The sequence below is a fragment of the Pseudomonas sp. RA_105y_Pfl2_P56 genome, assembly GCF_963970845.1.
Taxonomy (GTDB): domain Bacteria; phylum Pseudomonadota; class Gammaproteobacteria; order Pseudomonadales; family Pseudomonadaceae; genus Aquipseudomonas; species Aquipseudomonas baetica_A.
In genome coordinates this window covers 1-48,688 of sequence record NZ_CAXAPL010000043.1, presented here as the reverse complement: position 1 = coordinate 48,688, position 48,688 = coordinate 1, and the positions used below count along the sequence as shown (strand labels likewise).

Sequence of the window (48,688 nt, the reverse complement as noted above, 5' to 3'; positions counted from 1 at the left end):
AGGTGTTGACCCAGCTCCGCGCCAAGGGCTCGCTCGATAAGCGCCTTTTTGAACGCCATCGACGCATCCTGAATCGCTTCGGCGCTCATTGGGCCTTTAACGAACTGATCAATCAGCTCTTTCGGGATCGAAGGAAACTGGGGTTTGACCTCCGAGGCCGGTTTCTTTTTGGTCGGCATACATGCTCCTTTTCAACATGTTATGCCCGAACACAAAATTTCTGACAGTCTCAGGTATGCCGATTTCTCAGTTATCGGTCCGCGAACCCGCGTACAGCTACCACCTCAGATTGCGTCAAAAAAGCCAACCCTGTCAAAACCCTGAACACACAAGCAGAAACACCAGCCCCCATTGAAACCACCCAAGCCCTGCCCCATCTAAGACCCATACCCCATTGCGCAGGTGCCCCATGAGCGACCAGCAAGAATTCCCGGACATCCCAGAAGACTTCACCGAAACCGACAACATCGAACACCACGCCGCCGGCAAAGGCCTGGCCCTGCCCGGCCAGAACCTGCCGGACAAGGTCTACATCATCCCGATCCACAACCGCCCGTTCTTCCCGGCCCAAGTCCTGCCGGTCATCGTCAACGAAGAACCCTGGGCCGAAACCCTCGAACTGGTCAGCAAATCCGAACATCACTCCCTGGCCCTGTTCTTCATGGACTCCCCCCAGGAAGACCCGCGCCACTTCAACACCCAGGCCCTCCCCGAGTACGGCACGCTGGTCAAGGTGCACCACGCCAGCCGTGAAAACGGCAAACTCCAGTTCGTCGCCCAAGGCCTGAGCCGTGTGCGCATCAAAACCTGGCTCAAACACCACCGCCCGCCGTACCTGGTCGAAGTCGAATACCCGCATCAGCCCACCGAGCCGACCGACGAGGTCAAGGCCTACGGCATGGCGCTGATCAACGCGATCAAGGAACTGCTGCCGCTCAACCCGCTGTACAGCGAAGAGCTGAAAAACTACCTCAACCGCTTCAGCCCCAACGATCCGTCGCCACTGACCGACTTCGCCGCCGCCCTGACCTCGGCCACCGGCCCCGAACTGCAAGAAGTGCTCGACTGCGTGCCCATGCTCAAGCGCATGGAAAAAGTCCTGCCGATGCTGCGCAAGGAAGTCGAAGTCGCGCGCCTGCAAAAAGAAATCTCGGCGGAAGTTAACCGCAAGATCGGCGAACATCAGCGCGAGTTCTTCCTCAAGGAACAACTCAAGGTCATCCAGCAGGAACTGGGCCTGACCAAGGACGACCGCAGCGCCGACCTCGAACAGTTCGAGCAACGCCTGGAAGGCAAAGTCCTGCCGGCGCAGGTGCAGAAACGCCTCGAAGAAGAAATGCACAAACTGTCGATCCTCGAAACCGGCTCGCCTGAGTACGCGGTCACCCGCAACTACCTCGACTGGGCGACCTCGGTGCCTTGGGGTGTGTACGGCGAGGACAAACTCGACCTCAAGCACGCGCGCAAAGTCCTCGACAAACACCATGCCGGCCTCGACGACATCAAGGATCGCATCCTCGAGTTTCTCGCGGTCGGTGCTTATAAAGGCGAGATCAGCGGCTCCATCGTGCTGCTGGTCGGCCCGCCGGGTGTGGGTAAAACCAGCGTTGGCAAATCCATCGCCGAATCCCTCGGCCGACCGTTCTACCGTTTCAGCCTCGGCGGCATGCGCGACGAGGCCGAGATCAAGGGCCACCGCCGCACCTACATCGGCGCGCAGCCGGGCAAACTGGTGCAGGCGCTCAAAGACGTCGAAGTGATGAATCCGGTGATCATGCTCGACGAGATCGACAAGATGGGCCAGAGCTACCAGGGCGACCCGGCCTCGGCGCTGCTGGAAACCCTCGACCCTGAGCAGAACGTCGAATTCCTCGACCACTACCTCGACCTGCGCATGGACCTGTCGAAAGTCCTGTTCGTCTGCACTGCCAACACCCTCGACTCGATTCCCGGCCCGCTGCTCGACCGGATGGAAGTGATTCGCCTGTCGGGCTACATCACCGAAGAAAAAGTCGCCATCGCCAAGCGTCACCTGTGGCCGAAACTGCTGGAGAAGGCTGGCGTGTCCAAGGGCAGCCTGAGCATCAGCGACAGCGCGCTCAAGGCCTTGATCGACGGTTACGCTCGTGAAGCCGGGGTGCGTCAGTTGGAAAAACAACTGGGCAAACTGGTGCGCAAAGCGGTGATGAAGCTGATCGAAGACCCCAAAGCGGTAATCAAGCTCGGGCCCAAAGACCTGGAAGCCTCGCTCGGTCATCCGGTGTTCCGTAATGAGCAGGTGCTGTCGGGCACCGGTGTCATCACCGGCCTGGCGTGGACCAGCATGGGCGGCGCCACATTGCCGATCGAAGCCACGCGAATTCACACGCTCAATCGCGGCTTCAAACTCACCGGGCAACTGGGCGATGTGATGAAGGAGTCGGCGCAAATCGCCTACAGCTACGTCAGTTCGCACCTGAAGTCGTTTGGCGGCGATCCGAAATTCTTCGACGAAGCCTTCGTCCACCTGCACGTACCGGAAGGCGCCACACCGAAGGACGGCCCGAGCGCCGGCGTGACCATGGCCAGCGCCCTGCTCTCGCTCGCACGCAATCAAGCGCCGAAAAAAGGCGTGGCGATGACCGGTGAACTGACCCTGACCGGGCACGTCCTGCCGATTGGCGGAGTACGCGAGAAGGTAATTGCGGCAAGAAGACAGAAGATTTTCGAACTGATCTTGCCGGAGCCGAACCGTGGCAACTTCGAGGAACTGCCGGACTACTTGAAGGAAGGCATCACCGTGCACTTCGCCAAGCGGTTTGCGGATGTGGCGAAGGTGCTCTTCTGATAGTTCTTTAGAGCCCGAAATTCCCCTTTCGCGAGCAAGCCCGCGCCCACAGGGTTGGGTGATGACCACAAGGTTTGTGATCACCACCGGCCATTGTGGGCGCGGGCTTGCTCGCGAAAGCGTCGGCACAGTCGAAACCCGCCCCGACCGTCACACTTTGTCTCATCTTCAGTTATGCTCGCCGTTCGTCGCCAACGCCGGAGCCGCCGATCTTATGTCCCCCACTCGCCTGTTTGTCCCCCTCGCCCTTTCCTTGCTGGCCGCTTGCGCCACGCAGCCGAAACATAACGTGACCGTGGAAAAACAAAGCGAATGCCCCGTGCGGCTCACCATCGGGCAAAACCTTATCGTGATGCTGCCAAGCAACCCGACCACCGGTTATCGCTGGGCCATTCAGGATTCGGCCGGTGGCGTGTTACGCGCGCTCAGCCCCGAGGTTTACAGCAACCCCGAAGATGCCGGCGTCGTCGGTGCCGCCGGGCTTTCCACTTGGCGCTTCCAGGCGTTCGCTGCCGGCACCGGGCGCCTGCGCCTGACGTCGCAACAGCCTTGGGCACCAGAAGTGTTGCCGGTGGAAACCTTTGACTGTGCGATATCGGTGAACTGATCGTGGGCTGGCTGATTCTGGCGCTGATGGGCGCGGTGACCTTTCTCTATGGCCTGAGCACCCATGCGGCGCTGCTCTGCCTGTTGGTCAAACCGTTACCGGTGCTGGCGCTGCTCGGCTGGCTGCACGACGCGCCACCCAGCGACTATCGGCGCTGGATCAGCCTCGGTCTGATTTTCTCTCTGCTCGGTGATGTGTTGCTGGCCTGGCCGGGTGATTTGTTTGTGTTCGGCCTCGGTGCATTTCTGGTCGCGCACCTGGCTTATCTCAAGGCTTACCTCAGCGACTGCAAACGTCTGGCGCTGTTGCCGTTGGTGCTCGCTGTCGCCGTCGGCGCGGTGCTGCTGGGGATTCTGATTTCCAGTGGGCTGGGGCCTTTGCTGGTGCCGGTGATTGTTTACGGCACCGCGATCAGCGCCATGCTCTGGCGCGCGCTCGCCCGCCTCGGCACCGATGTGCCCAAGCGCTCGGCATTGTTGGCCGCCGCCGGTGCCCTGGCGTTCGTGTTCTCCGACAGCGTGATCGGCATAGATCGCTTCGTGTCGCCATTTCACCCAGCCCCCTACGTGATCATCCTCAGCTACTGGTTGGGACAATGGTGTATTGCCGCCTCGGCGTTTAATACGAAGGACGGTTAAAGTAAAAATTTATATCTATAAACTCCGCAAATAATTCCAAACCGTTATAAACAACTGTCAGATCTGACAGTAGTTCGGATTTTCTCCTTTCCCCTAGTATTCAGTGGTCATCTCCGACCACCCGTTGAATACAAGGAAGCATCTCATGAGTTTTTTCAAACGCGCCACGGCTGCCAACGCTGAGGATACCGTCATCACAGTCAGCGCTGTAACAGTTGCCACGATCACTGACCGAGTCGAATTCAACAGCCAATTTGCTGAGTTCCACGCCAATCCTGCGAGTAGTCAGATTTCGCTGGTGACTCATGCAAACGCCGGGGGTCCCACCTATCAAAGTGCAAAAAGCATTGGGCTCACGTTCGATAGGAACATTGAGCCTGGCACCTACTCTGTTACTGATCCTGAGTTTCCTTTCCAGAAGGCCTATTACGGTGAAGCGGGGGTCATCTCTGGCGCGACTACCTCTTTCAACTACTATGCAAAAAGCGGAACTTTCACTGTAGAGGTCATGCAGGCTACTCCCGAGAAACTACATTACCGATTTAAGTTTAATTTCATGGGTGTCGATGCACGTAATCAGGAACTGAGAATCGCGGGCGACTCCACTTACATCGTATTACTGCGACCTGTGTAATCAGCTTTAAATAATGAATGACCAAACCATACGCTTCGGCCCCGGTCATTCAGCCTTCCTCAAGGCGCTTTCCCACGGTTTATCAGACAACCCAAGCATCCCCGCGCCACTTTGGCTAAAATGCCGGCCTTTTCCACCGACACCGCCGGAAACCGCCGTGAGCAAAGACCCCGATCGCATTTTCGCCCAGCCTTTGGCCCAGGTGCCTGACTTCGCCTTCAACGAGGACGTGGTGCGGGTGTTCCCGGACATGATCAAGCGCTCGGTGCCGGGTTACCCGACCATCGTCGAAAACCTCGGTGTGCTCGCCGCGCAATTTGCCCAACCGAACAGCGTGCTCTACGACCTCGGTGCTTCGCTCGGCGCCGTGACTCAGGCCTTGCGCCGTCACGTGCGCACCGATGGTTGCCGGGTGATCGCGGTGGATAACTCGGCGGCGATGGTTGAGCGTTGCCGCGAATACCTTAACGGTCAGGATTCGATGTTCCAGGAGTTGCTGCCAGTCGAAGTGATCGAAGGCGACATTCTCGCCCTCGACTTCCAGCCTGCTTCAGTAGTGGCGCTGAACTTCACCCTGCAATTCATCGCCCCGGATCAGCGCACGGCGTTGCTGTCGCGCATCCGCCAATCGCTGCTGCCGGGCGGGGCGTTGATTCTGTCGGAGAAGCTGCGCTTCAACGATGTTCAAGAGCACGAACTGCTCACCGATCTGCACGTCGCGTTCAAACGCGCCAACGGCTACAGCGAACTGGAAATCGCCCAGAAGCGCAGCGCCATCGAAAACGTCATGAAGCCCGACAGCCTTGAAGAACACCGCGAGCGCCTGTTAGCCGCCGGGTTCTCGAAAGTCGTGCCGTGGTTCCAGTGTCTTAACTTTGCCTCGTTGATTGCCTTGCCATGATTGATCTGTCCCCCCTCGCCCGCCGCTTGGCAGGTACTCCGCTGGCCGACTGGGCCAACACGCTGCAAGCACAACTCGACAAGAAAATGGAGAAGGGCCACGGCGATCTGGAGCGCTGGCAAAGTGCGCTGGACGCGCTGCCGAAGATCCAGCCGACCGACGTCGATTTGCTCAACGGCTTGAAGCTGGACACCGATTGCGACGATGCAACCCGCGCGCAAATGCACACCGCGCTGATGGGCTTGTCGCCATGGCGCAAGGGGCCGTTCGATCTGTTTGGCGTGCACGTCGACACCGAATGGCGTTCGGACTGGAAATGGTCGAGAGTCGCACCGCATCTGGATCTGAAAGGCAAACGCATCCTCGATGTCGGGTGCGGCAACGGTTATTACATGTGGCGCATGCTCGGTGCCGGTGCGGACAGCGTGATCGGCGTCGATCCGAACTGGCTGTTCTTCTGCCAGTTCCAGGCTGTGCAGCGTTACCTGTCGGAGCCGAATGCCTGGCACCTGCCGTTCCCGTTTGAAGACCTGCCACCGAACCTTGAAGGGTTCGACACGGTGTTTTCCATGGGCGTGTTCTATCACCGTCGCTCGCCGATCGAGCATTTGCTGGCGCTGAAGGACTGTCTGGTCAAGGGTGGCGAACTGGTGCTGGAAACCCTGGTGGTCGAAGGCGACAAGCACCAGGTGCTGGTGCCGGAAGACCGCTACGCGCAGATGCGCAACGTGTGGTTCCTGCCGTCGGTGCCGGCGCTGGAGTTGTGGCTGCGGCGTGCCGGGTTTACTGATATTCGGTGTGTCGACGTCAGCACCACAACGGTTGAGGAACAGCGCGGCACCGAGTGGATGAAGTATCAGTCGCTGAGCGACTTCCTCGATCCGGAAGATCACAGCAAAACCATCGAAGGCCTGCCGGCGCCGATGCGGGCAGTGATTGTCGCGAAGAAATAAACCGATCTACCCTACAAAGGAGATCCCCCCTGTGGGAGCGGGCTTGCTCGCGAAAGCGGTGTGTCAGGCAACATTTTAGTCGCCTGACACACCGCTTTCGCGAGCAAGCCCGTTCCCACTTTTGGGTTTGTGTTTATTCAGTGGGTTTGGCTCGGCGGGCCCGGAAGAATTCGGTCAGCACCGCGCCACACTCCTGCGCCAGCACCCCGCCTTCGTACACCACCCGATGATTCAAAAAGCCCTGGGTAAAAAACTGCCCCTGGCTCTGCACAATCCCGGCCTTAGGCTCCAGTGCGCCATACACCACCCGCGCAATGCGCGAATGGACGATCAGCCCGGCGCACATACTGCACGGTTCCAGCGTCACGTACAGCGTACTGCCCGGCAGGCGATAGTTGTTCACCGCCTGAGCGGCGGCGCGGATCGCGACCATTTCTGCATGGGCACTCGGGTCACTGGCGCTGATCGGGCAATTGAAGCCGCGACCGATGATCTCGCCGTCCTGCACCAGCACCGCGCCCACCGGCACTTCGCCGAGGGCGGCGCCTTGCGCGGCGAGGGAAAGGGCTTCGCGCATGAAGTCCTGATCACGGCTGCGGTCGATGATCGCTGCGGGGCGAATCTGGCGCATCACTTCACCTCAATGGCGGCCATCAGGCCGGTTTCCATGTGGTCGATGACGTGGCAGTGGAACATCCACACACCCGGGTTATCCGCCACCAACGCCACTTGCGCACGCTCGTTCTTGCCAAGCAAGTAGGTGTCGGTGAAATACGGAATGACCTTGTGCCGATTCGACGCAATCACCTTGAAGCTCATGCCGTGCAGGTGGATCGGGTGTTGATACTGGGTCATGTTCTTCAGCTCGAAAATATAGCTCTGCCCCAGTTTCAGGGTGGCAATCGGCCGATCCGCACAGGTCTTGTCAGTGATGTCCCAGGCTTTGCCGTTGATCTGCCACAGGCTCGGTGGCTTGCCGTTGTCGACGTTGACCGACACCGAACCGACCCATTCGAAATTGAAGTTGAGTTTTTCGGCATTGGCCAGGTCCGGCTCGGCCACCGGGTTGGCCGGCAAGGCCTTCGGCCACTCGGTCGGAGCATCAGTGTTGGCCACCGAGCGCAGGGTGCCCAGACGCACCGGACCGTTGCGCAGGGACAGCTCTTCACCGGCTGCGGGCGCCTTGATCGCCAGGCAGATTCGCATGCCCGGGCCAAGCCAGTATTCCTTGCCCAGCGGACGTGGCTCCACCGGGTTGCCGTCCAGCGCGTAGATCTGCGCTTCGACGCCGGGAATGTTGATGCGATAAGTCAGGGTATTGTCGAGGTTGAGCAGTCGCACCCGAGTGATCTGCCCTGCTGGCAATTCGATCACTGGCGTTGGCACGCCGTTGATGGTCGACAGGCGCCCGGCCGTGCCGCCACGCGCTGCTTCACGGGGAATGCTGAATTCGACGAAATTGCCTTCTTCGTCGATGTGCCAGTTCTTCAGGCTCAGGGTCTTTTCGTATTTGAACCCGGTCGGCTCGCGCTCTTCGATGATCAGCGGCCCGACCAGCCCGCGCCCCAGCTCTTCGCTGCTGCTGACGTGCGGGTGATACCAGTAGCTGCCGGCGTCCGGCACACGAAATTTGTAGTCGAAGTATTCACCCGGCAACACCGGCAACTGCGAAACGTAGGGCACGCCGTCCATTTCCAGCGGCAGGCGAATGCCGTGCCAGTGAATGGTGGTCGCGACCGGCAAGTGATTGATGAAACGCACCCGCAGCCATTCGCCCTGACGCACGCGCAATTCAGTGCCCGGCGCCGACGGGCCGAACGCCCAAGCCTCGGTCTTGTGCCCCGGCACCAGCTCCACGTCCAAAGGCGCGGCGATCAGCTCGTAGTCGTGACCCGCTTGAGCGTCAGCCATTTTGCCCAGCCAGTAACGCGACGCGCCCCCCGCTCCCACACCAACGACAACAAGACCGGCCAGGCCACCGAGGATTTGGCGACGGGTAAAGGACATGAACTCAACTACCTCACGTATCAGCGACAGACCCTGAAGGCCCGTAAAAGGCGAATACGATACACCTGCGGATGAGAAACAGTAAGGGTGACCTTAGGCCGCACATCATCTACAGCCCTATGGCCGCAGCCCCGTAATCAGGTGGATGACGCCGTCCTCCAGTTCCATGACGCCCGCAACACCGGCATTGCTCAGTGCCTCACGATCCATACGCGATACATCACGCAACGCCACACGCACCCGGGTCAACGCCGCTGGTTGCTGGGATTGGAGGTTATCCACTCCCCCCAGCGCCGCCACGATCTCTGTGCTCAGGCCGCCAACAGGTTCGGCCTGTACTGGCGGCTCGTCTGCCACCAGATCCGGGGTCAGTGCTTTCCAGAACGCCGTCTGCAATTTATCGAACATTTTCAATTCTCCAGTGCCCGTAAAGTATCGACCGTCGCCTCGTGATACAGACGCAGCGCCTCGCGCACGTCTTCAGCACTCTCAAGCCCCTGCACCTGCTCGGCAATGGCCTTGCAGTCGAGCAGATCCAACTCGCGCACTGCGGCTTTGATCGCCGGAATCTGCGGCACGCTCACTGACAGCTCATCCACGCCAAGTCCGAGCAACAACGGCACAGCCGAGCGTTCAGAAGCCATCGCACCACAGACGCCGACCCATTTGCCGTGGGCATGCGCAGCCTTCACGGTCATCGCAATCAGGCGCAATACCGAGGGATGGAAGCTGTCCGCCTGGCTGGCCAGACGAGGATGATCGCGATCCATGGCCAGCGTGTATTGCGTCAGATCGTTGGTGCCGATCGAAAAGAAGTCCACATGCGGCGCAAACACGTCGGCCATCAATGCTGCCGCCGGCACTTCGATCATGATTCCCAGCTTCGGCCGTTCAACGATGCCCAGCGCCAGCGCTTCCTGCTCCAGCATCTGCCGAGCCAGATGCAGCTCCGAGAGCTGCGCCACCATCGGCAACATGATGTGCAGACGCGTCAGATGGACACAGCCCAGGATGGCCCGGAACTGCTCGCGCAAAAGCTGCGGGCGCTCCAGACACAGGCGAATCCCGCGCAGCCCCAGGAACGGGTTGGTTTCGCTGTCCATCGGCACGTAGGCCAGCGGTTTGTCGCCGCCGACATCCAGCGTGCGCACCACCAGATTGTGCGATGGCCCCACAGCCCGGGCGATGGCGCTGTAAGTCGATACTTGTTCGTCGCGAGTGGGTGCGTGATTGCGATCCAGATAAAGAAACTCCGAACGTAAAAGCCCCACACCGGCGCCTCCCAGGGTCATCGCCTGCTCGGTCTCACTCAGCGAGGCAACGTTGGCCGTCACCTCGACGTGATGCCCGTCGCGGGTACAGGCTGCCTGCGTTGCGTTTGCGTGTTCGTGTTGATGGCGCTGGCGTTGTTGATCATGCCTGATCTGCCATTCATTGATCGCCACGGGATCCGGGTCTATGTGCAGCTCGCCCCGGTCGGCATCGAGCAACACGCGCGAGCCACTGACCAACGCCAGCATTTGCATGGGCATCCCGCAGATCGCCGGCAAGCCACAGGCGCGGGCGAGAATCGCGACGTGACTGGTCGCTCCACCGCCAACCGTGGCGAACCCCAATACTTTGTTTGTATCGAGCCCGGCGGTCTGGGACGGCGTCAGTTGATCGGCGATCAGAATGGTCCCCTCCGGCAGCTCCAGCGCATTCTCACGAACCCCGAGGATCAGCTTGAGGACGCGCAGGCCCACATCGACCAGATCCGCCGCCCTTTCGGCCAGCAACGGACTGCCGAGATGCTGGAAAAGTGTCGCTGTTGCCTGCGTGGCCGCGCGCCAGGCAAACGCTGCACTTTTGCCTTCGGCAATCAACGTTTGAGCCTGATCGAGCAGACCCGGGTCTTCGAGCAGTTCCTGATGAGCCTTGAAAATGTCTGCCTGCGCGTCACCCGTGGCGGTGTCGCGCAGGTGCTGCAAGGCCATATCCGCCTCGATCAATGCATTGGCGAGGGCTTCGCGCTCTAAATGCGCCCCGGCGCCGAACTCCTTCACGTCAAGCGTTGGCTCGACGATCTGCATCACCTGGCCCAATGCCGAACCGGGTGATGCGCAGACCCCACGCATGACCGTCAGGGCCTCAGGCTCGACCGCCTCGACCTGCACCGCATCAGGCTTCACATCCACCGCTTCCCCACAGCCCTGGGCCAGTAATCGGGACAGCGTGTTGATCGCGGCTTCAGCGTCTTCGCCCACCGCACTCACCTGCACACGGTCACCCAAAGCGGTCTGCAACGCCATGATCGCCACCAATGACTTGGCGTTGGCTTCAGCCTGCTGTTTGTGCAGATAAATCCTTGCTGAAAAGCCTTTTGCCGCCTGAGCGAACACTGCCGCCGGACGCGCATGCAGGCCATTGAGATTGGGCAATGTCAGTGGTGCGCAGAAAAACCTTTCGCCTTCAGCGGCCGCCGGGGCCTCGCCGGTCGCCCCGCAAGTGGCGAGGCTCAACAACGGCTGGCCGGGGTCAACGAGACCGGTTGGCGCGGTCAGCCAGGTGAATGACTCGCCACTGACCACCAGCATCAGGGTCATCAGGCTGCGGGCGTGCAGCGCGATGTAATCGGCATCGAATTCGATCAGCGCCTGCCCGGCCTCAACCCTCTGGCCTTCCTCGACCAGGCGGGTAAACCCCTGGCCTGCAAGATTGACCGTATCGAGCCCGATGTGCAGCAACACTTGAACGCCGTTGTCATCGGTAATGCTCACGGCATGCCCGCTGGCCTGGACGTTGCTGACCACTCCAGCCAGCGGTGCGCAAAGGGTCGACGACGTCGGATCGATGCAAAGACCGTCGCCGATCACCCGGCTGGAAAACACGTGGTCCGGCACTTGATCCAGCGGTATCAGCACGCCAGCCAAAGGCGCCAGCAGTTGTAATGGTTGGGATGTGGCCATGACGTCACCTGCGGTTTTGTTCTTTGAAGTGCCGATGGAGCGCGACGCCCCACCAGCATCGCTTATTTCCACCAGTATTCGACCTGCAATCCGACGTTCGCACCGTGGCGTGCACTGCCGAAGGCACCGGTGTCGGACAGCGCCGAACCTTGGGCCAGTTCATTGGCCGCACGTTTGGCGGCCTCGTTCCAGGTGGCGTACGTGTAATACAGACGCACCTCAGGGCGCGCCCAGAACTCCGGGCCCTTGGGTGACCAGGTCGGGGCAACGGTGAACTTGCTCAGCTTGCGCGTGCCGCCCGGCGCTTCGACTTGATCGTGGCCCAGTTCCGTCACCAGTTTGAACTGTTCGGTGAACGCATAAGTCGGGCGCACGCCCAGAGAAATCCAGTTCTGGTCAGCACCGTCCGGGCGAATGTCTTTCTGATACACCGCCTCGAACTGCCCGCCGAAACGTGGCGTTACCTGCCAGTCGAAAAACTCGACGATCCGATAACTTTTATTGCTGTCGTCCAGTTTGACGTTGCCGGTGTAGCCCAGCCCGGTGCCGGGGCCTTCACCATATTGCAGGGCCAGTTTGTTCTTGCCGCCCAGAAAGTCCTTCTGCACATGCTGAGTGGTGATTGCCCAACCACGGTGGGCGTCACGGCTATCGGGCTTGTCGATATAACTCAAGCCGAACTCAAGCTGACCGCCCGGGTTGGTATTGAAACCGGCCACGTTGAAGTCGTGCCGGTTGATGTAGTCCTTTTGGTACAGGTTGTCCTTGCGCGAAAAGGCGTAGCTGTATTTCAGGTCGCCGATCAACACATCCTCGATCCCGCCGCCCGTAGCGCTCTGGTTCCAGTAGTAGAAATCGGAAATGTGGATGTCATTACGCTTGTAGTAGCGGCGGCCCGCCCAGAGTGAACCGCCATTGAGCGCGGGCAGGTTCGACCACTGTGCGTAGGCCTGCGGCAGGCGAATCGAGCCGTTGTCGTCCTTGAACGTGGGCCGGCGGTCGTAGCGGTTGTACAGCGAGGCCATGCCATCAACGCTAAGCACCGAGCCGTCGTCGAGGGTGTACAAATCCTGGCGTAGCTCAAGCTCGCCATACTGTTCGCACTCGTTGCCCAAACGGTATTTGGTCTGCGCGCCCGGCAACTGGAAACACGATTGGCCACCGCCCTGGGTCGAGCTGCCGACGCCACTGCGCAAGTAACCGCCGAACTCCAGCGCTTGTGATGTTTGTGGTAACGCCAGGCAAAAACCTGCGACTGCAAGGCTACGATTTATTGTTGTTTTCATAAGCCACCCCATTATTTTTGTTGTGTGATTGCATGAAATCGGCGCGCAAAACTCTCCCGCGCAGGGTTCTGCGTGTTTTTTGAAACACTGTTTTTGGTTAGGTGTCAGGGTCGATCAGATGCAGGGCGAACGATTCGTAAGGTCGCAAACTCACCCGTCGATTGCGCAATGGACAGTGCGGATAATTACTTATCAACAACCGCTGGCTCAGCGACTCGTCGATCTCTATCGGCAGTTCGACGTCACACGGTGTGCCATAGAAATTGTTCACCACCAGCAGGCGCTCCCCCGTCCCTTCGCGCAGGTAGGCCCAGACCTGCTTGTGCTCGGGCAGCAACTGTCGATAGACGCCCTCTGAGATCAACGCCTCTGTGCGCCGTAACGCAATCAAATGGCGGTAGTGATGCAGCACCGACTCCGGGTCATCGCGCTGGTTGGCGACGTTGATGTGCGCGGCATTGGCCGGCACCCCGATCCACGGCTCGCCACGGCTGAAACCGGCATTGGGCTCGGCGTTCCAATGCATCGGCGTGCGCCCGTTGTCACGGGACTTCTGCATGATCGCCGCCATGTTCTCGACATCACTGGCTCCCGCTTCACGCTTGAGCCGGAAGATGTTCAGCGTTTCGACATCGCGGTACTGATCGATATGCTCGAAACCCGGATTGGTCATCCCCAGTTCTTCGCCCTGATACACGAACGGCGTGCCCTGCAGGCAGTGCAGCGCGGTGCCGAGCATCTTCGCCGAGAGTTCCCGATACTCGCCGTCGTCGCCGAAACGCGAAACCACGCGCGGCTGATCGTGGTTACACCAGAACAGCGCGTTCCAGCCACCACCGGCCTGCATGCCGGTCTGCCAGTCAGACAGAATCTGCTTGAGCTGCAGGAAATCGAATTCAGCGTGAACCCACTTTTGCAGGTTCGGATAATCGACTTTCAAGTGATGAAAGTTGAAGGTCATCGACAGTTCTTTTGATTGCGGATTCGAGTAACGAATGCAGTGTTCCAGGCGGGTGGACGACATCTCGCCGACGTTGATCAGGTCGTGCCCTTCGAAGACTTCGCGGTGCATCTGCTGCAAGTACTCGTGGACGTTCGGGCCATCGGTATAGAAGCGTCGGCCGTCGCTGTTGTCCTCGGGAAAATCTGCCGGTTTGGAGATCAGATTGATGACGTCCAGACGGAAACCACCCACGCCCTTGTCCCGCCAGAAGCGCATCATCTTGAACACTTCGGCGCGCACCTTGGGGTTATCCCAATTCAGATCAGCCTGGGTGTGGTCGAACAGGTGCAGGAAGTATTGGCCAGTCTGGGCTTCGTACTCCCAGGCAGAACCACCAAACTTGGATTCCCAGTTGTTCGGCTGATCGCGCCAGATATAGAAGTCGCGATAGGGATTGTCGAGGCTGCTGCGCGCCTGCTGGAACCAGACGTGTTCGATCGAAGTGTGGTTGACCACGATATCGAGCATCAGCTTGATCCCGCGCTTGCCGGCTTCGGCGATCAGCAACTCGCAATCGGCCATGCTGCCGTAACTCGGGTCGATCGCGTAGTAATCGCTGATGTCGTAGCCGTTGTCCCGTTGCGGCGAGCGCAGGAATGGGGTGATCCACAAATAATCGACACCCAGCCAATGCAGGTAATCGAGCTTGGCCACGATCCCGAGCAAATCACCTGTCGGGTTGCCTGCGTGGCTGTAAAAACTCTTCGGGTAGATCTGGTAGATCACCGAACGTTGCCAGTCTTGCATGGCTCAATTCCTTCAATAAATGGAAGCGTCAGGCAACCCGATATCCAGGCCGGACAATCTTCATGCTCAGTGCACAGGTCAAAACAAACGGAACAACCATGGCGATGACCATCCCGATCACAAACATCGGGATGAACTGCGGAATGATCGAGATGAAACCGGGCAGGCCTCCGACGCCGATGGCCGATGCCTGAACCTTGTTCAGCGACAGGAAGATGCAGCCCATTGCCGACCCCGTCAGTGCGGCATAGAACGGAAACTTGTAGCGCAGATTGACCCCGAACATGGCCGGTTCAGTGATACCGAAATACGCGGAAATCGCCGAGGTCGACGCCATGCTCTTGTCCCGCGCGTTGCGCGTCATATAGAACACCGCCAGCGCAGCACTGCCTTGGGCGAGGTTCGACATGACGATCATCGGCCAGATGAAGGTGCCGCCTTGGGTCGAGATCAATTGCAGATCGACCGCGAGAAACATGTGGTGCATGCCGGTGATGACCAGTGGCGCGTACAGCAGTCCGAATATCGCCCCGCCGACCATCGGTGCCAGGTCAAACAGCATGACCACGCCTTCGGTGATGAGGATGCCGATGTGGCGCGTCACCGGGCCGATCACGGCCAGCGCCAGCACGCCGGTGACGACGATGGTGGTGATCGGCACCACCAGCAACTGCACCGCGTTGGGCACGCGCGCCCGCAACCATTTTTCGATGACGCTCATGACATAGGCGGCCAGCAATATCGGCAGGATCTGCCCCTGATAGCCGACTTTCTCTATTTGAAAAAGACCAAGGATGTCGAAGTACGGCATTTGCTGGCCGTCCAGCCCGGCCACGGCCTTGCCGTAGCTCCAGGCGTTGAGCAGGTCCGGATGAACCAGCATCAGGCCGAGCACAATGCCGAGGATTTCACTGCCGCCAAAACGCTTGGCCGCCGACCAGCCCACCAGCGCCGGCAAAAACACAAACGAGGTGTTCGCCATCAGATTGATCAGGCTCCAGAGCCCGTCGAGTTTCGGGTAGGCATCCAGCAGGGTCTGCCCCTCGATGAACATGCCCTTGGCACCCAGCAGGTTGTTGATGCCCATCAGCAGACCGGCAATGATCAGCGCCGGAAGGATGGGCATGAACACATCGGAAAACACCCGCACCAGACGTTGCATGGCGTTGATCTTCTCGACACTTTTCTGTTTAACGTCGGCGATGGTCGCTGCGGCGAGACCGGTCTGTCGGCGCAATTCGGCGTAGACCTTTTCCACTTCACCCGGACCGATCACCACCTGATACAGGCCACCGGTGAAGAACGACCCTTTGACCAGATCGATCTGGTTGAGCGTGGCGCTGTCGACCAGGCCGGGATTCTTCAGGGCCAGACGCAAGCGCGTGACGCAATGCGCGGCTTGTTCGAGGTTGTCGCTGCCACCGAGGCTTTGCAGCAACTCGCTGGCGATGTTCGGATAGTCATGGCTCATGCTTGTTCTTCCACCGTGAATTGTTGTTATTGGCAGCACGCCGAAGCGAAAAATACTCGTCTGTACGAGTTAATGCAACAACTCGTACAGACGAGTTTGTTTTTGCATATTCCCGTCAGATCGGCAGCGAATTTTCCTACCCTACCCTTGGGTGATTTCCATTCCCCACATGGACAAAGCCCTACCCTGCCCTTAAGGTTCGACGTTTTGAGCACAGTCGGCACAGAGCAGCCTACCCATGAGCAAATACAACCGGATCTATAGCGATCTGCTGGCCAGCATCACGACTGAACGCCTGGAACGCGGCGCCCGTCTGCCTTCGGAAACCGAACTGATGGACAGCTATCAGGCCAGCCGCGGCACCGTACGCAAGGCCATCGAGCAACTTCAGGAGCGCGGTTTCGCCCAGAAGATCCATGGCAAAGGTACGTTCGTGCTGTCGACCAACCCGATCGAGTTCCAGCTCGGCGGCATCGTCAGCTTCCAGGAAACCTATCCGCGACTGGGCAACGACGTCAGCACCGAAGTCGTCGAACTGACGCAAATCACACTGGAAGGTGCTCTGCTCGAACACATCAACGCCGAGCCCGGCAGCCCCATCACGCGAGTCAAACGGGTGCGGCGCATCGACGGCAAACGGGTGATTCTCGACATCAACCATTTCGTTACCGAGGTGATTCCAGGCCTGTCCCTCGATATCGCCAAGCAGTCGATTTACGCCTACATCGAACAGACCTTGCAGCTGCAGATCGCCTACGCCCAACGCACCATCGAGGCGGTGCCGCGCAGCAAGGATGATCAGTTGCACCTTGATCTCGATGAGCAAAGCCATGTGATCGTGGTCAGCAACCAGACTTTCCTCCAGGACGGTCGGCAGTTCGAGTACACCGAGTCCCGACACACGCTGGACAAGTTCTACTTCTCCGACGTGGCACGGCGCTGACCGCAGCACGTTTTCGACGGCAATGTGCGGTACATAGGTAGTGCACTCCCCTTGAGCGAATCGGCCATGCTCGGCCTTCGTTTCTCATGGATGGAGACAGCATGAACGCCCCCGTACAACGTCCTCAGCCCAATGCGGCAGATAAAGCGGCCCTCAAGGCAATGGCCACGACCATCGTGCAAAATTGTCCGGGCCTGCACGACACGGCACATGAAGCCGCCCGTCATCTGTTACAAGAAAAAGGTCTAGCGAATCTTGACCCGGATCAGGTCTATTTTCATCGATTCAAGGCCGCCCAGAGCAGCACCCGGTCATTTACCGGCTGGGAGCACGTGCGCGAAAAACCCTACGAATCGATGACCCTCACCCAACTGGTGATTCATCGTTTTCGCGCCACCGACCAGGACAACGCCGATCTGCTGGATCTCTACGCCGGTTTCTACAAGGATGGGCCCCAGACCGAAAATTTCGACCACCGCAACGAAGTGCGTCTGCACGGCAACGAGGTGCTCAACACTTTTTGGGATATCGACTTCAGCACGCGATACAACGACAGGTTGACGGCTTTCTGGAACACGCACGCCGATGATTTCCGCACGCTGGCCAAGTGCAACTTCCTCAGCCGAGCCGTGCAGGCACTGGAAGTCGGGCAATTGACCGGTACGGATTTCCAGTGGATCGTCGATTCGGTGATCGGGCCTGTCACCTGGCCGATGAACCTCTCTACGCTACAAACGCCTCATGCGGCGGGCAATGAGGTGCGTGCGTTCGATATCGACGGCCATACGGCCAGCAACCTGCTGCGCATTGTCGATCCGGTTGGTCGGCAGATTCTCTATCTGCCCGGTGAGGTCCTGACGTTCGTAGTGCTGGAAACCTCAGCGGACATGCATTGGTGGGTTCTAGAGCAGATGAATCACGACACGCGGCGCAAGCATTTGCTCAATCACTTTCCACTCGCCGAACGTCAGCAGATGACCGAGAACATCACCGATTTGATGAATCGTCTGGTCAGCACCTGGGGCCGTACCGATCACCACCTGATCAATCGGCACAACCTGGCGATCAGTGGTGATGCGTTCAGTTGGTTGCGTGATTCGACCCGCAACGCAATGTTTGCCGAAGCCAGCCTGTCCCTGACCTCCAATGGTGACCTGCGCAAAAAACTATGGATCGGGTATCTGAGCGCCGGCCTCAAGGTTTTTGGCCCGATGGCCGCTGTAGGCTGGCCGGTCGCACTGCCGGTCATTGGCGCCAGCATCGTCAGCATGGGGCTGAACATCGATCAGGCGGTCAACGGCACAACCGCCCGTGATCGTCACGCAGGCGTACTGGGTGCAGTGCTGAGCGGGATTGACGCGCTGTTTAACGTTCCCTTCCTCAAGGGCACCGGCTCGATGCTGGAGGTGGGAGCCGAGGTGGAAGCGGCCGAGGTGGAAGCGGCCGAGGCAGCAGAAATGGCTGAGCTGACCGCGTCCACGTCGGCACCGGAGCTGACGGATCCGCGGGTCGAACAACAGGAACTCATCGTTGCGGTCGAGCCAGACGTTATTGCTCCTGGCCCTGAAGCGTCCGGGTCGACCCCGGCGCAAAGCGCTCTAGCGCCGCCGATTCCTGACAAATACTTGTGCAACGAACTGCTCGACGGCCTGGATATGCAGACCGAACCCGGACAGTTCCAAGGCATCTTTCGACTCGACAGCGATCCGCCTTACGCCATTCTGATAAATGACAACCCGTACTATGTGCGCTATTTCGGCGACTATAGCGAAGGCGGCTATTGGGCTATCGTGGACCCGGACAGACCCAATCAGTTTGTTCATTCCTTGCCGGTACGCCTGAATGCCGCTGGCGAATGGGAGCGAATGCAGTCGTTGCGCCTCAACGGCGGCGGCCAATGCATGGGAAAAACCTGCGTTCCCGATATTCCGCTCGCCCCCCTTGAACCGACCGGGCCTGAGGCAACCGCTCAACCGCAGGTCGAATCACATACTCCGGTATCACGCCCACTGCGCATAGTGAACTCTGCCTACGATATCGAACCGACTGTGCGCAGTTCGATAAGAGCCTGGGCACTGAACCTGACCGAAACCCATGCCCAACTGATGCCAAATGCCGACGGTAGCTTCAGCATGCACGACCCCTTTGAATTGTATGCCGTGGGCAAGCGCAAACTGCTGCAGGCCGGCGCGAGAAAATTTTTCAGCAATCTTCCGTGGATCACCCCGCCTCCCCGGCCCGCCATGACCGCCATCAGTACGCCGATTTCAATTTCAGAGTTCATTGATCGCATCTTTGAATCTGCACCCGGACTGGTAGTGGGTGAAACGCTGAACCGAATTGCCAGCATGCGCTTCATGATCGAACACATGCCAGCGCTGGCCAGGCACGCCAAAACCCTTTACCTGCGTGGCGTGCTCAGTGACTTCGCTCAAGTGGAATTGAACCGCTACTTCACATCCGGCAGCCTGTCGGCAGAGTTACGAACCTACCTGAGCAGCCTGGGCACCGATCCTACGGGGCGATTCAATGCGCTGGAACTGGTCAAGGCAGCCAAGGCCAACGGTGTGCGCATCCAGGGCATAGACTGCGCAGCGAGCTACAAAATGAAGTCACCGCTGTCGCCCTATGACGAACAAATGATGGGCACCTATCTGGCAAGCGACATCATGACGGGTGACACCTACCTCAACAGCCCGAAAAAATGGATCGCGCTGACCGGTGTGCAAAACACCAACACACTGAGAGGTCTGCCTGGTCTCAGCGAAATAAAGGGCGCTATCGGTTTGCGCATCGAGGAAGCCGGAATGGTTGACACCCTGCAAGTCGACGCCGACCCGGGTATCGAAGTGCGTCGAGGATCATTTTCAAATGGTGCAGCGACACAGACTAACGATGTCCTTCGCGCTGACTTTCGCCTGCGAATGCCAGCCGAACCGGTGGCCTGGAATGAGGAGACACTGGAGAACCTGCTGCACAGGCGTGGCATGTATATGATCCAGAAAACCGCAGACACTTACACCGTGTTGCACCGTAGCAAGCAAGGCATGCTCGTGCGTACGCCTGTGGCGAATCTGGCCGACGGCGGCATTTCCCTGCATCGTCCCGCATGGACTCGGGTAAACGACGTCAAGTTCGCCAACATCGAGGAAATGTCGCTACGACTGACAGAGATGGGGCTGGCGCTACAGAGCAGTCTCCCTGACTGACATCCACGTCAGAAACGAAAAACCCCTGGCCTGGGCCAGGGGTTTTCTGTCACTCAATGCAAGCATCGAAGTGCAGCAGGATCATTCCCACTCAATCGTCGCCGGCGGCTTGCTCGACACGTCGTAAGTAACGCGCGAAATACCTTCGATTTCATTGATGATGCGGCCGGAAACGGTTTCCAGCAGTTCGTAAGGCAGGTGTGCCCAACGCGCGGTCATGAAGTCGATGGTTTCCACGGCACGCAGGGCCACGACCCAGGCGTAACGACGGCCATCGCCGACCACGCCAACCGATTTCACGGGCTGGAACACCACGAACGCCTGGCTGACTTTGTGGTACCAGTCGGCCTTGCGCAGTTCTTCAATGAAGATGTGGTCGGCACGACGCAGCAGGTCGGCGTATTCCTTTTTCACTTCACCGAGGATGCGTACGCCAAGGCCCGGGCCCGGGAACGGGTGACGGTAGACCATGTCGTACGGCAGGCCCAGTTCCAGGCCCAGACGACGGACTTCGTCCTTGAACAGTTCGCGCAGTGGCTCGACCAGTTTCAGGTTCATCTCTTCCGGCAGACCGCCCACGTTGTGGTGCGACTTGATCACGTGCGCCTTGCCGCTTTTCGCGCCAGCCGACTCGATCACGTCCGGGTAGATGGTGCCCTGAGCGAGGTACTTGATGTTATCCAGCTTGCAGGATTCGGCATCAAATACATCAATGAACGTGCGACCGATGATCTTGCGTTTCTTCTCCGGGTCGGCTTCGCCGGCCAGGTTGTTCAAGAACTGGTCTTCGGCGTTGGCGCGGATCACTTTGACGCCCATGTTCTCGGCGAACATGGCCATCACTTGCTCGCCTTCGTGCAGACGCAGCAGGCCGTTGTCGACGAACACGCAGGTCAGCTGATCGCCGATGGCTTTGTGCAGCAGCGCCGCAACCACCGAGGAGTCAACACCGCCGGACAGCCCCAGCAGCACGTTGTCGGTGCCGACCTGTGCGCGGATGTTGGCGATGGCATCTTCAGCGATCTTCGACGGCGTCCACAGGGCTTCGCAACCGCAGATGTCGAGAACGAAACGCGACAGGATGCGGCCGCCCTGTTTGGTGTGGGTCACTTCCGGGTGGAACTGCACGCCATAGTAGCCACGGTCGTCGTTGAACATGCCGGCGATCGGGCAGCTCGGGGTGCTGGCCAAGATGTGGAAGTCTTCCGGCATCCTGGTGACCTTGTCACCGTGGCTCATCCATACGTCGAGGCCGAACAGGCCGTCGGCGTCGATGTGGTCTTCGATGCCGTCGAGCAGGCGGCTCTTGCCGACCACATCAACGCGGGCGTAACCGAACTCACGCAGTTCGGAACCTTCAACCTTGCCGCCCAGTTGCTCGGCCATGGTCTGCATGCCGTAGCAGATACCGAAGACCGGTACGCCCAGGTCAAACACAGCTTGTGGGCAGCGCGGGCTGTTGGCTTCGTGCACGGACTCGGGGCCGCCGGCGAGGATGACGCCTTTCGGAGCGAATTCGCGAATCGCATCCTCGTCCATGTCGAACGGGTGCAGTTCGCAGTACACACCGATCTCGCGCACGCGGCGGGCAATCAGTTGGGTATATTGCGAACCGAAGTCGAGGATCAGGATGCGGTGAGCGTGAATATCGAGGGCCATGATTCAGTCTCGTCTAAGTCATTCAGAAACAGTCGTGATTCAGAAACAACTCGGGGCTGAATAAAACAGCCCCGGTTGCTTAGCTTGTTGCTTGAAGGCTCAACCTACGCGGTAGTTTGGCGCTTCCTTGGTGATCTGCACGTCGTGAACGTGGGATTCGGCCATGCCAGCGCCGGTGATCCGCACGAACTCAGGCCTGGTACGCATCTCTTCGATGTTGGCGCTACCGGTGTAGCCCATCGAGGAACGCAGACCGCCCATCAACTGGTGAATGATCGCGCTCAAGGTGCCTTTGTAAGGAACCCGGCCTTCGATGCCTTCCGGAACGAGTTTCTCGGCGCCTGCCGAGGAGTCCTGGAAGTAACGGTCGGAGGAGCCCTGAGCCTGGGACATGGCGCCCAGCGACCCCATGCCACGATAAGCCTTGTACGAACGGCCCTGGAACAGTTCGATCTCGCCCGGCGCTTCTTCAGTACCGGCGAACATCGAGCCCATCATCACGCAGGAGGCACCGGCTACGATGGCCTTGGACAGGTCACCGGAGAAACGGATGCCGCCGTCGGCGATCAACGGTACGCCGGTGCCTTCAAGGGCTGCGGCAACGTTGGCGATGGCACTGATTTGCGGGACGCCGACACCGGCGACGATACGGGTGGTGCAGATCGAGCCAGGGCCGATACCGACCTTGACGGCGTCGGCACCCGCTTCGGCCAGGGCCTTGGCGGCTGCGCCGGTGGCGATGTTGCCGCCAATCACCTGCACTTCAGGGAAATTCTCTTTGACCCAGCGAACGCGGTCGATCACGCCTTTGGAGTGACCGTGAGCGGTGTCGACCACCACCACGTCCACACCGGCATTGACCAGCGCAGCGACACGATCACCGGTGTCTTTACCGGTGCCGACAGCAGCACCAACGCGCAGACGACCTTGATCGTCCTTGCTGGCCAGCGGGTAGGCTTTGGCTTTTTCGATGTCGTTGACCGTCATCATGCCTTTGAGGGCAAATTTGTCGTCGACGATCAGTACGCGCTCAATGCGGTGTTTGTGCAGCAGTTCACGCACGTCGTTCTTGTCGGCGCCTTCCTTGACCGTGACCAGACGCTCTTTAGGCGTCATCACTTCGCGGACGGTGGCATCCAGGCGGTTTTCAAAGCGCACGTCACGGGAAGTGACGATGCCGACCAGGTCGCCATCGTGCAGTACCGGAACGCCGGAAATGTTGTGCATGCGGGTCAATTCAAACAGATCACGAACCGTGGCATCGGCCTCGATGGTGATTGGATCCTTGACGACGCCGGCTTCGAACTTCTTGACCTTGCGAACTTCGGCAGCTTGCTGCTCGATGGTCATGTTCTTGTGGATAATGCCGATGCCACCTTCCTGAGCCATGGCAATTGCCAGACGGGCTTCAGTGACGGTGTCCATGGCGGCAGAAACCAGAGGAATATTCAGCTCGATGCCACGGGTAAGGCGGGTCTTGAGACTGACTTCGTTAGGAAGCACCTCGGAATAACCAGGCACTAGTAGAATGTCGTCGAATGTCAGAGCTTCTTGGCTGATACGCAGCATCGCGGGGGCTCCCGAGCGGGAAAATGGAAGCGCGCCATTATAGTCAGACACCCCCCGCTGTTCAATGTAAAACTCCGCTTAATATCAATGTTGCTGATATACGGAGATCCCCGCCGCTACAGCTCCACCTTGACCCAAGAGACAGGTTGATCGAGCCAATCAGCAAACTCATCGATAAAGCTTTGCTTGAACCCTGCTTCCAGCCAGTTGTTGAAGATGAAACCAAGGTTGGAAAACGCACATTCCTGCAAATACAGGAAACCGTTGATGTCATCTTCATGGCCGCATTCCGGGCAGGTGAAGTTGTCGGTGCGCCCCGGCATCCAGTCTTCGAGGCTTTCGAACAACGCTTCGCCGACCTCACGACGGCACTCGGCGCAACCGGCCTCTTCGAGAAAGCCCTTGGCCGGGGTGTAGATGCAGCGTTTAGTGACAATCTCCAACCCGTTGATCGGCTCACCGAACGGCAACGCCTGCGGGTGCAACACCACGGCCCGCGCGCCATCGGCAATGGCGTAAGCCATGCGGTTACCGGTGCGGCCACAGGTCGTCAGTTCTTCCTTGATGATGTTCTTGCGCACCAGCCAGCGCACGATCGCCCGGGCCCGGGGTTCGTGGACCGGCAGGGTGGAGATTTTCGGGACAATGATGCTTTGCGAATTCATGGAAAAACCTGCGGTGTGGCTTCTGACGCCTGCGCCGGCAAGGTCGCTCCACAGTGGCCTCCATCGTTCACACATCGCGTGTACAGCAGAGATACCTTGAGGGAGCGGGTTGCCCGCGAAGACGCCCTAAAGGCCGGCAGCTTAAGCCCTGACGAAATCCGGTCAAGTGCCGAGTGGACATGTGGTGATTGGCAGGCGAATGCCTTTAAACTGCGCCCCATGATTAAAGACCCCTTTGCAAGACTCGGCCTGGACCGTGAAGTCCTGACTGTCAGCCAGCTCAACGGCCGCGCGCGGGTGTTGCTGGAAGACGTGTTCAGCAATATCTGGGTCGAAGGCGAAATATCCAACCTCGCCCGCCCGGCGTCCGGCCATATCTATTTCACCCTCAAGGACAGTGGCGCGCAGGTGCGTTGTGCACTGTTCCGGCAGAACGCGGCGCGGGTGCGTCAGGCGTTGAAAGACGGCCTGGCGGTGAAGGTGCGCGGCAAGGTCTCGCTGTTCGAGGGCCGTGGCGACTATCAGCTGATTCTCGACACCGTAGAACCGGCCGGTGATGGCGCCCTGCGTCTGGCCTTCGATGCGCTGAAGGAAAAGCTCAGCGCCGAAGGTCTGTTCAGCGCTGAACGCAAAGTGCCGCTGCCAGCGCATCCGCAACGCATCGGCATCATCAGTTCGCCGACCGGCGCGGTCATCCGCGACATTATCAGTGTGTTCCGCCGCCGTGCGCCGCAGGTCCAACTGACATTGATTCCCACCGCCGTGCAGGGCCGCGAAGCCACCGCGCAGATTGTCCGTGCTTTGAAAATGGCCGATGCCCGTGGTTTTGACGCACTGATCCTCGCTCGCGGCGGTGGTTCGCTGGAAGACCTCTGGTGCTTCAACGAAGAAGCCGTGGCCCGTGCGGTCGATGCCTGTGTCACACCGATTGTCAGCGCGGTCGGCCATGAAACCGACGTGTCGATCAGCGACTTTGTTGCCGACGTGCGGGCACCGACGCCGTCCGCGGCCGCCGAATTGCTCGCCCCCGATTCCAGCCATCTGATCCGTCAGGTCGAAAGCCTGCATCGCCGCTTGGTGATGCGTATGCGTGACCGTTTGATGCGTGATCGCCTGCGACTGGAAGGCATGGCGCGTCGCCTGCGCCATCCCGGCGAACGTCTGCGCCAGCAGGCTCAGCGCCTGGATGATCTGGACATGCGCCTGCGCCGGGCGTTCGAACGCAGCTTGAATACCCGTCGAGAACGCCTGATCCGCCTGCAAACCCGCCTCGCCGGGCAACATCCGGGGCGGCAACTGGCAATGTTGCGCCAGCGTCTCGATAGCCTCGCCGAGCGTCTGCCACGCGCGATGCGTGAAGGCCTGAAAAGCCGTCGCCTGCAACTGCACAGCCAAATGCAGACACTGCACGTGGTCAGCCCATTGGCGACCCTCGGCCGCGGTTACAGCATTTTGCTCGACGAGCGCGGCAACGCGATTCGCAACGCGGCGCAAACCCATACCGGCCAGCGCCTGAAAGCCAAACTGGGCGAAGGCGAACTGCAAGTGCGCGTCGAAGACAATCATCTGACGCCTGTCACCCTCTCTTTACTGGACTGATCCATGCCGCGTTTTCTGGCTCCACTGTTGCTCCTGTGCCTGACTTTCAATGCCCACGCCGACAGTTACATCACCCGGATGCTGAACAAACCGGTGCCGGGCGGCGTCGCCGTGGTTGATCTGGGCGTATCGAGCCAAGCGCCTAAAGCTACTTATCAAGGCAAACCGGTACTGGTGGTCAAGGAACAGAACAACTGGCTGGCGATCGTCGGTGTGCCGCTGACGGTCAAGCCCGGCGCGCAACAGATCAGCAGCGGCGGACGCAATCTGCCGTTCACGGTCGGAAACAAGAAATACCCGGAACAACGCATCACCCTGAAGAACACTCAGCAGGTCAATCCAAACCCGGCCAACCTCAAGCGCATACAGGGTGAACTGGCCGAACAGATCAAGGCTTACCGCAGCTTCAGCCCGAACACGCCGAGCAATCTGCTGCTGGACAAACCGGTCAACGGGCCACTGTCGAGCAAGTTCGGTGTGCGCCGCTTCTTTAATGGTGAAGAACGCAACCCCCACGCGGGCCTAGATTTTGCGGTGCCGGCAGGCACGCCGATCAAGACCCCGGCGGCAGGCAAGGTGATCCTGATCGGCAACTATTTCTTCAACGGCAACACTGTGTTTGTCGACCATGGGCAGGGCTTTATCAGCATGTTCTGCCATATGTCGAAAATTGATGTGAAGGTTGGCGATCAATTGGCCCGTGGCGGCGTGGTGGGCAAGGTGGGGGCGACCGGCCGGGCGACCGGGCCGCACATGCACTGGAATGTCAGCCTGAATGATGCGCGGGTCGATCCGGCGATCTTTATCGGCGCTTTCCAGCCCTGAGTCATGCGCTGAGGCCGCAGGCCTCTTCGCGAGCAAGCCCGCTCCCACACAGGTTGGTGGTGTTCACGAGATGCGTGTGCGACACGGACAATGCGGGAGCGGGCTTGCTCGTGAAGGCGTCGTGACTGTCACCGAAAAGCGATTGCGCCCGTATCGAACCTCGCGCAAACATCCATACGATTCCCGCCATAGCGCACAATAAAATCGTGCAAATCTGTACTTTTCGAGTATTCCTCTCAATTTTTTCCGACTGCTTGCCATCCTTCCCACCCGCGGTTAGGGTTGAGGGCATGAAAACCTCTCACACCCTCATTCAGCTTCGCCAGCACCGCAGCCTGTGCCTCGTCAGCGCACGACTGCGAGGCTGAATCGCTACGCCTCGTCCCACGCTTTTCCAAGAACATTCGTTCCACCGGCAGGCCGCCTCTTTTCGGCCCAGACAATAAGGAATTTCCCGATGAGCATGCTCAAAGATCCGTCTTCGAAGTACCGTGCGTTTCCCGTCATCAACCTGCCGGATCGCACCTGGCCGTCAAAAACCATCGATGTCGCGCCGATCTGGTGCAGCTCCGACCTGCGTGACGGCAACCAGTCGCTGATCGAGCCAATGGATGCGGTGAAAAAGCTGCGTTTCTGGAAAACCCTCGTTCAAGTGGGCGTGAAGGAAATCGAAGCCTCCTTCCCGGCCGCGTCGCAAACCGACTTCGACTTTGTGCGCACCCTGATCGAAGAAGGCCACATCCCGGACGACACCACCATTCAGGTGCTGACCCAGGGTCGTGAAGACCTGATCGAGCGCACCTTCGAATCCCTGCGCGGTGCGAAGAAAGCCATCGTTCACCTGTACAACGCCACCTCGCCGTCCTTCCGTCGCATCGTCTTCAATCAGGACAAGGACGGCATCAAGGCCATCGCGGTCAACGCCGCCAAGCTGTTCGTCAAATACGCCGCGATGCAGCCGGACACCGAGTGGACGTTCGAATACTCGCCGGAAACCTTCAGCGCCACTGAGCTGGAGTTCGCCAAGGAAGTCTGTGACGCGGTGATCGAGGTCTGGAACCCGACGCCCGAGCACAAGATGATTCTCAACCTGCCGGCCACCGTGGAATGCGCGACCCCGAACATCTACGCCGACCAGATCGAATGGTTCGGCCGCAACATCAACCGTCGTGACAGCGTGATCATCAGCCTGCACACCCACAACGACCGTGGCACCGGCGTGGCTGCGACCGAGCTGGGCCTGATGGCGGGCGCCGATCGTGTCGAAGGCTGCCTGTTCGGTAACGGCGAGCGTACCGGTAACGTCGACCTCGTCACCGTGGCACTGAACCTGTACACCCAGGGCGTCAACCCTGAGCTGGACTTCTCCGACATCGACGGCGTGCGCAAAGTCGTCGAAGAATGCAACCAGATTCAGGTTCATCCACGTCACCCGTACGTTGGCGACCTGGTTCACACCGCCTTCTCCGGCTCCCACCAGGATGCGATCCGCAAGGGTTTCGCCCAGCAGAAACCCGATGCCCTGTGGGAAGTCCCGTACCTGCCGATCGATCCGGCCGACATCGGCCGCAGCTACGAGGCGGTGATCCGCGTCAACAGCCAGTCGGGCAAGGGCGGCATCGCTTATTTGCTGGAACAGGAATATGGCATCAGCCTGCCACGCCGCATGCAGATCGAGTTCAGCCAGGTCGTGCAGCGTGAAACCGACCGTCTGGGCCTGGAGATGTCCGCCAAGCAGATCCACTCGCTGTTGATCAGCGAATACCTGCAAGCCAACACCCCTTATGCTCTGGTCAGCCATCGCCTGCAGGAAGAAAACGGCAACAGCTCGGTCGAAGTGGAGGTGGCAAGCCAAGGTCAGGGCGAAACCAACCTGCACTGGCGCGGCAAAGGCAATGGTGCGCTGGAAGCACTGGTCGCTGGCCTGCCGATTCCGGTGGAGATCATGGACTACAACGAGCACGCGATCGGCGCGGGCACCAATGCCAAAGCGGCGGCCTACATCGAGCTGCGCGTGAACGGCGAACGTGCGGTGCACGGTGTGGGTATCGATGAGAACATCACCACGGCCAGCTTCAAGGCACTGTTCAGCGCACTCAACCGTTCGCTGAGCCAGCCGGAAGCGAAAGCGGCTTAAGCCATCGCTGAAACGCACAAGGCCCCGGAGTGCGAACGCCGGGGCCTTTTTTTGCCTGATGGTTTTGTGTTGCTCAATCTGGCCTCCCGCTCCCCCATTGGAACGCGGTCAACTGTGGGAGCGGGCTTGCTCGCGAAGATGGCCTGCCAGACACCGCAAATATCAGGTGAACTCGAAGGTATCGGCATCCAGATTCGCCGGAAAACGCTCACGGTAAGCAGCCAATGGCGCGGCCTCCAGCACAGCCCTGAACACCCCGTCAGCCTCCCCCGCCGCCAGCAAGGTTTCGCCCTGGAAATCCAGTACCTGACTGTCGCCGGTATACGCAAACCCCTTGCCGTCAGTGCCCACACGATTGACCGCCGCCACGTAGCACAGATTTTCGATGGCTCGCGCAGGCAGCAGGCGATTCCAGTGCAAACGCCGTGCACCCGGCCAATTAGCGGTGTACAGCAGCAGATCGGTGTCCTGCGCGTCACGACTCCACACCGGGAAGCGCAAGTCGTAGCAAATCAGCGGTCGAACCCTCCAGCCCTTGAGCTCGAACTGCACCTGACGTTCACCGGGGGTGTAGTGGTTGTGCTCGCCGGCCATGCGGAACAGGTGGCGCTTGTCGTAATGCCAGACTTCGCCGTCGGGCCTTGCCCACAACAAACGATTGCGGTGGCTACCGTCGGCGGCCTGAACGATCACGCTGCCGGTGATCACCGCATTGAGCTTGGCCGCCTGCACCCGCAGCCATTTGCTGGTAGGGCCATTCTCGGCTTCGGCGAGGGTTTCTGACTCCATGGAGAAGCCGGTGGTGAACATTTCCGGCAGGATGATCAGGTCCGCCCCACGCGCCTGCTCCAGTAACACCTCGAAATGCTCGAAGTTGGCTTGACGGTCATGCCATGCCAGGCAGGTCTGAATCAGTGCCAGATTGAGATCGGGTAACGCACTCAGATCGCGCATAGTTTGGCCGCCGCTTCGCGCAGCGTCTCCTCGCGTTTGGCGAAGCACAGGCGCACCAGGCGCTGGCCTTCGGGTGGTTTCTGGTAGAACACCGACACCGGAATACTCGCCACGCCATGCTCGCGGGTCATCCACATCGCCATCTCGACGTCGTTCAGGTCGGGACGTATCTGTGAGTAATCGACCAGTTGGAAGTAAGTACCGGTGACTCGGGTAAAGCTCAATCGCGACGGCGTCAGCAGATCACAGAACAGATCGCGCTTGGCCTGATAGAAACCTGGCAGCTCTTCGACGTGCTCAGGGTGTTGCGCCATGTAATCGGCCAAGGCGTATTGCAACGGCGTCACGCCGCAGAAACTGACGTACTGATGCACCTTGCGCAATTCAGCCGTCAGCGCGGGCGGTGCAACAACGTAACCGGTTTTCCAGCCCGTGACGTGGTAGGTCTTGCCAAACGAACTGACCACGAATGCGCGCTGATACAACGCTTCATGGGCCAGCACGCTGACATGTGGCGTGCCATCGAACACCAGATGTTCGTAGACTTCATCGCTGATCAAATAGATGTCACGATCGCGGATCAACGCCGCCAGTTGATCAAGCTCTGCGCGGCTGATCAGCGCTCCGCTCGGGTTATGCGGGGTGTTGAGGACGATCATTCGCGTGCGCGGACTCAGGGCAGCGGCAAGCTTGTCAAAATCGATGGAGAAATCGTCGGGCCTCAGTTGCACATGCACGCAGCGACCGCCGGCCAGTTCCGTCGCGGGTTCATAGCTGTCGTAGCACGGGTCGAAAACGATCACTTCGTCACCGCTGTGGATAACGGCCTGAATGGCACAGAAAATCGCCTGGGTTGCACCCGGCGTCACTGTCACTTCATTGTCGGCATCGACGCTCACGCCATAACTGCGGGCGATCTTCGCCGAAATCTGCTCACGCAGCGCTGGCAACCCGGTCATCGGCGAATACTGGTTATGGCCACTGGCAATATGCCGACCGACCGCATCGCGCAGGGACTGTGGGCCGTCGAAATCAGGAAAACCCTGGGACAGGTTGATGGCCCCGGTCTGCGCCGCGAGCTGAGACATCTGCGTGAAAATAGTGATGCCGACATTCGGCAGCTTACTGGTGATCATCCGGGTTCCCTGCTCTGCCCCCGGCTCTGACGACGGCGCGGGAGAGCCCGAGGATAGCCCATACGACGCCCATAAAAAAAGGGCGCCAACCGGCGCCCCCCTTTTTATCTTGATCGCACAAGAAGCGATGAATCACTTCTTGTCGCGGCGCTTCTTGTCGGCTTTCTTGTGGTGCGACATCAAACGACGCTTCTTGTTGACCTGACGGTCGGTCAGCGTGGTTTTGTTGCCTTCGTACGGGTTCTCGCCGCCCTTGAACTCGATACGGATCGGCGTACCGACCAGCTTCAGCACACGGCGGTAAGTGTTCTCCAGATAGCGCACATACGACTTGGGCACTTTCTCGATCTGGTTACCGTGGATCACGATGATCGGCGGGTTGGCCCCCCCCAAGTGAGCGTAACGCAGCTTGATCCGGCGGTTGTTGACCATCGGTGGCGCGTGCTCGCCAACCGCGTCTTCCAGAATCTGGGTCAGGCGGTTGGTCGGCCAGCGGGTGACCGCCGACTTGAACGAGTTCTGTACGGACGCGTAAAGGTTGCCCACGCCCGTGCCGTGCAGAGCCGAGATGAAGTGGATATCGGCGTAATCAACGAAGAACAGTCGACGTTGCAGCTCGACCTTCACGAAGTCGCGCTCGCTCGGCGTCATGCCGTCCCACTTGTTAATGGCAATAACCAGCGCACGACCGGACTCAATGGCAAAACCCAAGAGGTTGAGGTCGTGATCGACCACGCCTTCGCGGGCGTCCATCACGAAGATCACCACGTTGGCGTCTTTGATCGCTTGCAGGGTTTTGACCACGGAGAACTTTTCGACTTCTTCGTGGATCTTGCCGCGCTTGCGAACACCGGCGGTGTCGATCAGCGTGTACTTCTCTTCATTGCGTTCGAACGGAATGTAGATACTGTCGCGCGTGGTGCCGGGTTGGTCGTAGACGATTACCCGGTCTTCACCGAGCATGCGGTTGACCAGAGTCGACTTGCCGACGTTCGGACGGCCGATGATGGCGATCTTGATCCCGTCTTTTTCGCTCGGGCCAGGAATGCGCTTGGCTTCCTCGCCTTCGGCAACGACTTCTTCTTCGCCGTCCTCCGGCTCTTCTTCGTCTCTCGGGAAATCACCCAAGGCGATTTCCAGCATCTGAGTGATGCCACGGCCGTGAGCACCGGCGATCGGAATCGCGTGGCCCATACCCAACGGAGCAAATTCAGCGCGGGCCATTTCCGGGTCGATGTTGTCGACCTTGTTGGCAACCACGTAGGAGCGCTTGTTACGTTTGCGCAAGTGTTCGGCGATCATCTGGTCGGCGGCGGTAAAACCGGCCTTGGCATCTACCAGGAACAGCACAACATCAGCTTCTTCAATGGCCAGCAGCGACTGCTCGGCCATTTTTTCGTCCATACCGTGCTCGTCACCGGAGATACCACCGGTGTCGACCAGAATGTAGGAACGCCCTTGCCACTTGGCCTCACCGTACTGGCGATCACGGGTCAGACCGGACAAGTCGCCGACGATGGCGTCACGAGTCCTGGTCAGGCGGTTGAACAAGGTGGATTTGCCGACGTTCGGTCGGCCCACCAGGGCGATTACGGGAACCATGCGGCTCTCCACTTCGTTATTTCAGAAAATACAAAAGCCGCTGCGAGGCAGCGGCTGGTGCTCGGGGCAACACTGTGGGGGCGAACAGGTTCACTCCCACAAGTGAAGCTGCCTGGGGTGTTATCCCCAAGCATAGTTGTTACTTGATGGTCAGGGCTTCCAGTTTGCCGCTGTTGCCATACACATAAATCGTGTCACCCACCACCAGCGGACGGGCGCGAAGGCCGTCGCTGTCGATGCGCTCACGGCCGACGAATCGACCGTCCACCTGACTCAACAGGTGCAGGTAACCTTCCATGTCGCCGACTGCAACGTAGCTGGAGAACACTTCCGGCGCCGACAGTTGACGGCGAGCCAGCGAATCGTTGCTCCACAATGCAGTGGTGGAACGTTCGTCGACGCCTTCAACTGTGCCCGATGCCAAGCTGACATAGACGCTGCCGAAACCCTGGGCAATACCGGCGTAGCTCGACGCATCGCGCTGCCAGAGTTGACGACCGCTCTCCAGATCCAGTGCCGCAACACGGCCCTGATAGCTGGCAACGTAAAGCGTACCGCCGGAAAGCAGCAGACCGCCGTCGATGTCGACTACGCGCTCCAGTTCCGAACGACCCTGTGGAATCGCGATCCGTTGTTCCCAGACCGGCACACCGTTGGAAATGTCCACAGCAACCACTTTACCGGTCGACAAGCCAGCCACCGCGAGGCGGTTGGTCACGATCGGCGCACTGGTACCACGCAGTGTCAGTACGGCCGGCGTGCTGTCATACACCCAGCGTTGAGTACCGGTGGAGGCATCCAGGCCGACCAGACGATCGTCCTGAGTCTGCACCACGACCACGTCGCCGTTGTTGGCCGGCGGGGCGAGGACTTCGCTGTTCACGCGAGCATGCCACTTCTCTTCACCGGTGACGGTGTCCAGAGCAACGACTTCGCCTTGCAGCGTGCCAACCAGAACCAGACCGTAACCAACGCCTACGGCGCCGGAGACAGGCAGTTCAAGATCTTTTTTCCACTTCACGTCGCCGTTGCTGCGATCCATCGCCATCACGATGCCGGTTACATCGGCAGCGTAAATGGTGTCACCGTCAACCGCTGGCACCAGCATGTTGTAGGTTTCGCCCTGACCATCACCAATCGAACGACTCCACTGCTTTTGCAGAACCACTTCTTCTTTGAAGTCGGTCAGTTCAGCCGGTGGCAATTCTTTTTTGCTGTTGCTGCTGCAACCCGCGGCCAGAAGGGCCAGAGCCAGCAATGCTGCATGCTTCCAACGGATCACGTCACGCATCCCCTTTGGCCAGGTCGTCGAGTTTGATTTGAAGGCCACCGACTGCCGCTTCATCCGACAGTGCTGCCTTGGCTTTTTGATACGCCTTGTTCGCGTCATCGGTACGACCCAACTGCACCAGCAAGTCGCCCTTGAGCTCTTCGCGAGTGGCCAGGAACGCTTTATCGGCATCGCCGTCGAGCAGTTTCAGAGCGTCATCGGCCTTGTTCTGCGCACCCAGCACTTGCGCCAGACGCTGACGGGCGATTTCGCCGAGCGCCGGGTTGGCCGGTTTGTCGACAATGGCTTTCAGTTCCATCGCTGCGTCATCGAGCTTGCCGCTGTCGACTGCAACCTTGGCCACGAACAGGCTGCCGTACTGCGCGTAGGCAGTACCGCCGAATTCACTGTTGAGCTTGCCGGCCAGATCCGCAACGCGGGCAGTATCAGGCTTGCCATCAGGCGTCAGTGTGGTTTCCAGCAGTTGCTGATAGAGCACCGAGGCGCCTTGCGACTGGTTGCTCTGATACTTGTGATAAGCCTGCCAGCCGAACACGATGACCAGCGCCAACAGGCCGCCGGTGACCAGAGGTTTGCCGTTGCGTGTCCACCAGTCCTTCAAATCCGCCAACTGTTCGTCTTCGGTACTCGACACCCCAATACTCCTTAATCGCTAAATCGGCTGTTTAGACAGCTTCAACCCTGCACGACGCAGGTGGCCAGGTGAGCGGCGAGCGCATCCCAGGCAATGCTTTGTTGTTCGCCCTGGCCACGCAGGGGTTTGAAACCTACCACTTGCTGGGCCATTTCGTCGTCACCCAGGATCAGTGCGTACAGTGCACCGCTCTTGTCGGCTTTCTTGAACTGGCTTTTGAAGCTACCGGCGCCGGCATTGACTTGCAGACGCAGGTTTGGAAGTTGATCGCGAACACGCTCGACCAGCGCCAGAGCGGCCAACTCGGCCTCTTCACCGAAGGCACAGAGATAGACGTCGACCTGACGGGAGATTTCTTCCGGGATCTGTTCCAGGGTTTCGAGCATCAGCACCAGACGCTCGATGCCCATGGCGAAACCAACGCCTGTGGTCGGCTTGCCGCCCATCTGCTCAACCAGACCGTCGTAACGGCCACCCGCGCACACGGTGCCTTGGGCACCGAGCTTGTCGGTGACCCATTCGAAAACGGTTTTGCTGTAGTAATCAAGGCCTCGAACCAGCTTGGGGTTGAGCACGTAAGGAATGCCAACGGCGTCCAGACGGGCCTTCAGGCCTTCGAAGTGGGCACGGGACTCGTCGTCCAGGTAGTCAGCCATTTTCGGCGCATCGACCAACACGGCTTGAGTGTCGGCATTTTTGGTGTCGAGCACCCGCAGCGGGTTGGTTTTCAAGCGACGCTGGCTGTCTTCGTCGAGCTTGTCGTGGTGCGCCGAGAGGTACTCGACCAGCGCTTCACGATAACGACCACGGGACTCGCTGGTACCCAGGCTGTTGAGTTCGAGTTTGACGGCGTCCCGAATACCCAGTTCGCCCCACAGGCGCCAGGTCATGATGATGAGTTCGGCGTCGATGTCCGGACCGTCGAGGTTGAACACCTCCAGACCGATCTGATGGAACTGGCGATAACGCCCCTTCTGCGGACGCTCGTGGCGGAACATCGGGCCGATGTACCAGAGTTTTTGTACCTGGCCGCCACCGGTGATGCCGTGCTCGAGCACTGCACGCACGCACGCTGCGGTACCTTCCGGACGCAAGGTCAGGGAGTCGCCGTTGCGGTCTTCGAAGGTGTACATCTCTTTTTCAACGATGTCGGTGACTTCACCGATCGAGCGCTTGAACAGCTCGGTGAACTCGACGATCGGCATGCGGATCTGCTTGTAACCGTAGTTATCCAGCAGACGCGCAACAGTGCTCTCGAAATAACGCCACAGCGGGGTCTGTTCGGGCAGGATGTCGTTCATGCCACGAATGGCTTGCAATGACTTGCTCACTTTAAATCCTTAAATTCGTTCGGCTCTACAGTCAGGCTCAACCGCGCGCGATAACCGCAGCGTCAGCTTCGACCTTCTCGGCCGCTTTCTGGCGGATCAGCTTTTCCAGCTCATCCACCAGATTGTCATTCGTCAGTTTCTGCGACGGTTTGCCGTCGATGTAAATCAGGTTTGGCGTGCCGCCGGTCAAGCCGATATGGGCTTCCTTGGCCTCGCCGGGGCCGTTGACCACGCAACCGATCACCGCGACATCCAGCGGCACCAGCAGGTCTTCAAGGCGCCCTTCCAGCTCGTTCATGGTCTTGACCACATCGAAGTTCTGCCGCGAGCAACTCGGGCAGGCGATGAAGTTGATTCCACGGGAACGCAGGTGCAAAGACTTGAGAATGTCGTAGCCGACCTTCACTTCCTCGACCGGGTCGGCCGCCAGCGAGATGCGGATAGTATCGCCAATCCCCTCGGCGAGCAGCATACCTAGGCCCACGGCGGATTTCACTGTACCCGAACGCAATCCACCCGCTTCGGTGATCCCCAGGTGCAGTGGCTGAACGATTTCTTTTGCCAGCAGACGGTAGGCCTCGACGGCCATGAATACGTCGGAGGCCTTCACGCTGACCTTGAAGTCCTGGAAATTCAGGCGTTCGAGGTGCTCGACGTGACGCAGCGCGGATTCAACCAGTGCAGCGGGGGTGGGCTCGCCGTATTTCTTTTGCAGGTCTTTTTCCAGGGAACCGGCGTTAACGCCGATGCGAATCGGGATCCCGCGGTCACGGGCGGCGTCAACCACCGCGCGCACGCGGTCTTCACGACCGATATTGCCCGGGTTGATACGCAGGCAGTCCACACCCAGTTCGGCTACGCGCAAAGCGATCCTGTAGTCGAAGTGGATGTCGGCAACCAGGGGCACCTTGACCAGTTGCTTGATCTTGCCGAACGCCTCGGCAGCGTCCATGTCTGGCACCGAGACGCGGACGATGTCGACGCCGGCAGCTTCAAGACGGTTGATTTGCGCAACAGTGGCCGCAACATCATTGGTGTCGCTGTTGGTCATGCTCTGCACAGCGATAGGCGCATCGCCGCCTACCGGTACGTTACCGACCCAGATCTTGCGCGAGACGCGACGTTTGATTGGTGATTCGCCGTGCATGACTTATTGACCCAACTTCAGGCGAGCAGTCTCGCCACTGGTGAACGGAGCGATATCGACCGGTTGGCCGTTGTAGCTGACCTGCGCGGCGCGGGCAACACCCAGGCGCACAGCAAGCGGCGGCTTGCCGGAAACAGATACGCTGTCGCCTTTATGCTTCAGACCACTGAACAGAACCTTGCCACGACCATCGGTCACTTGTGCCCAGCAATCGCCGGTGAACTGCAACTGCACCTGACCATCGCCGGCAACGGGGGCAGGCGTTTCCTGGGTCGGTGCAGGCGTTGCCAAGGCGACCGGTGCTGTGACAGTCGGCGCTGGCGTGGCCGGTACGCTGGGGGCCGGGGTCGCAACAACTGGCGCGGGCGCGGGAGCGGCCGGTTCAGTTGGAGCGGGTGCCGGGGCGGCGCCTTCAGGGCCGCTCGATTCGGCTGTGGTTTCCGACTGCGGTAGCGCCAGCGCGGTGGTGCCCTCGGCCTGACCTTGCGCAACAGCCTGGTCCTGCGGCTCGTCTATCGGGTGTATCTGGGTGGTGCCGTCGGCGCCTTCGACTTCAACGTGCTCCGATGCCAGGCTGGTCAATTCTTTGGTTCGCAGCGATGTCTGATCCTGCCACCAGACGAAACCACCGCCAATCACCGCGATCAGCAACAGCAGGCAGACGATACGCAAAATGGTGTGGGAAACCCGAACAGGCTCCTCGATACGGCCAAGGGCGTGTACGTTACTGCCTTGGGAGTCGGTGCCGGTGGACTGGTCGAATTGCTGGACCAGAACGGTCTGGTCCATGCCGAGCAATTTGGCATAAGCGCGAATGTAACCGCGTGCGAAGGTATGCCCCGGCAGCTTGTCGAAAGCGCCGGCTTCAAGATTGCTCAGGGAAGTCACAGTGAGGTTGAGCTTGAGGGCCACTTCGGCCAGCGACCAGCCATTGCTTTCGCGTGCCTGGCGCAGGGTCTCACCGGGGTTAACGCGATTCGCTGCTACAACTTCGGGATGCGCCGCTTTCATCATTGCTCCGACAGGTATTGCTGATATTCCGGCGTACCGGGATAGAGTCGTTTTAATTGCAGGCCGTAACTGGCTGCCTTGTCGCGATCTTCAAACACTTTAGCCAGCCGAACGCCAAGCAATAGACTACGTGCATTTTGATCGGTAAGCAGGCTGAAACGGTCGTAATAGTCACGTGCGGGCACATAATGCCTGTCTTCGAAGGACAACTCAGCCATTTCCAGCAATGCGCGCGGTTGTTGACGATTCAATCGCAGCGCCTTTTCCAAATGCTGCTGCGCCAGGTCACGCTCGCCGAGCTTCGATGCTGTCATGCCGAGGTTCTCGAACACACGCGAACGCTCAGGATACAGGGTATCGGCGGCTGCCTGTTCAAAACGCTCGTAGGCTTCTTTATATCGCTGCTCTTCGTAGAGAAAACTGCCGTAATTGTTGAGCGTTCGCGCATCACCCGGACGGGAGGACAACGCCTTGCGAAAATGCTCGTCAGCCAGTTTTGGCTCCATTTCAGCCTGAAATACCAGCCCGAGGGCAGCGTTGGCGTCAGGGTCCGAACTGTCGAGCTCCAGCGCTTTTTTCAGCGGCACTTTGGCCCGCTCGCTCATGCCTTGCTGCAAGTACCCCAACCCCAGTTGCACGTAGGCAGCTCGCGCTTCATCGCGGCCCTTGCTGGTCTTCATCGGGTTGTAGTCACCCGACAGGACACAACCAGCACACAGGCTGGCCAACAGCAACAGCAGCGCAAAGCGCAGGGACATAGAGATCCTCTCTTAGTTAGTGTTCGCGGCGTTCTGTGCCAGATCGCTGTCGGCGCTCAACTCACGCACGGCGATGTAACGTTCGCTGCGACGGGTGCGATCCAGCACCTGCCCTACCAATTGACCACATGCAGCGTCGATGTCTTCACCACGGGTGGTGCGGACAGTGACGTTGAAACCGGCCTGATGCAACTGATCCTGGAAGCGACGGATTGCGTTGTTGCTCGGCCGCTCGTACCCGGAATGCGGGAACGGGTTGAACGGAATCAGGTTGATCTTGCACGGAATGTTCTTCAGCAACTCGACCATCTCAACGGCGTGTTCAACCTTGTCGTTGATATCCTTGAGCAAGGTGTACTCGATGGTCAGCACACGCTTCTCGCCAAGGGCGGACATGTAGCGCTGGCACGACTCGAGCAGCATCTTAAGCGGATATTTCTTGTTGATCGGCACCAATTGGTTACGCAATGCGTCATTCGGTGCGTGCAGGGACAACGCCAGGGATACGTCGATGTGCTTGGCCAGCTCATCGATCATCGGCACCACACCCGACGTGGACAGGGTCACGCGGCGCTTGGAGATCCCGTAGCCAAGGTCATCCATCATCAGATGCATGGCGGCCACGACGTTGTCGAAGTTCAACAGCGGCTCACCCATGCCCATCATCACCACGTTAGTGATGGCACGGTCGACGGTTGCCGGGACGCTGCCGAAAGATTTGTTGGCAATCCACACCTGGCCGATCACTTCGGCGGCGGTGAGGTTGCTGTTGAAGCCTTGCTTGCCGGTGGAGCAGAAACTGCAATCCAGGGCACAGCCTGCCTGGGACGAAACGCACAGAGTGCCGCGTTTGCCCTGGGGAATGTACACGGTCTCGACGCAGCTGCCGGACGCCACGCGCACCACCCACTTACGGGTGCCGTCGCTGGAAATGTCCTCGCTGACCACTTCAGGACCACGGACTTCAGCAATAGCCTTGAGCTTGTCGCGCAAGGCCTTGCTGACGTTCGTCATGGCGTCGAAATCATCGACGCCAAAGTGGTGAATCCATTTCATTACCTGACCGGCACGGAAACGCTTCTCCCCGATTGAGTCGAAGAATTTTTCCATTTCCTGTTGAGTCAGACCCAGCAGGTTGGTTTTTACAGTCGATGTAGTCATGGATTCACCTTCACTCTTAAGCCAATGCTTAGCGAGTGGTTACTTCAGTAGCTGCGAAGAAGTACGAGATTTCACGAGCAGCTGCGGCTTCGGAGTCCGAACCGTGAACAGCGTTGGCGTCGATGGAATCAGCGAAGTCAGCGCGGATGGTACCGGCAGCAGCTTCTTTAGGGTTGGTAGCGCCCATCAGCTCACGGTTCAGAGCGATAGCGTTTTCGCCTTCCAGAACCTGAACAACAACAGGGCCGGAGATCATGAAAGCAACCAGGTCGCCGAAGAAACCACGAGCGCTGTGTTCAGCGTAGAAGCCTTCAGCTTCGGCTTTGGACAGTTGCTTCAGTTTCGAAGCTACAACGCGCAGGCCTGCTTTTTCGAAACGAGTGGTGATCTCGCCGATGACGTTTTTTGCAACAGCGTCAGGCTTGATGATGGAGAAAGTACGTTGAACAGCCATGGTGTAACTCCAGAAACGGTAATTTGCGAAAAATTAAACCCGCGAATTATACGCGGGTTCTTGGGTATTGCCTAACCTGCGAGGACGATCAGTCTACTTCTTCGATCCAGAGCGCCTGAACCGCTTCCAACACCTTCTCGCCGACGCGGCCAGAGGTGTCGTCGAAGTCGGGCAATTCCTTGATCCATTGCTGCAGGTCGACGAAATTCACAGAAAGCGGATCTACATCCGGCTTGGCTTCGGCCAATTCTTCTGCAATGCGTTGAACATCATTCCAACCGTAGCTCATGACAGTCTTACCAGTCAGTGCGGCGCTTCGGCCGCATGGTTAAGCGAATATTTCGGAATCTCGACGGTGATGTCTTCTTCACCCACGATAGCCTGACAGGCCAGACGCGATTGCGCCTCCAGACCCCAGGCACGATCGAGGAAGTCCTCTTCCAGCTCGTCAGCCTCTTCCATCGAGTCAAAACCCTCGCGAATGATGCAGTGGCAAGTGGTGCAGGCGCAAACGCCGCCGCAGGCGCTTTCCATCTCGATATGGTGTTCGTGGGCCAGTTCGAGAATCGATGTGCCGGGCGCAGCCTCGACCACCATGCCTTCAGGGCAGAACTTCTCGTGGGGCAGAAAAATGACCTGCGGCATCAGATATCCTCGATTTCATTCAGGTTGCGCCCCGACAGAGCGGCTTTCACCGTCAAATCCATCCGGCGGGCAGCAAAGGCGTCGGTCACTTGCGACAGACGCTTGGTCTGCTGCTCGATGGCGTAACCATCGGTGCCTTTCATCAGTTCGGCCAGCTCCTGCACCTGCAGGTCGATGACCATGCGCTCTTCGGCGTCGAGCAAACGCTCGCCATCCACCTCAAGAGCGCCCTGCACAGCCTCGATCAGGCGCTGGGCATCCACCTGTTGCTCGCGCAGAACGCGGGCGACCTTATCGTCATTGGCGTGCTGGAACGAATCCTTGAGCATCTTGGCGATTTCGCCGTCGGTCAGACCGTAGGACGGCTTGACCTGAATGCTCGCTTCAACGCCCGACCCCAGTTCACGGGCAGAAACGCTGAGCAGACCGTCAGCATCGACCTGGAAGGTCACGCGAATCTTCGCCGCACCGGCCACCATCGCCGGAATGCCGCGCAATTCGAAGCGCGCCAAGGAGCGGCAGTCGCTGATCAGCTCACGCTCACCCTGCAGTACATGGATCGCCATGGCCGACTGGCCGTCTTTATAAGTGGTGAAATCCTGTGCGCGTGCGACGGGGATGGTGGTGTTGCGCGGGATTACCTTCTCCATCAAGCCACCCATGGTTTCTAGCCCCAGGGACAGCGGAATCACGTCGAGCAGCAGCAGTTCGCCGCCATCGCGCTTGTTGCCAGCCAGTGTGTCGGCCTGGATCGCGGCACCAATGGCCACCACTTGATCCGGGTCGATTTGCGTCAATGGCTGACGACCGAAAGCTTCGGCGACCGCTTCGCGAACGCGTGGAACACGGGTCGAGCCACCGACCATGACCACGGCGTGTACGTCTTCCAGCTCAACACCGGAATCACGAACGGCGCGGCGGCATGCTTTCAGGCTGCGAGCGACCATCGGCTCGATCAGCGCATCGAAAGCTTCGCGGGTCAGCGGCGCTTTCCAGTCACCGTAAGCCACTTCAACAGTCGCCGAGTCGGTCAGGGCTTCTTTGGCTGCGCAAGCAGTTTGCAGCAGATTACGTTGCGCGCCCGGATCGAGATCAGCGGACAAACCCGCACTCTCGATGATCCAGCCGGCAATCGCGTGATCGAAGTCGTCACCGCCCAGCGCGCTGTCGCCGCCAGTGGCCAGGACTTCGAAAACACCGCCGGTCAGACGCAAAATGGAAATATCGAAGGTGCCGCCGCCCAAGTCATAAATCGCGACCAGGCCCTCGGCGTGCTGATCCAGACCGTAAGCCACAGCGGCTGCGGTTGGCTCATTAAGCAGGCGCAGCACATTGAGGCCGGCGAGTTTCGCCGCATCCTTGGTGGCCTGACGCTGAGCATCATCGAAATACGCTGGCACGGTGATCACCGCCCCGACCAACTCGCCACCCAAGGTCGCTTCCGCACGCTGACGCAGCACCTTGAGGATATCGGCCGAGACCTCGACCGGGCTTTTCGGGCCTTGTACGGTATCGATGAACGGCATGTGCGATTCGCCGCCGACAAAGCGATAGGGCAGTTGCTCGCCCAATTGCTTGACGTCGGACAGACCACGCCCCATCAAGCGCTTGACCGACAGCACAGTGTTCAGGGGATCGGAAGCGGCGGCCAATTTGGCCGACTCGCCGACTTCGACGCGATCGGCGTGATAACGCACGGCGGACGGCAGGATGACCTGCCCGTCAGCGTCGGCCAGCGGCTCGGAAAGACCACTGCGCAACGCAGCGACCAGCGAATTGGTAGTGCCCAAGTCAATCCCCACAGCCAGACGACGCTGGTGCGGTTGAGGACTTTGGCCGGGTTCGGCGATCTGCAGTAGGGCCATCGTGATCAGGACTTATCTGTATATCAGGCGTGCGACCGGAGCGGCACTGGGTTAATCGTCGAGGCGCTCTTCTAACTGGCGCACTTCGTAGGTGAGCTTGTCGAGGAACTGCATGCGCCGCATCAGGCGTTCGGCCTGTTCGCGTTGCGCTGCATCATCCCAACAGGCTGCGAAGCTTTCATTGAGTTCTTCCTGAGCCACTTTCAGGCGACGCTTGAATACGGCGACACCGTCCAGGTCGGCGCTGTCCTGAAGGTCTTCGAGCTCTTCGCGCCATTGCATCTGCTGCAAAAGAAACTCGGGGTCGTGGACCGTGACCTCCATCGGCACTTCATGCCCACTGATGGTCAGCAGGTAGCGCGCACGCTGGGCCGGGCTCTTGAGCGTCTGATAAGCGTCATTCAGACGCGCAGACTGCTCAAGAGCCGACCGCTGCTCGCGCTCTGAAGCGTCGGCAAAGCGGTCAGGATGAACGCCACGCGCCAACTCACGATAGCGCGTGGCCAACTGCTCGAGATCCAGACGGAAACTCGGTTGCAGCTCGAATAAAGCGAAATGACAAGGAATACCCACGACAAGCCTCAGATGTTGAAGCTTTCGCCGCAGCCACACTCGCCGCGCACGTTGGGGTTGTTGAACTTGAAGCCTTCGTTCAACCCTTCCTTGACGAAATCGAGCTCGGTGCCGTCCAGGTAGGCCAGGCTTTTGGGGTCGATAATCACTTTTTCACCGTGACTTTCGAACACCTGATCCTCTGCAACCACCTCGTCGACAAACTCCAGCACGTAGGCAAGGCCGGAACAGCCTGTGGTGCGAACACCCAGACGAATCCCTTCACCTTTGCCGCGCCCGTCGAGGGAGCGCCGCACGTGTCGAGCAGCCGCTTCTGTCATGCTGATAGCCATCGGTGACTCCTTACTCGTCGCCAAATCCTGAAAGTCAGATCAAGCCTTTCTTCTGCTTGTAATCGCGAACGGCCGCTTTGATAGCGTCTTCAGCGAGTACCGAGCAGTGAATTTTCACTGGCGGCAGGGCCAGTTCTTCGGCCAACTGAGTGTTTTTGATGGTTTCCGCTTCGTTCAGGGTCTTGCCCTTCATCCACTCGGTAGCGAGGGAGCTGGAAGCGATGGCCGAACCGCAGCCATAGGTCTTGAACTTGGCGTCTTCAATCACGCCCTGATCGTTGACCTTGATCTGCAGACGCATCACGTCGCCGCACGCCGGTGCGCCGACCATGCCAGTGCCGACATCCGGGTCTTCGGCATTCATCTTGCCGACGTTACGCGGGTTTTCGTAGTGGTCGATGACCTTTTCGCTGTAAGCCATGATTCTTAATCCTCACTCATCAGAGAGTCGCTCTTTATGCCCCACAACCTGAGTTGACAGGGCCGGTTCGCGGCGACTTGAAATCAGTGTGCCGCCCACTCGATTTTCGAAATGTCGACACCGTCTTTGTACATGTCCCACAGCGGCGACAGAGCGCGCAGCTTGGTAACGGCCTCGCAGACTTTCTGCGCGGCGTAGTCGATTTCTTCTTCGGTGGTGAAACGGCCGAAGGTGAAGCGGATCGAGCTGTGCGCCAGTTCGTCGTTGCGGCCCAGAGCGCGCAGTACGTACGAAGGCTCAAGCGATGCCGAGGTGCAGGCCGAACCGGACGAAACCGCCAGATCCTTGAGCGCCATGATCAGCGATTCGCCTTCAACGTAGTTGAAGCTCAGGTTCAGGTTGTGCGGAACGCGGGCAGTCAGACTGCCGTTTACGTACAGCTCTTCCAGATGCTCGACCTGCTTGTAGAAACGATCGCTCAAGGCTTTGATACGAACGTTTTCAGCAACCATGTCTTCCTTGGCCACACGGAACGCTTCGCCCATGCCGACGATCTGGTGAGTCGCCAGAGTGCCGGAACGCATGCCGCGCTCGTGACCGCCGCCGTGCATGGTCGCTTCGATGCGCACACGCGGCTTGCGGCTGACGTACAGCGCGCCAATGCCTTTAGGGCCATAGGTTTTGTGGGCCGAGAACGACATCATGTCGACTTTCAGCTTCTGCAGGTCGATCTCGACCTTGCCAGTGGACTGAGCGGCGTCAACGTGGAACAGGATGCCTTTCGAACGAAGCAGTTCGCCGATGGCAGCGATGTCGTTGACGGTGCCGATTTCGTTGTTTACGTGCATGATCGACACGAGGATGGTGTCTTCGCGCAGCGCGGCGTCGATCATCTCAGGAGTGATCAGACCGTCAGCCTGAGGATCGAGGTAGGTCACTTCGAAACCTTCACGCTCCAGTTGGCGCATGGTGTCGAGGACAGCCTTGTGCTCAATTTTGGAGGTGATCAGGTGCTTGCCCTTGGAGGCGTAGAAATGTGCCGCGCCCTTGATTGCCAGGTTATCGGACTCGGTAGCACCGGAAGTCCAGACGATTTCGCGCGGGTCGGCGTTGACCAGGTCGGCCACCTGACGACGGGCATTTTCGACGGACTCTTCAGCCTTCCAGCCGAACACATGGGAACGGGACGCCGGGTTACCGAAGTTTCCGTCGACCAGCAGGCATTCACTCATCTTTTGCGCAACGCGCGGATCGACCGGGGTGGTCGCAGAGTAATCAAGGTAAATCGGCAATTTCATGGACTATCTCCTAAATCAGGCTGGCTGGCGTGCCGCTAGCTCTTTGGCTGTCATTCGACGGCGGACGCTTCAATCTTGTCCAGGTGCTGCGCCTTGCCATTGCAACGACGCTGATCCTGACGCTGGGCTACTTCTTGCACCTCACGGCGAGTCACAAGGTCAGCCAAGCTGATACCGCTCAGAAATTCGTGAATCTGCAGGCTCAGGTCGCACCACAGATGATGGGTCAGACAGGTGTCACCGGAATGGCAATCGCCCTGGCCCTGGCACTTGGTAGCATCGACCGACTCGTTCACCGCATCGATCACCTGAGCAACCTGAATGCCCTGCATGTCGCGGGACAACTGGTAGCCACCGCCCGGACCGCGAACACTGGAAACCAGGTTACTGCGGCGCAGCTTGGCAAAAAGCTGTTCAAGGTAGGACAGGGAGATGCCTTGGCGCTCGGAGATATCGGCCAGAGACACGGGCCCGTGCTGCGCGTGCAAGGCCAGGTCGAGCATGGCGGTCACGGCGTATCGGCCTTTTGTAGTCAGTCGCATGGACAGTTACCACGGAGTTCAGAATGGGCGGGAGTATGCAATTCCCGAGCATTTAAGTCAACTATAAGACCTAGTGCTTTAGTCGGATTTACCCGCAAAAGAGCGCGCGCATCATAGCAAAGGCTGGTGGCGCACAGCCAGACATACCGCGTTATCGTTCTTCGCGAGCGAGACCGCTCCCACAAGGGAATGCAGTGCAACGCTGGCCTGCTCGCGAAGAAAACGACGCGGTTTAGCTCGCCTGACTCTGATCCTTGCCTTTGACGCAGGCAAAGTCTTCTTCACGCAGCTCAGGCAGATCTTTCGCACAGTAACTACTGCCCAGATCCTTCAGCGCGCCGCACATCCCCTCCAGTCGCCCATCCACCGCTTGCAGGTGATCAAGCAACTGACCGATGGCTCGCGCCACCGGGTCAGGCATGTCCTCACTGACACCATAGGCATCGAAGCCGATCTTCTCGGCCATGGCCTTGCGTTTGGCGTCCTGCTCCTCATCGGATTTGACGATGATTCGCCCAGGAATCCCCACAACCGTGGCGCCCGGCGGCACTTCTTTGGTTACCACGGCATTGGAGCCGACCTTGGCACCAGCGCCGACCGTGAACGGGCCGAGCACTTTAGCGCCCGCACCGACGACAACACCATCACCCAACGTCGGATGGCGCTTGCCTTTATTCCAGCTTGTGCCACCCAGGGTCACGCCCTGATAAATGGTTACGTCATCGCCAATCTCGGCGGTTTCGCCAATGACGATCCCCATGCCGTGATCGATAAAGAAGCGTCGACCGACTTTCGCCCCCGGATGAATCTCGATCCCGGTCAACCAGCGACCAAAGTTCGACACCAGACGCGCCAGCCATTTCAGATCATGGCGCCAGAGCATCCCGGCCAATCGGTGAATCCAGATCGCATGCATCCCGGGGTAGCAGGTCAGGACTTCAAAAGCGTTACGCGCCGCCGGGTCTCGATGGAACACACTTTGGATATCTTCACGCAAACGCTCAAACATCATTTAGTCCTTCCGCTTAAGAAGCTCACCACGGGCCGCTTTTTGGGTTTCCGTGAAAATGCCACGCAAAATATTCATTTCCGCCCGGCTGACCGAGCTGCGTCCGTACAACCGGCGCAGGCGCGCCATCAAGTGCCGTGGTTTTTCCGGATCAAGGAATTCGATGGCGACCAGCGTCTGTTCCAGATGCTCATAGAATCGCTCCAACTCATCCATGGTCGCCAGTTCGGCACTTTTCACCGAGGCCACTTCTTCTTTCTCGATCTTGCTCGGCTGACCCTGTGCGGCCAGCCAGACCATGCGCACTTCATAACTCAACACCTGCACCGCCGCGCCGAGGTTCAGCGAACTGAACTCCGGATCGGAGGGGATGTGCACGTGAAAGTGACATCGCTGCAACTCTTCATTGGTCAGGCCGGAATCTTCACGACCGAACACCAGAGCGATTTCGGCACCCTGCCCGGCCTCCTCAACCACTTTGGTGCCGCATTCGCGCGGATCCAGCAGTGGCCACGGAATGCGCCGATCACGAGCACTGGTGCCGAGCACCAGATTGCAGCCGACCAAGGCATCTTCCAAAGTGGCGACGACTTGCGCGTTTTCAAGAATGTCACCGGCACCGGAAGCACGAGCATCGGCTTCGTGGTGCGGGAACAGCCGCGGCTCAACCAGCACCAATCGCGACAGACCCATGTTTTTCATGGCGCGCGCAGCCCCGCCGATGTTGCCGGGGTGGCTGGTATTGACCAGGACGACACGAATGTTCTGCAGCAAGGGAGGCGCTCTCGGACACAGGGAAGGGGTGCAAATCTTACAGAACAGCCTACCGTTAAGCTATGAAAGCGAACAGCGTCCTTCACCTGAAGAAAAGTTCTGATAGAATGCGCGGCTTTCTTTAACAACCTTAGGTGACACATCCATGCAGCCCATGCTGAATATCGCGCTGCGCGCCGCCCGCAGCGCCAGTGAACTGATCTTCCGCTCCATCGAGCGCCTGGATACCATCAAGGTCGACGAAAAAGACGCCAAGGATTATGTATCCGAGGTTGACCGTGCCGCCGAACAGAAAATCATCGACGCCCTGCGCAAGGCTTACCCGAATCACTCGATCCAGGGTGAAGAAACTGGCCTGCACGCCGGCACCGGCATCGAAGGCGAAGAATACCTGTGGATCATTGACCCACTGGACGGCACCACCAACTTCCTGCGCGGCATTCCTCACTTTGCCGTCAGCATCGCCTGCAAATATCGCGGTCGCCTGGAACACGCAGTGGTTCTGGACCCGGTTCGCCAGGAAGAATTCACCGCCAGCCGTGGTCGCGGCGCTCAACTGAACGGTCGTCGCCTGCGCGTCAGCGGTCGTACCAGCCTCGACGGCGCCCTGCTGGGCACCGGCTTCCCGTTCCGGGACGACCAGATGGACAACCTCGACAACTACCTGGGCATGTTCCGCGCTCTGGTGGGTCAAACTGCCGGCATCCGCCGCGCTGGTTCGGCGAGCCTGGACCTGGCTTACGTCGCTGCCGGTCGGTTCGATGCATTCTGGGAGTCGGGCCTGTCCGAGTGGGACATGGCTGCAGGCGCCCTGCTGATTCAAGAAGCCGGCGGTTTGGTGAGCGACTTCACCGGCGGTCACGATTTCCTTGAAAAAGGCCACATCGTTGCCGGCAACACCAAGTGCTTCAAGGCAGTTCTGACGGCGATCCAGCCGCACCTGCCGGCTTCGCTGAAGCGCTAAGCTTTTAGCGAAACGCAAAAAGCACCCTTCGCAGACTGTGTGAAAACACACTGATGAAGGCCCAACAAAACGCCCCGACTTGTTCGGGGCGTTTGTTTTTGTGCGGGCAACAGACGAAAAAAGGCCTTTCAGCCCATTAGCGCCATCAACTGGCGGGC

43 protein-coding genes and 1 pseudogene are annotated in these 48,688 nt (G+C 59.2%); 12 read left to right on the top strand and 32 right to left on the bottom strand.

Annotation, left to right across the window (positions count from 1 at the left end; translation table 11 throughout):
* A pseudogene (locus AACY11_RS23660) lies at positions 1–179 on the bottom strand (IS256 family transposase); the annotation flags it as partial.
* 230 nt (positions 180–409) lie between these two features.
* On the opposite strand from AACY11_RS23660, the gene lon reads away from it, so the two are divergent.
* The 6 genes from lon to cmoB all read left to right on the top strand — a co-directional run bounded on the left by lon (position 410) and on the right by cmoB (position 6,560).
* Positions 410–2,827 carry an endopeptidase La gene (lon, locus tag AACY11_RS23655; RefSeq protein ID WP_339432855.1) on the top strand — a complete coding sequence of 806 codons (2,418 nt, stop codon included), beginning with the start codon at positions 410–412 and terminating at the stop codon, positions 2,825–2,827.
* Between the two features lie 214 nt (positions 2,828–3,041).
* Positions 3,042–3,434 (top strand): protease inhibitor I42 family protein, encoded by a 393-nt coding sequence (locus AACY11_RS23650; protein WP_339432854.1) that lies wholly within the window; start codon positions 3,042–3,044, stop codon positions 3,432–3,434.
* A 2-nt stretch (positions 3,435–3,436) separates the two neighbouring features.
* Positions 3,437–4,072, top strand: coding sequence for a lysoplasmalogenase (locus tag AACY11_RS23645; RefSeq protein WP_339432853.1), 636 nt, complete (start codon positions 3,437–3,439; stop codon positions 4,070–4,072).
* Between the two features lie 145 nt (positions 4,073–4,217).
* Entirely contained in the window at positions 4,218–4,706 is a 489-nt protein-coding gene (locus AACY11_RS23640; RefSeq protein WP_339495822.1) for a hypothetical protein, read from the top strand.
* A gap of 157 nt (positions 4,707–4,863) precedes the next feature.
* Positions 4,864–5,607: a carboxy-S-adenosyl-L-methionine synthase CmoA gene (gene cmoA, locus AACY11_RS23635; RefSeq protein ID WP_339432850.1), complete on the top strand. Its 744-nt coding sequence runs from the start codon at positions 4,864–4,866 to the stop codon at positions 5,605–5,607.
* Positions 5,604–6,560: a tRNA 5-methoxyuridine(34)/uridine 5-oxyacetic acid(34) synthase CmoB gene (cmoB, locus tag AACY11_RS23630; protein WP_339432849.1), complete on the top strand. Its 957-nt coding sequence runs from the start codon at positions 5,604–5,606 to the stop codon at positions 6,558–6,560. Before cmoA ends, cmoB begins: the two co-directional genes overlap by 4 nt.
* A gap of 133 nt (positions 6,561–6,693) precedes the next feature.
* Here the strand turns inward: cmoB and tadA are convergent, their stop codons facing one another.
* The 7 genes from tadA to treP all read right to left on the bottom strand — a co-directional run bounded on the left by tadA (position 6,694) and on the right by treP (position 16,022).
* Positions 6,694–7,191, bottom strand: a complete 498-nt coding sequence (gene tadA, locus AACY11_RS23625) for a tRNA adenosine(34) deaminase TadA (RefSeq protein WP_339432848.1) — start codon at positions 7,189–7,191, stop codon at positions 6,694–6,696.
* Positions 7,191–8,567: a multicopper oxidase family protein gene (locus AACY11_RS23620; protein ID WP_339432847.1), complete on the bottom strand. Its 1,377-nt coding sequence runs from the start codon at positions 8,565–8,567 to the stop codon at positions 7,191–7,193. Before AACY11_RS23620 ends, tadA begins: the two co-directional genes overlap by 1 nt.
* A gap of 117 nt (positions 8,568–8,684) precedes the next feature.
* Entirely contained in the window at positions 8,685–8,975 is a 291-nt protein-coding gene (locus AACY11_RS23615; RefSeq protein WP_339432846.1) for a PTS glucose transporter subunit IIB, read from the bottom strand.
* A 2-nt stretch (positions 8,976–8,977) separates the two neighbouring features.
* A complete protein-coding gene (gene ptsP, locus AACY11_RS23610; protein ID WP_339432845.1) occupies positions 8,978–11,515 on the bottom strand; it encodes a phosphoenolpyruvate--protein phosphotransferase in 2,538 nt (845 codons plus the stop codon).
* A 62-nt stretch (positions 11,516–11,577) separates the two neighbouring features.
* The gene (locus tag AACY11_RS23605; protein ID WP_339495821.1) at positions 11,578–12,801 is read right to left on the bottom strand and encodes a maltoporin; all 1,224 of its coding nucleotides are present in this window, start codon (positions 12,799–12,801) and stop codon (positions 11,578–11,580) included.
* Positions 12,802–12,898: 97 nt separating this feature from the next.
* Positions 12,899–14,551, bottom strand: coding sequence for an alpha,alpha-phosphotrehalase (gene treC / locus AACY11_RS23600; RefSeq protein WP_339432843.1), 1,653 nt, complete (start codon positions 14,549–14,551; stop codon positions 12,899–12,901).
* A gap of 28 nt (positions 14,552–14,579) precedes the next feature.
* Entirely contained in the window at positions 14,580–16,022 is a 1,443-nt protein-coding gene (treP, locus tag AACY11_RS23595) for a PTS system trehalose-specific EIIBC component (protein ID WP_339495820.1), read from the bottom strand.
* A 238-nt stretch (positions 16,023–16,260) separates the two neighbouring features.
* On the opposite strand from treP, the gene treR reads away from it, so the two are divergent.
* Complete coding sequence (treR, locus tag AACY11_RS23590) at positions 16,261–16,965, top strand: trehalose operon repressor (RefSeq protein ID WP_339432841.1); 705 nt, start codon at positions 16,261–16,263, stop codon at positions 16,963–16,965.
* Between the two features lie 101 nt (positions 16,966–17,066).
* Positions 17,067–20,174, top strand: a complete 3,108-nt coding sequence (locus AACY11_RS23585) for a membrane-targeted effector domain-containing toxin (protein WP_339495819.1) — start codon at positions 17,067–17,069, stop codon at positions 20,172–20,174.
* Positions 20,175–20,255: 81 nt separating this feature from the next.
* Here AACY11_RS23585 and guaA read toward each other — a convergent pair whose 3' ends face one another.
* The 3 genes from guaA to AACY11_RS23570 all read right to left on the bottom strand — a co-directional run bounded on the left by guaA (position 20,256) and on the right by AACY11_RS23570 (position 24,067).
* The gene (guaA, locus tag AACY11_RS23580) at positions 20,256–21,833 is read right to left on the bottom strand and encodes a glutamine-hydrolyzing GMP synthase (protein WP_339432839.1); all 1,578 of its coding nucleotides are present in this window, start codon (positions 21,831–21,833) and stop codon (positions 20,256–20,258) included.
* Positions 21,834–21,932: 99 nt separating this feature from the next.
* Complete coding sequence (gene guaB / locus AACY11_RS23575) at positions 21,933–23,402, bottom strand: IMP dehydrogenase (protein WP_339495818.1); 1,470 nt, start codon at positions 23,400–23,402, stop codon at positions 21,933–21,935.
* A 116-nt stretch (positions 23,403–23,518) separates the two neighbouring features.
* On the bottom strand, positions 23,519–24,067 hold the full coding sequence (locus AACY11_RS23570; RefSeq protein ID WP_339432837.1) for a sugar ABC transporter ATPase: 549 nt from the start codon (positions 24,065–24,067) through the stop codon (positions 23,519–23,521).
* 219 nt (positions 24,068–24,286) lie between these two features.
* On the opposite strand from AACY11_RS23570, the gene xseA reads away from it, so the two are divergent.
* From xseA to leuA, 3 genes are all read left to right on the top strand, one after another.
* Positions 24,287–25,666 carry an exodeoxyribonuclease VII large subunit gene (xseA, locus tag AACY11_RS23565; RefSeq protein ID WP_339465874.1) on the top strand — a complete coding sequence of 460 codons (1,380 nt, stop codon included), beginning with the start codon at positions 24,287–24,289 and terminating at the stop codon, positions 25,664–25,666.
* A gap of 3 nt (positions 25,667–25,669) precedes the next feature.
* Positions 25,670–26,491 carry a peptidoglycan DD-metalloendopeptidase family protein gene (locus AACY11_RS23560; protein WP_339465873.1) on the top strand — a complete coding sequence of 274 codons (822 nt, stop codon included), beginning with the start codon at positions 25,670–25,672 and terminating at the stop codon, positions 26,489–26,491.
* Between the two features lie 457 nt (positions 26,492–26,948).
* Entirely contained in the window at positions 26,949–28,628 is a 1,680-nt protein-coding gene (gene leuA, locus AACY11_RS23555) for a 2-isopropylmalate synthase (protein WP_339432834.1), read from the top strand.
* A 162-nt stretch (positions 28,629–28,790) separates the two neighbouring features.
* On the opposite strand, the gene AACY11_RS23550 is transcribed toward leuA, so the two are convergent.
* The 21 genes from AACY11_RS23550 to trmJ form a co-directional block, all read right to left on the bottom strand.
* Complete coding sequence (locus AACY11_RS23550) at positions 28,791–29,582, bottom strand: amidohydrolase (protein ID WP_339432833.1); 792 nt, start codon at positions 29,580–29,582, stop codon at positions 28,791–28,793.
* Complete coding sequence (locus AACY11_RS23545; protein WP_339432832.1) at positions 29,570–30,718, bottom strand: pyridoxal phosphate-dependent aminotransferase; 1,149 nt, start codon at positions 30,716–30,718, stop codon at positions 29,570–29,572. Before AACY11_RS23545 ends, AACY11_RS23550 begins: the two co-directional genes overlap by 13 nt.
* 132 nt (positions 30,719–30,850) lie before the next feature.
* Entirely contained in the window at positions 30,851–32,320 is a 1,470-nt protein-coding gene (gene der / locus AACY11_RS23540) for a ribosome biogenesis GTPase Der (protein ID WP_339432831.1), read from the bottom strand.
* 139 nt (positions 32,321–32,459) lie between these two features.
* Entirely contained in the window at positions 32,460–33,611 is a 1,152-nt protein-coding gene (gene bamB / locus AACY11_RS23535) for an outer membrane protein assembly factor BamB (RefSeq protein ID WP_221733379.1), read from the bottom strand.
* Entirely contained in the window at positions 33,604–34,245 is a 642-nt protein-coding gene (locus tag AACY11_RS23530) for a tetratricopeptide repeat protein (RefSeq protein WP_221733378.1), read from the bottom strand. Before AACY11_RS23530 ends, bamB begins: the two co-directional genes overlap by 8 nt.
* 41 nt (positions 34,246–34,286) lie before the next feature.
* On the bottom strand, positions 34,287–35,576 hold the full coding sequence (hisS, locus tag AACY11_RS23525; RefSeq protein WP_339495817.1) for a histidine--tRNA ligase: 1,290 nt from the start codon (positions 35,574–35,576) through the stop codon (positions 34,287–34,289).
* A 37-nt stretch (positions 35,577–35,613) separates the two neighbouring features.
* Positions 35,614–36,723, bottom strand: coding sequence for a flavodoxin-dependent (E)-4-hydroxy-3-methylbut-2-enyl-diphosphate synthase (gene ispG / locus AACY11_RS23520; RefSeq protein WP_064589068.1), 1,110 nt, complete (start codon positions 36,721–36,723; stop codon positions 35,614–35,616).
* Between the two features lie 3 nt (positions 36,724–36,726).
* Complete coding sequence (locus tag AACY11_RS23515; protein WP_339432829.1) at positions 36,727–37,734, bottom strand: RodZ family helix-turn-helix domain-containing protein; 1,008 nt, start codon at positions 37,732–37,734, stop codon at positions 36,727–36,729.
* Entirely contained in the window at positions 37,734–38,492 is a 759-nt protein-coding gene (gene pilW, locus AACY11_RS23510) for a type IV pilus biogenesis/stability protein PilW (RefSeq protein WP_339432828.1), read from the bottom strand. The genes AACY11_RS23515 and pilW overlap by 1 nt, the downstream gene beginning before the upstream one ends.
* A 12-nt stretch (positions 38,493–38,504) precedes the next feature.
* The gene (rlmN, locus tag AACY11_RS23505; RefSeq protein ID WP_339432827.1) at positions 38,505–39,653 is read right to left on the bottom strand and encodes a 23S rRNA (adenine(2503)-C(2))-methyltransferase RlmN; all 1,149 of its coding nucleotides are present in this window, start codon (positions 39,651–39,653) and stop codon (positions 38,505–38,507) included.
* A 28-nt stretch (positions 39,654–39,681) separates the two neighbouring features.
* Entirely contained in the window at positions 39,682–40,107 is a 426-nt protein-coding gene (gene ndk / locus AACY11_RS23500; RefSeq protein ID WP_007916882.1) for a nucleoside-diphosphate kinase, read from the bottom strand.
* Positions 40,108–40,195: 88 nt separating this feature from the next.
* Positions 40,196–40,396 carry a Fe-S cluster assembly protein IscX gene (gene iscX / locus AACY11_RS23495; RefSeq protein ID WP_339432826.1) on the bottom strand — a complete coding sequence of 67 codons (201 nt, stop codon included), beginning with the start codon at positions 40,394–40,396 and terminating at the stop codon, positions 40,196–40,198.
* 14 nt (positions 40,397–40,410) lie between these two features.
* On the bottom strand, positions 40,411–40,752 hold the full coding sequence (gene fdx / locus AACY11_RS23490; protein ID WP_007916885.1) for an ISC system 2Fe-2S type ferredoxin: 342 nt from the start codon (positions 40,750–40,752) through the stop codon (positions 40,411–40,413).
* Complete coding sequence (gene hscA, locus AACY11_RS23485) at positions 40,752–42,617, bottom strand: Fe-S protein assembly chaperone HscA (protein WP_339465869.1); 1,866 nt, start codon at positions 42,615–42,617, stop codon at positions 40,752–40,754. The genes fdx and hscA overlap by 1 nt, the downstream gene beginning before the upstream one ends.
* A 51-nt stretch (positions 42,618–42,668) precedes the next feature.
* Positions 42,669–43,190: a co-chaperone HscB gene (hscB, locus tag AACY11_RS23480; protein WP_008084660.1), complete on the bottom strand. Its 522-nt coding sequence runs from the start codon at positions 43,188–43,190 to the stop codon at positions 42,669–42,671.
* An 8-nt stretch (positions 43,191–43,198) separates the two neighbouring features.
* A complete protein-coding gene (iscA, locus tag AACY11_RS23475; RefSeq protein WP_003227904.1) occupies positions 43,199–43,522 on the bottom strand; it encodes an iron-sulfur cluster assembly protein IscA in 324 nt (107 codons plus the stop codon).
* A 34-nt stretch (positions 43,523–43,556) separates the two neighbouring features.
* Positions 43,557–43,943: a Fe-S cluster assembly scaffold IscU gene (gene iscU, locus AACY11_RS23470; protein ID WP_339495816.1), complete on the bottom strand. Its 387-nt coding sequence runs from the start codon at positions 43,941–43,943 to the stop codon at positions 43,557–43,559.
* Between the two features lie 83 nt (positions 43,944–44,026).
* Entirely contained in the window at positions 44,027–45,241 is a 1,215-nt protein-coding gene (locus AACY11_RS23465) for an IscS subfamily cysteine desulfurase (RefSeq protein ID WP_339495815.1), read from the bottom strand.
* Positions 45,242–45,291: 50 nt separating this feature from the next.
* The gene (iscR, locus tag AACY11_RS23460; protein WP_009045442.1) at positions 45,292–45,783 is read right to left on the bottom strand and encodes a Fe-S cluster assembly transcriptional regulator IscR; all 492 of its coding nucleotides are present in this window, start codon (positions 45,781–45,783) and stop codon (positions 45,292–45,294) included.
* A 232-nt stretch (positions 45,784–46,015) separates the two neighbouring features.
* On the bottom strand, positions 46,016–46,792 hold the full coding sequence (cysE, locus tag AACY11_RS23455) for a serine O-acetyltransferase (RefSeq protein ID WP_339432824.1): 777 nt from the start codon (positions 46,790–46,792) through the stop codon (positions 46,016–46,018).
* A gap of 3 nt (positions 46,793–46,795) precedes the next feature.
* Complete coding sequence (trmJ, locus tag AACY11_RS23450) at positions 46,796–47,566, bottom strand: tRNA (cytosine(32)/uridine(32)-2'-O)-methyltransferase TrmJ (RefSeq protein ID WP_339495814.1); 771 nt, start codon at positions 47,564–47,566, stop codon at positions 46,796–46,798.
* 145 nt (positions 47,567–47,711) lie between these two features.
* On the opposite strand from trmJ, the gene suhB reads away from it, so the two are divergent.
* Positions 47,712–48,530, top strand: a complete 819-nt coding sequence (gene suhB / locus AACY11_RS23445; RefSeq protein WP_016773320.1) for a type III secretion system regulator SuhB — start codon at positions 47,712–47,714, stop codon at positions 48,528–48,530.
* The last annotated feature ends 158 nt before the right edge of the window (positions 48,531–48,688 follow it).

Coding starts and splice junctions, on each gene's coding strand:
- AACY11_RS23650 (WP_339432854.1), top strand. CDS start 3,042: ATGTCCCCCACTCGCCTGTTTGTCCCCCTCGCCCTTTCCTTGCTGGCC.
- AACY11_RS23560 (WP_339465873.1), top strand. CDS start 25,670: ATGCCGCGTTTTCTGGCTCCACTGTTGCTCCTGTGCCTGACTTTCAAT.
- AACY11_RS23605 (WP_339495821.1), bottom strand. CDS start 12,801: ATGAAAACAACAATAAATCGTAGCCTTGCAGTCGCAGGTTTTTGCCTG.
- pilW (WP_339432828.1), bottom strand. CDS start 38,492: ATGTCCCTGCGCTTTGCGCTGCTGTTGCTGTTGGCCAGCCTGTGTGCT.
- AACY11_RS23545 (WP_339432832.1), bottom strand. CDS start 30,718: ATGATCACCAGTAAGCTGCCGAATGTCGGCATCACTATTTTCACGCAG.
- ndk (WP_007916882.1), bottom strand. CDS start 40,107: ATGGCTGTTCAACGTACTTTCTCCATCATCAAGCCTGACGCTGTTGCA.
- cysE (WP_339432824.1), bottom strand. CDS start 46,792: ATGTTTGAGCGTTTGCGTGAAGATATCCAAAGTGTGTTCCATCGAGAC.
- bamB (WP_221733379.1), bottom strand. CDS start 33,611: ATGCGTGACGTGATCCGTTGGAAGCATGCAGCATTGCTGGCTCTGGCC.
- AACY11_RS23640 (WP_339495822.1), top strand. CDS start 4,218: ATGAGTTTTTTCAAACGCGCCACGGCTGCCAACGCTGAGGATACCGTC.
- fdx (WP_007916885.1), bottom strand. CDS start 40,752: ATGCCGCAGGTCATTTTTCTGCCCCACGAGAAGTTCTGCCCTGAAGGC.
- AACY11_RS23515 (WP_339432829.1), bottom strand. CDS start 37,734: ATGAAAGCGGCGCATCCCGAAGTTGTAGCAGCGAATCGCGTTAACCCC.
- lon (WP_339432855.1), top strand. CDS start 410: ATGAGCGACCAGCAAGAATTCCCGGACATCCCAGAAGACTTCACCGAA.
- iscU (WP_339495816.1), bottom strand. CDS start 43,943: ATGGCTTACAGCGAAAAGGTCATCGACCACTACGAAAACCCGCGTAAC.
- AACY11_RS23585 (WP_339495819.1), top strand. CDS start 17,067: ATGAACGCCCCCGTACAACGTCCTCAGCCCAATGCGGCAGATAAAGCG.
- treP (WP_339495820.1), bottom strand. CDS start 16,022: ATGAGCCATGACTATCCGAACATCGCCAGCGAGTTGCTGCAAAGCCTC.
- guaB (WP_339495818.1), bottom strand. CDS start 23,402: ATGCTGCGTATCAGCCAAGAAGCTCTGACATTCGACGACATTCTACTA.
- rlmN (WP_339432827.1), bottom strand. CDS start 39,653: ATGACTACATCGACTGTAAAAACCAACCTGCTGGGTCTGACTCAACAG.
- iscR (WP_009045442.1), bottom strand. CDS start 45,783: ATGCGACTGACTACAAAAGGCCGATACGCCGTGACCGCCATGCTCGAC.
- iscX (WP_339432826.1), bottom strand. CDS start 40,396: ATGAGCTACGGTTGGAATGATGTTCAACGCATTGCAGAAGAATTGGCC.
- tadA (WP_339432848.1), bottom strand. CDS start 7,191: ATGCGCCAGATTCGCCCCGCAGCGATCATCGACCGCAGCCGTGATCAG.
- treC (WP_339432843.1), bottom strand. CDS start 14,551: ATGCAAGACTGGCAACGTTCGGTGATCTACCAGATCTACCCGAAGAGT.
- AACY11_RS23550 (WP_339432833.1), bottom strand. CDS start 29,582: ATGCGCGATCTGAGTGCGTTACCCGATCTCAATCTGGCACTGATTCAG.
- AACY11_RS23465 (WP_339495815.1), bottom strand. CDS start 45,241: ATGAAATTGCCGATTTACCTTGATTACTCTGCGACCACCCCGGTCGAT.
- suhB (WP_016773320.1), top strand. CDS start 47,712: ATGCAGCCCATGCTGAATATCGCGCTGCGCGCCGCCCGCAGCGCCAGT.
- iscA (WP_003227904.1), bottom strand. CDS start 43,522: ATGGCTATCAGCATGACAGAAGCGGCTGCTCGACACGTGCGGCGCTCC.
- AACY11_RS23615 (WP_339432846.1), bottom strand. CDS start 8,975: ATGTTCGATAAATTGCAGACGGCGTTCTGGAAAGCACTGACCCCGGAT.
- der (WP_339432831.1), bottom strand. CDS start 32,320: ATGGTTCCCGTAATCGCCCTGGTGGGCCGACCGAACGTCGGCAAATCC.
- AACY11_RS23570 (WP_339432837.1), bottom strand. CDS start 24,067: ATGAATTCGCAAAGCATCATTGTCCCGAAAATCTCCACCCTGCCGGTC.
- xseA (WP_339465874.1), top strand. CDS start 24,287: ATGATTAAAGACCCCTTTGCAAGACTCGGCCTGGACCGTGAAGTCCTG.
- treR (WP_339432841.1), top strand. CDS start 16,261: ATGAGCAAATACAACCGGATCTATAGCGATCTGCTGGCCAGCATCACG.
- hscA (WP_339465869.1), bottom strand. CDS start 42,617: ATGGCCCTACTGCAGATCGCCGAACCCGGCCAAAGTCCTCAACCGCAC.
- cmoB (WP_339432849.1), top strand. CDS start 5,604: ATGATTGATCTGTCCCCCCTCGCCCGCCGCTTGGCAGGTACTCCGCTG.
- leuA (WP_339432834.1), top strand. CDS start 26,949: ATGAGCATGCTCAAAGATCCGTCTTCGAAGTACCGTGCGTTTCCCGTC.
- ptsP (WP_339432845.1), bottom strand. CDS start 11,515: ATGGCCACATCCCAACCATTACAACTGCTGGCGCCTTTGGCTGGCGTG.
- ispG (WP_064589068.1), bottom strand. CDS start 36,723: ATGCACGGCGAATCACCAATCAAACGTCGCGTCTCGCGCAAGATCTGG.
- AACY11_RS23620 (WP_339432847.1), bottom strand. CDS start 8,567: ATGTCCTTTACCCGTCGCCAAATCCTCGGTGGCCTGGCCGGTCTTGTT.
- guaA (WP_339432839.1), bottom strand. CDS start 21,833: ATGGCCCTCGATATTCACGCTCACCGCATCCTGATCCTCGACTTCGGT.